Genomic DNA, 55,716 nt, shown 5'->3' with positions numbered 1-55,716 from the left:
ATTGGCAAACTTCGCTTATTGTCACGCGCACTTCATAGCCCAACAGATACAGCGCCTGTTCCAGCGCTTCAACCTTCGAGGCGTAGCCGATATCCAGCAACCGCTCCATTTGCCCGCCGTTGAATCCCAGCTGGCGCGCCAGCGCCGCTTTGCCGATGTTTTTGCGCAGCATGGCGTTGTGCAGCTCGATCTTCAGCGCCACCAGCGCCGGCAGGTGTACCCTCAAGTCATCGGTTTGCAGAGGGGAAGGGGCGGGCAGGGGCAGCCCTTCGTCCATCGCGGCGGCGATGGCGGCCAGCAGGCTTTCCTGCGCTTCCAGCTCGATGTCTTCGCGTTTATAGCAGGCCGATTGCCACTCGGGGAAGTCGTGGAAACCGATCTGCCAGGCGTCGCTGTCGCGGTCGAAGAGGTAATGGGCGGGGTAGTGGCTGAACATGGCGATCCCTGATGAAAATCTGAATGAGGCGCTATTGTGACGGCATGTCCGGGAGATAGCCAGCAGGAACGTAGCCGTAGGGGAATTTAAATTGAAAGCAATAATTATTAGCAGGCAAATTTAATTTTCTGGTGAGCAATATTCTTATTATTTTTGCCGGCAAGAAAGATTATTTAATTAGTCACTTGGATTAATAACCCTGTTGATGGGTGATAATGATAATTAAAATCAAATATCACACCGGTTTTTATACAATTTCACATGGTAGAGTGAAAGTAAGAGTATTGATTATGATATAAATTTATGCTTATGATTTTTATGGGTTTAATTTTTATTATTTCACTTATTAACAATTGTGAAATTCCATTTTTATTCAGATATCACCTGGCTGCGGTATTCATCGGCAGATTTATAAAATACTCTTTTTAGGCAAAGGCGCATTCGATTCTATTTAAGCGTGCGCCAGACAGAAATATTCATTACTCCATGCTTATTACCCGACGGCCTTAGCCGATTTTTCGGGTGCCTGCTCGCATTTCCACTTTGCCAGGACAGCAGCTCACGGATTAAAGGAATGCCTCGTGCCTAAAGTTAACTCGCGTTCATTACGCTTTACCGAACGCCACGCCACCAAATATGCGGCGTCATTGCTGTTTATCGGTTTATCCCTGCCGGCCGCCGCGCTGGCGGATGAACGCTATGACGCACTGATCCGTCAGGCCAGGTCGGGTGATACCGCGCCGGTGCTGGCGTATTTATCGCAGCGGCGCGCTCGGGAGGGGTTGAGCCTGCAGCAGCGAGCCGATTATATCCAGGTGGCCGGCTGGGCCGGCCACGATGAAGAGGTGGTCGCGCTTTGGCGTGCCGACGGCGCCGCGCTGCAGCGGGATAGCGCCAGTCTGGCGACGGCGGCCCGCGCCTATCGCAACCTGAAGCAGTGGCAACCGTCGCTGCGCCTGTGGCGTGCGGCGTTGCAGCTCGCTCCCGCCGACGGCGGTCTGCAGCGCGGCTATGTGATGACGCTGGCGGATGCCGGGCAGGATGTGCAGGCGCAAACGGAAGCAGCAAAAGCGGAGAAGCTGCTGGAGCCGGCAACGTGGTATCTGACGCGCGCCTATGTGGACCAGACCGCCGGCCGCAGCTGGGCGGCGCTGGAAAACGTTACCCATGCCCGTGCGCTGACGCCGTCCGACACCGGAATTCAGGCTTATTACGTGACGCTGCTGGCGGCGAATCGGGTTGCGGATCCGGCACTGCGTGAAAGCCAGGGGCTGACATTGCCGCCCGTGCAGCAGCGGCGCCTGCAGGCGGATGAAGCCGCCGAGCTGGTGCGGTTGTCGTTTATCGATGCTCGCGGCGAACAGGAACGTTTCGTCATCGCCGATCGCGCGCTGGCGCGCTATGACCAACTGCTGACGCAGTGGCGGCCGCTGCCGGAGGCGCAGGACAGCTACCAACAGGCGCGTATCGATCGCCTTGGCGCGCTGCTGGCGCGTTATCGAATGGCCGACGTGGTGAGCGAGTATCAAACCCTGCAGGCGGAAGGGCGCACGGTGCCGGATTATGCCCAGCGCTGGGCGGCGTCCGCCTACCTCTATCTGCAGCAGCCGGACAAGGCGCAGGCCATTTTCGGCCGCCTGAACGCCGCCGCACCGCAGGCGGTGACCGCCGAAGACGAAACCGATCTGTTTTACGCGCAGGCGGAGAACGAACGCATCGATCAGGCGGCGCTGCTGGCGCAGCGCGTCAGCCAGCGCTATCCCTACGCGACCCGCCTGTACCAGCTGCCGACGCTGGCCTACAACGATGACTGGCTGGTCGGCCAATCGCTGTTGGCGCAGTCGCGGGTTTATCAACGCGATCTGGCCGAGGCCGAACGGCAGCTGACCCATCTGGCGCGCACGGCGCCGGGCAATCAGGGTCTGCGCATCTCCTTGGCCAGCGTTTATTTGGCGCGCGGCTGGCCGCGCCGCGCGGAGGAGGAGCTGAAGCAGGTGGAAGGGCTGGAGCCGCGCAGCCTGCCGTTGGAGATCCAGCAGGGCTATGTCGCTCAGGAGTTGCAGGCGTGGCGGCAGCTCGATTTGCTGGCCGACGATGTCATCCAGCGCGCGCCGGAAAGCGTCGCCGCTCAGCAGCTCGAGCGTTCGCGCCGCATTCACCACATGTCTGAACTGCGCATCAGCGGCAATCAGGGCATCGATTCAGACGGGCCGGTCAGCGGCAGCCACGATTTCGGCATTCACGCCGCGCTCTATTCACCGCCGATCGACGACAACTGGCGGCTGTTCACCGGCTGGGGATTCAACACCGGCCAGTTCGAGGAGGGCAAGGGCATCAATCGCGATCTCAGCGCCGGCGCCGAGTGGCGCTCGCGCGATCTGTGGCTGGAGGCCGAGGTGGCCAACCGCAACTACGGCCACGGCAATGAGCTCGGCCTGCGTCTCTCATCCTGGTATGACCTGAATGATCAATGGCGCCTCGGCGGTTCGGTGGCGCGGCTGTCGGCCGAGACGCCGCTGCGTGCGTTGACCAACGGCATCAGCGCCAACGGCGGTAACCTGTGGCTGCGTTGGCAGCAGAACGAAAGCCGCGAGCTGCGTGCCAGCGTGGCGCCTTCGCACTTCTCGGACGGCAACAACCGGCTGGAATACGGCCTCGAAGGGCGGCAACGGCTGCTCGCCGGCGCCCGCTATCGGCTGGACATGAACCTGACGCTGTCCGGCAGTCGCAACAGCCAGGAGAACGTGCCGTATTACAACCCGAAGCGCGACTTCACGCTGCTGCCGTCGTTAACGCTCGATCACACCCTGTATCGCCATTATCAGACCGAGTGGAGCCAGCAGTTCCAGGCCGGTGCCGGCAGCTATTGGCAGCGGGACTATGCGCGCAAGCCGATCACCCAGTTGGGTTACGGCCAGCGCATCAGCTGGAACGGGGTGTTGGACGCCGGCGCGATGCTGCAGTTTGAGAAGCATCCGTACGACGGCAAACGCGAGCGGAACATCGGCGTGACGTTTGATCTGAATTATCGTTTTTAAAGGAATAATCATGCTTATTCGATCCTCGCTTTTCGTGTTGGCCGCGTTGCTGACCACCGCCTGCAGCCAGGTGGACGTGCCGCGCTTCACGCCGCCGGCGGAGCGCCCCGTGGGGCCGATGGAACGCCCGTGGCCGGCCAACCGTTACGCGGTGCTGGCGTATCACGACGTGGAAGACGGCGCGGCGGACCAGCGCTACATGTCGGTGCGCACCAGCGCGCTCAACGAACAGTTCGCCTGGCTGAAGCAAAACGGCTACCAGCCGGTGTCGGTCGAGCAGATCCTGCAGGCGCAAAACGGCGGCCCGGCGTTGCCGAACAAGGCGGTGCTGCTGACCTTCGACGACGGCTACCGCAGCTTCTACAGCCGGGTCTTCCCGCTGCTGAAGGCCTACAACTGGCCGGCGGTGCTGGCGCCGGTCGGCGTCTGGCTGGATGCGCCGGCCGGCAAGCCGGTCGACTTCGGCGGCCTGATGACGCCGCGCGATCGCTTCCTCACCTGGCAGCAGGTGCGGGAGGTGTCGGACTCCGGGCTGGTGGAGATCGGCGCACACACCTACGCGTCGCATTACGGCGGCATCGCCAACCCGCAGGGCAATACCGAACCGGCGGTCGCTAATCGGCTGTATGACGCCAAACAGGGCCGCTACGAAAGCGAGGCGGAATATCGCCAACGTATCGAGAAGGACGTGGCGTTGATAACCCAGCGCATCACCGCCGCCACCGGTAAGGCGCCGCGCGTGTGGGTCTGGCCGTACGGCGCGGCCGGCGGCGTGGCACTGGACATCGCGCGCAAGCACGGTTACCGCATGGCGCTGACGCTGGAGAACGGGCTGGGAGACGTCAACGCGCCTGAGAACGTGCCGCGCATGCTGGTGGCCGGCAATCCGTCGCTGACGAGCTTCGCCCAGCAGCTGACGCAGATACAGAACCGGCAGATCATGCGGGTGGCGCACGTCGATCTCGACTACCTCTACGATCCCGATCCGCAGCAGCAGGCCAAAAACCTCGACAAGCTGGTCCAGCGCATCTACGACCTGCGCATCAATACCGTTTTCCTGCAGGCGTTCGCCGATCCAAAAGGCGACGGCAACGTGCGCGAGCTCTATTTCCCCAACCGCTGGCTGCCGATGAAGGCCGACCTGTTCAACCGGGTCTCCTGGCAGCTCTCTTCGCGCACCGGCGTGGCCGTGTATGCCTGGATGCCGGTGCTGGCGTTCGAGCTGGGCTCTGACGTGCCGCGCGTACAGCGCCTCGATCCGCAAAGCGGGCAGCTGTCGGTAGACGACAAGCAGTACCGCCGCCTGTCGCCGTTCAGCGCTGTGGCGCGCCAGCGCATCGGTGAGATCTACGAGGATCTGGCGGCCCACGCCACCTTTAAAGGGATACTGTTCCACGACGATGCCCTGCTGTCGGACTTCGAAGACGCTGGCCCCGACGCCGTTGCGGCCTACCGCCAGGCCGGCTTCGCCGATTCAGTGGCGGCGATACGCCAGGATCCGCAGGCGATGGCGCGCTGGACGCGCTTCAAGAGCCGGGCGCTGATCGCATTTACCCAGTCGCTGACCGAGCGGGTGCGGGCGATCCGCGGCCCGCAGGTGCAAACCGCGCGCAACATCTATGCGATGCCGGTGCTCGATCCTGCCAGCGAAGCCTGGTTCGGCCAGAATCTGGCGGATTTCCTGCAGGCCTACGACTGGGTGGCGCCGATGGCGATGCCGCTGATGGAAAACGTGTCGCGCGCCGACAGCGGCCGCTGGCTGGATCAACTGGTGGGCAAAGTGGCCGTTTACCCCGGCGCGCTCGATAAAACGGTGTTTGAGTTGCAGGCCGTCGACTGGCGCAAGGAGCGCCGGATCAGCCTGGATGACGGTCAACTGCTGGCCGAATGGATGCGTCGCCTGCAGCGCAATGGCGCTCAGAGCTTTGGTTATTACCCCGACAACTTCCTCGACGATCGGCCTAAGCTGGATGCCGTTCGCCCGGTGTTGTCCTCAGCCTGGTTCCCACTGCCATGACCGATCGTTTAATTGCCTTATTTATCCTGTGTCTGGTGTTGAGCGTGCCTTTCGGCATCGTCCTGCTGTTTACTGGCGAAGTGCTGCTCAACTTCGTGTTTTTCTGGCCGCTGTTCATGTCCGGTATCTGGATCGCCGGCGGCATCTATTTCTGGCTGCACCGCGAGCGCCACTGGCGCTGGAGCCCGGACATGCCCGCGCCGGTGCTGCCGGGCAACCCGTCGATCAGCGTGCTGATCCCCTGTTTCAACGAGGGATTGAACGCGCGTGAAACCATTTCGGCGGCGATGGCGCAGCGCTATGAAAATATCGAAGTGATCGCCATCAACGACGGTTCCAGCGATGACACCGCCGAGGTGCTGGATCAGTTGACGCTGGAGTTCCCCCGTCTGCGGGTGATCCATCTGGCGCAAAATCAGGGCAAAGCGATCGCGCTGCAGGCGGGCGCGGCGGCGGCGCGCAGCGAGTTTCTGGTGTGCATCGACGGCGATGCGCTGCTGGATCGCGATGCGGCGGCCTATTTGGTGGCGCCGCTGTTGGCCAATCCGCACGTCGGCGCCGTGACCGGCAACCCGCGCATCCGCACGCGCTCCACGCTGATCGGCCGCATCCAGGTCGGCGAGTTTTCGTCGATCATCGGTCTTATCAAGCGCACGCAGCGCGTCTATGGCCGCCTGTTCACCATCTCCGGCGTGGTGGCCGCGTTTCGTAAGCAAGCGCTTACCGATGTCGGCTACTGGAGCCAGGACATGATCACCGAAGACATCGACATCAGCTGGAAGCTACAGCTCAAGCACTGGGCTATCTTCTTCGAACCGCGGGCGCTGTGCTGGATCCTGATGCCAGAGACCCTGCGCGGGCTGTGGAAGCAGCGCCTGCGCTGGGCGCAGGGCGGCGCCGAGGTGTTTTTAAAGAATCTGCGCAACCTGTGGGCCTGGGAGCACCGGCATATGTGGCTGCTGTTCGCCGAGTATTGCCTTTCTACGTTGTGGGCGTTCACTTACCTGGTCAGCGTGCTGATTTTCCTGGCCGGGCTGGCGGTGCCGCTGCCGGAGGGCATCCGCATTCACTCGTTGCTGACGCCGGCGTTTACCGGCTTGGTGCTGGGCGTGGTGTGCCTGCTGCAGTTCACCGTTAGCCTGCTGCTGGAGAAGCGCTATGAGAAGGGCTTCGGCCGCTCGCTGTTCTGGATCATCTGGTATCCGCTGGTGTATTGGCTGCTCAGCCTGCTGACCACGCTGGTGGCGTTTTCCAAAGTCATGTTGAAAGCTCGGCGCGGGCGTGCGCGCTGGATCAGCCCCGATCGGGGCATTGGGAGGATCAAAGAATGACAGATGTCCTGATTTATTCCGAACGCGGCCTGCTGCCGCGCGTGGTAGACAGCCTGCTGACGCTTTTCGCCTGGTGCGGCTTCCTTTATCTGTTCAGCCGCGGCCTGATGTCGGTGATGGATCAGCACGGGGTGGGTTCTGCCCTGTCGCTGCTGGAGGTGATCTCGCTGTATATCATTGTGGCGTTGTTCAATGCCGTCACGTTGATCGCCTGGGCCAAATACAACCAGTATTTCTCCCGCCGCAGGGCCGCTGGCCGCTGGCGGAAACAGCAACAGAACACCCACATCGGCTATATCACGCCGGAGCTGACCCGGCAGCTGCGGCGTTTGCCGATCGCCGTGGTGTCCCATAACAGCGGCGGCGGCATCAGCCAGGTCAGCGGCAGGCTGACGGCGGCCGAACCGGCAGCGAACAAGGTGGTGCAGCTGCGTTAGTCGTCAGCGTTGCCGTCCGGCTTGCGGCGCAGCCCGTCGGGCGGCAACAGCAGGGCGCAGATCATCCCCGCCAGACTGAACAGCGGCAGCCAGCGGGCCACCGGGCCAGGGGAGTAATTGTTCAGCACCGAACACACATAGCACGCCACGGCCAGCGCCCAACCGGGCAGACCGATATCGTTGAACCGGAACGCGGTTTTGGCCATGAACCACGTCACCAGACCGAAGCAGAACAGCGCCCACACCATAATGCACAGCAGATACAGCAGCACCGCGACGAATTCGGCGGTATCGCTGTGTGCATGGGCGCGAAAATGATTTTTGTCCAGATAGGTCGACAGAAACGACAGCAGCGCGATGCCGATGGCGAAGATGGCCAGCGAAAAAATAAAGGTTTTGCGCGAGACGCGCCCACGATAGAGGCCTTTAGCTAGTTGTCCGAGAGATTCCATAACAGTCCGTTGTCGCGATAATGGCGATGAATCGCCGTCTGGCGGTAAGCAGGGCAAACAGCGGGGCATTTTATCCGGGTAACCGGGAGCGTCAAGGTGATAATTATTATCATTTATTCGCGGTTGAGATTCAGCGTGACCGCCTCAGGCGTCCTTCCATCACGTAAAACGTCACAATTTGGCACGTTTGGCTACCTGAGGCGGTAATTGGCGACATAATCCTGTTTGTTCGCACCGAACAATGCATTAACATAACTCTCACTTATCTCTTGCATGGCTATATGGATATCCGATGCGTCACCTGGTTGCGCTTTTACCGCTGATTACCTTGCTTGCTGCCTGTAGCAGCACGCCGAAACCCAGTACCACCGCTACGCCGCAGAACGCCCCGGTAAAAGGCGGCTTTTTGCTGAGCCCGGCGCACAGCGGCGCGCCGCTGGGTGGGGATTTCGCCAATAACCCGAATACCGCACGCTTTATCGATAAGATGGTGCAGGAACACGGCTTTGATCGGCAGCAGCTGCACGATGTGCTGGCGCAGGCCCGACGATTGGATTCGGTGCTGCGGCTGATGGACAGGCAAGCGCCGACGCCGTCTACCCAAGGGCCAACCGGGCCGAATGGCTCCTGGCTGCGCTATCGCAACAAGTTTATTACGCCGGATAACGTGCAGAACGGCGTGGTGTTCTGGAACCAATATCAGGATGCGCTGCAGCGTGCCTGGCAGGTGTACGGCGTGCCGCCGGAGATCATCGTGGGGATTATCGGCGTGGAGACCCGCTGGGGCCGCGTAATGGGTAAAACCCGCATTATCGATGCGTTGGCGACGCTGGCCTTTGACTATCCGCGCCGCGCCGATTACTTCGCCGGTGAGCTGGAAACCTTCCTGCTGATGTCGCGCACCGAAGGCGACGATCCGCTCGAGCTGCGTGGCTCCTTCGCCGGCGCGATGGGCTACGGGCAGTTCATGCCTTCCTCCTTCAAAAGCTATGCGGTCGACTTTAACGGCGATGGTCATATCAACCTGTGGGATCCGGTCGATGCCATCGGCAGCGTGGCCAATTACTTCAAGGCGCACGGGTGGTCCAAAGGCGAACCGGTCGCCATCCAGGCCAACGGCCAGGCGCCGGGGCTGGAAAACGGCTTCAAGACTCGCTATTCGGTTGCCGCGCTGGCGGAAGCTGGCCTAAGCCCACAGGGTTCGCTCGGCGATAATCAGGAGGCCAGCCTGCTGCGGCTGGACGTTGGCACCGGCTACCAGTATTGGTACGGCTTGCCGAACTTCTACGTCATCACCCGCTATAACCACAGCACCCACTACGCCATGGCGGTGTGGCAGTTGGGCGAAGCGGTTGGGCGCTCGGCGCGCGGCGGTTTCTGACGCTGCTTCAATCAACGAAAAAGGCCGCTTGCGCGGCCTTTTTTACGTTCTGAGCAATCAGAAGTCGTAGCGCAGACGCACCACGGTCATATCGCCGAGGTTGTCGGTGCTCGATGTCAGCACATGCTCTACGTCAACGCGGAAGCCGTAGTCAAACTGCACGGTAACCCCGAGGCCGTTGTCGATGCGCTGGTAGTTGCGGCCGGTGACGTATTCCAGGCGATCGCCCATGAAGTACGGCATCACCGATTTCACCGCGTACTGACCAACCGGCACGGTATAACCGGCCAGGTACTCGATGCCCCACGCGTCGCCGGCGAAGTAATTGTTGATGTCGGCTTTCTTGGTGGTCAGGAAGTCGTGGTAGTAACCGCCGCCGAAGGTCAGCGTCCAGTTGTCCGGTTTCCAGCTGATGGCGGTGCCGACGATGTTCTGGTCGTAGCTTTTGCTGCCGCTGGTGGACGGGTTGCGCATTTCGGCGCGGGTGTAGTTCCAGGCGGTGCCCCAGGTCAGATCCTGAGTAATGTGGTAATCCACGCCCAGTGAGCCGCCGCCTTTGCGCTTATAGCGCAGGCCGTTGCCCGGCAGGTAGTCGCTGTCGCTGAACAGGTACGAAGCGTAAACGTCCGCATCGCCGAAGCTATTTTTGTACTTCAGCATTTTGCGTGAACGGTAAGAGCCGTCGTAGTCGCCGTTGATGCCGTTGCCCGGCGCCTGAGCCAGCATGTCGTAGTCCCAGATGTCGGTTTTGGCACCGACGACATCATAGTAAACGCTGTTCTGCTGGCCGAAGGTCATCTGTCCCCAGGTTTTGCTCTTCAGGCCGGTATACAGCATGCGGCGGCTGGTGTTTCGCGCGCCGTCGGCATAGTGATGATCCCAGTCAAACAGCGCCGGAATGTTCACACCCAGCTCGTAGTAGCTGATCCAGCTGATATCGTCGAACAGGTAGTAGTCCGCCGCGAAACGGAAACGGGTGCCGCCGTCGAAGCCGTTACGCTTGTAGGAGCCCTTGTCACCGTCGCCCGTCATGTTGTTGAACTGCGGACGGATGCTGCCGCCAACGGTGAAGTTCAGGCGGCTGAGCGGATCGCCGGCCTGCGGATCTTGCTTCAGCAGGGTGATTTCCGCCTGAGCGGCGAACGACGCACTGCCGATCGCCAGACCCAGCGCCACTGCCTGAGTCACTACGCGCAATTTCATTGCCATGTGTTATCCCTGTTTTATGTATGACCGCCCCCATCAGCGCCGCCATGCCGATGTTTTGCGCAAAAAGCTGCGTTTTTGCGCATTTTGACGGTGTTTTTTAGTGTTTTCGCGGCGGGCGGCATTTGTAACATAAACGACGAGATAAATAATTACTTTTCTTGCTAATTATTGGCCGGTTTTTGACCATTTCGTGCGGCGAAAACGGGCGCTATGCATGCCTCTCCGCTTGGATGAATTCATTTAACGCCAAGGTTTATATTTTTCATTTGTCAGCCACCGGCGCCTGCCTGTAATTTCAACCGTGCAAGAGATAATTGATTTTAGCCTGTCACCGCCGTATTAACGTTGACCTTTGGCTGCGTAATCGGTCGGGATAAATAAGCGATTGGGAGGTCGCCATGAGAAACCTGTTAATGTTGTTAGTGGGGTTGTTTTCATTACCGGCGATGGCGGCGGAGTCGCACGTTTGCCATTCTCAAGCTTATGATTATGCTGAGGTTAGCAAACTCAGGTTGTCCGACGATACCCTGTTTACCTGCCGCGGCGTGGGGCACCTGACGATCCCTGAACTGGCGCGTAAAGGATGGAAGGTGATTCATTTGGCGCAGCAAACCGAATATACCGACGCCGTAGACAGCGATGGTGAGGTTATTAAACTTTATCAGGAAATCGTGGTTTATAAAGAATAAGACGACGGCAGCCTGTTATTATTCCAACGGCGGCGAGAACTTATTATGAATGCAAGAATTGGTATCGACGGCAGAGCTGCCGCCGCCATGGTGATGCTATGCGCCATCTGGGGGATGCAGCAGGTGGCGATCAAGGCGGCAGAGTCGGACATGTCGGCGGTGCTGCAGATTGCCATTCGCTCGGGTCTCGCCGCGCTGGGGGTTTATCTGCTGGCGCGCTGCCGCGGCGAACGCTTCACCTGGGATCGCGCTACGCTGTGCGCCGGTTTGAGCGTGGGGGGATTGTTTGCGCTGGAGTTCTTTTTTGTCTCCGAGGGGCTGCGTTACACCAGTGCTTCACATATGGCGGTGTTTTTGTACACCGCGCCGCTGTTTTCCGCGCTTGGCCTGCATTTTCTTATTCATCAGGAGCGCCTGTCGCCGATGCAGTGGTTTGGCATGCTCATCGCCTTTGGCGGCGTGGTGCTGGCCATGTCGGGCATGGCCGTGGAAAGCGGCGGTGCCGAGCGGCTGAAAGGCGATCTCTACGGCCTGCTGGCGGGGATCGCCTGGGGCGGTTCTACTCTGGTGATTCGCACCACCCGTCTGGCGGAGTGCCCCGCCAAACAGACGCTGCTGTTTCAGTTGACGGGCGCCGGCGTGCTGCTGTCGCTGCTGGCGATAGCGACGGGCAATTTGCACGCCGTCATGAGCACGGTGGTCTGGAGCAGTTTGCTGTTCCAAACGGTGATCGTGTCGTTTTTCAGCTACCTGATCTGGTTTTCACTGTTGCGCCGCTATCAGGCTTCTTCGCTGGGCATTCTTACCTTTATGACCCCGGTATTCGGTATCCTGGCGGGTGTCGTCATTCTCGGCGAACCGCTGCAAATTGAGTTTGTATTGGGTGCTTTGCTGATCGTGCTGGGGCTAGTCGTGGTGAGTTGCTCATATCTTATTTATGTTGACCGAAGGGTGGCACCAAAAATATAAATTATGGATGTTGATGTACAGAACTACCAAATAAGCTGCGAAAGCCAATTCATTATTCAACTGCAAATATCTCGCTATGCCTGGGGCGTGCCGCTGATTACGCTCATCGATAACGGCGATTTGACCGTAATAAGAAGCCGAGGCTGGTCAAAGTTGGCTAACGGGATGGCGTTGGAAGTTTATTACTTTGCCAATAATTCCCTGCTGGCCTGGGATAAAAATCGGAAATACATCTCCTATTCAAAAGACGGGCGCATTTATGCCTGTGCGCTGCACTTCTCTTATTCCCCCAACATATGGAAATAAGCCTCTGGCCGTCAGGCCAGAGGAAAGGTCTTCATGATCCACTGTTTAAAGGCGAGGATTTTCGGCCACTGCCGTTCGGAGATGGTCGAGGTAAAATAGCAGTGCTCACAGGGCACGGTCATATTGCTGAACGGGATGATCAGCTCACCGCTTTTGATCCAATCCTGCACCAGATTGAGCCGCCCCATGGCGACGCCAAGGTGCCGCGTGGCGGCCAGCACCGCAAGATCGGAGCGGTCGAACTCCATGCTTTTGCTGTCGGTATCCAACCCCAGCGCAAAGTGTTGCGACCAGGTTTGCCATTCATCTTCGCCGGAATTGTAGCGATCGTGCAGCAACGTGCAGTGGGCCAGGTTTTCCGGCGCGTCGTACAGATTATGCGCGGCGGCGTACTGCGGGGTGCAGATCGGCACCATTGATTCCTGCATAAAGGCTTCGTCCAGATGCCGCCCAGAAGGCAGTTTGCCGAAGTACATCGCCAGGTCCACGCCACGGTTGGCCAGGTTGATGATCTCTTGCCCGGTCAGAATATTGAGGTGAATGGTGGGGTGTTGGGCGATAAAGTCGCCGATGCGCGGCAGCAGCAGACATTGCACCAGGGATGGGTGCGAGTAGAGCGTCAATGTCCCCGTCAACTCGCGATTTTTGATATCCAGAATTTCCTGATTCAAAGTGTTGAAGGAACTGTCCAGCGCCCATTGCATGCGCTCACCTTCCGGCGTCAGGGTAATTCTGCGATGAAAACGCTGGAATAGCAGAAAGCCCAACTCCTTTTCGAGCAAATTAATGCGATGGCTCACGGCGCTGGGGGTGATCGACAATTCTTGCGCCGCCAGCGCAAAAGATAAATGACGGGCGACGCATTCGAAAGTATGCAGCCGGGAAAATTGATAGCTGGTCAGCGGGGTGGCCCGTTGTGAATATTTTCTACTGGGGAACATGTTATTTCTCCGTGCGCGCAATGCAGCGATACTAACATTTAATGGAGAAAGGGATAAACCCAGGTTGGTGAATATATTCGGATGTTAAACTGACGATTTCAGTGATGCTGAGGGTAAGCTGATTTATTGCCTCATGACCGTAAATAACGGGCGGATGGCTTGGGGTGAGAAGACGATGAGCGTCGGGAATCGGTGAGTAAAATAACATGGCTGCGGTTAAGCGGCGACTAAATACGCCTATCTATGAGGGATATAGCGGCTTCACTATGATAATTCGGCGCACCCGCTGTGTTTGCTCTTTGGCCGAGAGGACCGGGCCTGATGGCTACCCACCGGGCCCGGCATTCAGTGAAAAGCGGTTTGCTCGTCGGCGCGCATCAACGGCGGCGCAGCAGCAGGCCGGTCAATAGGCCTGCGCCGGCAATCAAAGCCAACGCGACGATCGGGTTTTTCTTCATCATGCTGCCGGCACAGCTCAGGGCTTCGCCGTATTTTTCTTGCAGCGCGCCCGCTGCATAGCGCGTGGCGCCTTCGGCTTGCAAACGTTCGTTTCCGGTAACGTCGCCCGCCATTTCCTGCGCTTTGCCCGCCACTTTCTCTATCATGCCATCGGCTTTTTCGCTGTTCATCATGATGCGCTCCTAAGGTTCGATCCGTTTGGCTTCCGCACAGGGCGAAAGCTTGCATTTGCATTTCCATGTTATGCACTACATCGGGTGCCTATAAGGAGCGTTTGCATCGGTGCGGATAGTGCATTTGCAGGCTACTTGCTGTTCCTGGCGCTCGGCCCACCGGTAAACAGCCCGCGTTCTCTGGCCCAGACGATGGCTTCGCTGCGGCTATGCACACCCAGTTTGGAATAGACCGTCGCGACATGGTTGCGAATGGTGTTGAGCGCCAGATTGAGACGCGCCGCGATTTTCTTGTCCGGCAGCCCCTCGCAAATCAATTCCAGCACATCGCGCTCGCGCGGCGTGAGATCGCTGGCGTTAAATCTGGCCTGGTCGGGCCGGTTGATGCTTTTCACGTTAGCCAGTTTTTCGATCAGGGTTTGGCTGAACCAGGAAGCGTCCTGCATCACTTCTTCGATGGCGCTCACCAGCTCCAGCTCCGAGCGTTTGCGTTCGGTAATGTCCATCAAGACCAACAGATAACAGGGCGCATTGTGGATGCTGATGGCGTCCGCCGAGGCCACGCAGTCGATCAGCTCACTCCCTTTCTTGCGCACCTGGATGTCCAGCCCTTCGACGTTACCGCCTTTTTCCAGGGCGGCAAACAGCCGGCGGCTTGCCTCGGGATCGTCAATAAACTGGATCTCATCGACCGTCTTGCCGATCAAGGCTTCGGCCTCGTACTCGGTGGTGCGGGTGAAGGCTTCGTTGACATCCAGCACGCGCCGCTCGTCTGCGGTGCACAGTAGCGTTGGCACCGGGCTCAGGCGAAATGCCTTGGCGAATCGCTCTTCGCTTTCTCGCAGCGCCGATTCAGCCTGGCGTCGGGGTTCGAGATCGGTGAATGTGAACAGCATGCAATCGTCTTCATTGAAGTCCAATGGTTGGCCGGCAACCACCACCAGCTTGCTTCCGCCACCGGGCAGTTTCAGCTCGGCCTCCATCTGCGGAATGGTGGCGCCTTCTCCCAGGCGCTGTACCGCCAGCTCTTTGTGCTCCGCTTGTTCCAGGACATCCACTTCATAAACCGAACGGCCCATGACCTGTTCGCGTTGATAACCGGTCATATCCAGAAACCCTTGATTGACCTTGACGTAGCGCAGGTCGCTTAGCCGACAGATGACCGCCGGCGCCGGGTTGGCGTTGAAGGTTTTTTCAAAACGCTGCTCCGCGCTGGCCCACTCGGTAGCATCGCTCAGGATCAGCGCCAGCAGCTCCGGCTGCCCCTGCGGATCGGTGACGATCAGGCTCCGCAGGCGGTGCACCCAGAAGCTGTCCGGATCGTCTAACCGCCGAACTTCCACCACCACATCGGTAAAGGTCTCGCCATCGGCAACCCGGCTCAGCGGGTACTGTTCCAGCGCCAGCGGATGATTGTTGCGATAGCGCAGGGCAAAACGCGCCGCGTACTCGCCGGCATTGGCCCCCAGGGCTTTCTGATGACCCACGCCATGCATGGCGAGCGCGGCCTCGTTGGCCCAGAGAAGGGTTTGCTCGGTATCCGTCAGGATCACGCCGTCGGACAAGCCGGAGATGATTTGCTGCAGGTGGCCGCGCTGGGTTTCGCTGGCGAGGACGGATTGGCTCATGGATTCTCCGCTAGACAGAAGGGGGCGGCCTCTGGCGGGGGCCGCAGATTACGCTACTCGCTGAGCAGCTTAGTGCATAACGTGCGAATTCGCAGGGTGTGAATGCACTAGTCATTCTGGCGCAAATGAACCGGGACGGCCGACGACGCCGCGCGGCAGACTGAATTTGTCTGCGCGGTTATCCGCCGTGCGTGCAATCACTTGTCCAGAAAATATAAGGAACAACGATGACCACTGTCTATGAATCAAATCGCTTTGCGTTTCAGGTGTCATGGGGCTCGATATTGGCCGGGAGTGCCGTGGCGCTGGTGACTTATCTGATATTCAGCGTGCTGGGTACGGCTATTGGCGCCCAGGCCGTGGATATGATGCAACAGGGCAATCCGCTGAGCGGCTTTGGCACCGGCACCGGCATCTGGCTGCTGGTTTCAACGCTGGTGGCGCTGGCCGCTGGCGCGTTCGTCGCCGGGCGCACCGCGCCGAACCGCGGCGGCTTGCATGGCCTGCTGAGCTGGTCTATCACCACCTTGCTGACCACCTGGCTGATGGTTTCATTGGCAAGTGGCGTGGTTGGACTGGCGGGCAGCGCGGTGGGCAAGGGGCTTTCGCTGGCGGGCAGCGGCCTGGCGGCGGCGGCGCCAAACGTGGGCGAAGGCCTCAAGCAACAGCTGGATAAAAACGGCATCAGCCTGGACTGGGGAAGTCTGGAAAACCAGTTGAACGCCACGCTTAAGCAGACCGGTAAGCCGGAGTTGGATCCTGCACGGTTGGAACAGAAGGCCGATCGGGTGGCCGCTGACGGCAAACAATCAGCCATGGATGCCGCTGCCGATCCTGCGCAGGCCGCCACCGAGCTTAAGCAGTGGTTCGAACGCGTCAAACAGTCCGGAGAGCCGACGCTGAGCGCCGCCGATAAGAACGCGCTGGTGAATATCGTTGCCGCGCGCACCGGGAAGAGCCGCGACGAAGCGAGCCAAATCGTCGATAACTACGCTCAGGCTTACCAGCAGGCGGTGCAAAAAGTGGAAAAACTCAAGGCGCAGGCCGAACAAAAGGCGCGCGAAGCGGCCGATGAAGCGGCCAAACAGCTGTCTCGCGCCGCATGGGGCTCCCTGTTGGTGCTGCTGTTGGGCGCCGCGCTGAGCGCGGGCGTGGGGCGGATTGCTGAATCCACCCGTCGTACCGTCGCGGTAAGTTGAGATGAAGAAAAACCTGTCGTGCATCTCGCTGAATTATCGAAAAGTGGCGGGGGCGTCAGCCCCCGTGCTCGTCATCGATTTTTGCAACGAGAACAACGAGCGCTACACCTTGCGCTACAACCTGCCACCGGATACCCCGGAACGCACCGAACGACGAGTATCTTTGCTGCTGTATCTGTTGCGTAAACACCGATCGGCAGAGATCGATAACCTGACTGATTAATCCATTTGTTGAATGAAAAGCCCAGCCTCACGTGCTGGGCTTTTTGTTTGGGGCCGTAGGCCGTTCTGGCGACAAGGCACGGGGCGAGTCGGCTCGGTATTTTACCGGGGGAGAGGTGTGCGGTTCACGGGAGTGGACGTGGCTCCCTATGGGCGTGGTTTGTAAAACAGGGCATCGAGCAAGGTTGGTTAAAACATCCGTTTTCTCTGCGCTGGAACGATAAAAAAGAAATGTGCTATTGCGACGCGAGATTATTGAGAACAACGTTCAATTCCTGAGCTTACCTCTCTCGTTTTCTTTGACTGACGATCATCCTTTTACATATCGGCCGCAGTAATATTTATCGGCGGGCCAAACTATAAAATGCGTTTTCATTTGTGATGATGAAATTCCTATTCGGCCATGCAATCCGGCTGTAAAAAAACACTTTAAGGTAAAACAATTAACAAAAAGTGTGATTCCACCAGGTGTGGCAAGTGCATCTTTGATGAGTGCATTTTACATGGCTTGATTTTGTTTTATGGGTTTCCCATGGCGGGATTTATATAACATGATCATTTTCAGTTATTTATGCGATAGTTTTTCCTATGCCGTAAAAAATGAATTGGTAGGGTGATTTTTTTTAGGATTAATCTTAATGACTTGGTTTGTTTGGTTAACGATTTTAATAAAAAGGACGCAAATCTTATAAAGGCAAGGAGCACATATGGATTACAGAAAAGATATTCTTGTACAGGTGTTGGAGTATATGGAGAAGAATATTGTCGAGGGGCTGTCAGTTGAAAAGGTTTCCATTATTTCAGGCTACTCTAAATGGCATTTGCAACGGCTGTTTAAGCATTATTTTGGCATAACGCTCGGGACTTATATAAGGAATAGAAAACTGAGTCGCTCTGCTATTCTGCTCAAACAGCACCAAGGAAATATATTGGATGTTGCCCTGGCATCCGGGTTTGCCTCTCAGCAATGTTACACGCGGGCATTCAAACGTTTCTTTGGCGAAACGCCCAACAGCTTCAGGAACAGCAGGGGGTGGGATTTTTCCATGCAGATCCCGCCATATGGCAACGACAAGAAACCCTATTTCTACCACGCGGTCATGCCGGATGACATTGAGATGTTAAAGCATTACAAGGCACTGATTTTTCATTCTATAAGAAAATACAGAGATGCCAGTGACATTGCACAGACCAATGAGAAATGGTTAAGCAAGCAGCGAGGGGTGTGTAATGCCGAAAAGAACAGGAGCCATAAATGGCATTCCAGCAGCAAGGAACCAGAGGTTTTTCATTCTATTTTTAATTTTTATATCCCTATGGGTAGATATATTGTCATCCCCTTTATGGGGGAGTTGTCAGAGTACGTTAAATTTTTCGAAGGAATATACGACATCTATCTGCCGGCTATCAATGTCAAAATGCGGGAGAGCTTTTTTATCGAGTTATATAGACAAGATAATTTAAATGGTAATGTTATCAATGTCGATATACTTATTCCTGTAACCTAGTGATAAGGCAAGAAGACATCATGAATAGAGAAAAAAGCCTCGACCCGATTAATAAACGCCAACAGGTTCGCTTTATGCTACCTTTTACATTACCTGCGCCTGGCCGAACAAGGGTTGCCGGTTTAGGTCAGCAGGCCATTAAATTTACGGTGGTGTTAATTTTTTTCATGTTTTCAGGAAATGCGATGGCAAATAAGCAGGAACATCAGAAAATAGCGTTGGTCGGAACCTGGACCCATATTCCAGATGCGCCGGCGGTGCAGAAACCGGCGCATCCCAGTGAAGGGCTCTATCGCCTGGCGGTGAATGGCGACGGCACGTTAACGCCGCTCGATGTGATTAAGATGAAAAGCCCGTCGTGGATCGTAAAATCTCGCGATGGCCGTTTTGCCTATGTCACCAATGAAGAGGACGCGGGAACGGTGACCGCGTTGGCAATAGGCCAAGACGGCGCCGTCCGGGTACTGAATACGGTGAACAGTGCAGGCCGGCAGCCGACGCATGCCACACTCAGCCCTGATGGCCGGTATCTGTTTGTCGCCAACTACTCCGTCACTCAAGGTGGCGCGGGCGTGACGGCATTGCCGATTGGCGGCGACGGCAAGCTGGGTGAGTCCGTGCAGCATTATCCGTTTACATCAGGTTCCGGCGCCGTGCAGGGGCGTCAGGAAGGGGGCCATGCGCACTCCACCACCTTCAGCCGCGATGGCAACTATCTGTATGCGGCGGATCTTGGCGGGGACAAGCTGCACGCCTATCGCTATCGTTCGGATAGTGCGCAGCCGTTGCAGGCGGATGCCTCGCGCGATGTCAGCTTTGCACCTGGCGCCGGTCCACGGCACATGGTGTTCTCGCCGCAAGGCGAATATGCCTATGTCATCACCGAAATGGCGGGCGACATCGAGGCGTTTGCCGTCAACGACCATCGATTGACGCCGCTGGGGAAAGTGAAACTGAACGGTGGGCAGGACTCGGCGGAATTTAAAAGCGGCGGAGCCATTATCCTGAGTCCGAGCGGAAAATATCTTATTGCCACCAATCGTGGCAGCGATAATCAACTGCTGGTATTAAGCATTGCCGAGAATGGTCTGCCAGGCGCGCCGGCGCGCTATCAAGCCGGCGGCATTGAACCGCGTGCGCTCGCGTTCGATGCCGGAGGCCGCTACCTCTATGCCACGAATGTGTTCACCAATACCGTGGCCCTGTTCGATTTCGATGATGAGACGGGCAGGTTGCAGGCCAGGGGGGAGGCGGCGACGATTGCTACCCCGACGGATATTAAGTTTTTTAATTAACGCCAATCATAACGCTCGGGGAAATCGAGTCTGAACAGGGGAAAAGGGCGGATTGCGGACGCAGATGCAGATGCAGATGATGGGGAATAGCTTGATTAGAAAGGATGGTGTCCCCGACTGGAATCGAACCAGTAACTAGCCCTTAGGAGGGGCTTGTTATATCCGTTTAACTACGGGGACGCTGCGGGTCGGCAACCGAAGCTGCCGGGGCATTATACCTTTTTTTACCCGCAGAATAAGCGCTTAGCGGCGCGTTTGCTCAATACCTCGCCAGTTCGCGCCGAAATTTCCTCGGCTAACCGACGGCGATCACGGTTTTTCCCCGCCGTGGCGCCGTTTTTCCTCTTGCAGGCGCGCCGCCTTATTTTTGGCGCTCAAATCGTTGCGGATTTGCGCATGGCTTATCAGCGCAAAGATAAAGGTGCCGCCGATGATATTGCCCGCCAGCGTCGGCAAGGCGAACGGATAAACGAATTCTCGCCAGCCAATCGCGCCGTTGAACACCAGATAGAGGATCTCTACCGAACCGACCACGATATGGGTCAAATCGCAAATCGCCACCAGATAGGTCATCAGCACGATCACCCAGATTTTCGCCGCGCCGGCGGCCGGGAACATCCATACCATGGTAGCGATGATCCAGCCGGCCAGAATGCCGTTGGCGAACATTTCTCCCGGCGTATGGCGTATCACCTCTTCGCCCAGGCTGATGAAGGCGCCGCGTGTTTCGGTGTCGAACAGCGGCATATGGGTAAACGCCAGCGCCGCCAGCCCGGTGCCGATCAGGTTGCCGAGCAGCACCACGCCCCACAGTCGCAGCAGGATCAGCAGGTTACGCGGCGTGGGTTTATGCATGACTGGCAACACTGCCGTGACGGTGTTTTCGGTAAACAGCTGCTGGCGCGCCATGATGACGATGATAAAACCGAAGGTGTAGCCGAGGTTCTCGATGAAAAAACGGCTGGGATCGTCCGGCAGACGGGCGTGGAAAATGCCTTTCGCCGCCAGCGAGGCGCCCATCGACAGCCCGGCGGCGACTGCCGACCACAGCAACGCCAGCCCGTCGCGCTCCAGCTCTTTTTCGCCCTCCATCCGGATCTGTTCATGTACCGCCGCCGCGCGCGACGGCAGATTCTCTTCCCTGACTTCGATTTCGCGCTTGCCCTGTTCCTGCTCTTCGCTCTCTACCTGCATCGTCTCATCCTGCTCGTGCTCCTGGCGCTGCTGTTCGTTCATGCTGTCGCTCCTGCTCAATAAGGGTGAGTTCACGTCATTAAGCGTAGCTGCCCGGCCTAAATGCGGCGAAATACAGAAAAAGGTAACAAGAGTTAAAATCCGCCGGTTTTTTCCACGCATTCTTGATCCTGCTCGCCATATTGTCCCGTTGGCGCGCCCGCCGCGGGCTGCGTGCGGGGAAAGGCTTATGCTATGATTCGCTATCCCAAAGAAAAATATGAGTTCCCCGATGCTGGAAGCCAAAAGTCTGAGTTGCGTGCGCGATGAGCGCATCCTGTTTAGCGAGCTAAGCTTTTCAGTTCAGCCGGGCGATATCATTCAGGTAGAAGGGCCGAACGGCGCGGGCAAGACCAGTCTGCTGCGCATTCTCGCCGGTCTGGCGCGGCCGGACGGCGGCGAGGTGTGCTGGCGCGGGCGCAGCACGTTGCGCGATCGTGCAGCCTACCAGCAAGACTTGTTGTTTATCGGCCATCAGCCCGGCATCAAGGCCGTATTGACGCCCTTCGAAAATCTGCAGTTTTATCAAGCGGTGCGCGGCGCCGCCGATCATCAGGCCATCTGGCGCGCGCTGGAGCAGGTGGGGCTGGTAGGTTACGAAGATCTGCCGGTGGCGCAGCTGTCGGCGGGGCAGCAGCGGCGCGTGGCGCTGGCGCGCCTGTGGCTGAGTGCGGCGCCGCTGTGGATCCTCGATGAGCCGCTAACGGCGATCGACAAACAGGGCGTGGCCGAGTTGATTAGCCTTTTTGAACAACATGCGCAGCGGGGCGGCATGGTATTGTTGACCACGCACCAGGATTTGGCCGGCGTCAGCCAAACGGTGGGCAGAATCCGGTTGGCGGAACACGACGCGGGGAGTTTGTGATGTTTTTGACCCTGCTGCGTCGCGAATTGAAAATCGCCTGCCGTAAAGGTTCGGAGATCGTCAACCCGTTGTGGTTTTTCCTGATCGTCATCACGCTGTTCCCGTTGGGGATTGGCCCTGAGCCGCAGCTGCTGGCGCGCATTGCGCCGGGCATCGTGTGGGTGGCGGCGCTGCTGGCCTCGCTGCTCTCGTTGGAGCGGCTGTTTCGCGACGATTTTCTCGACGGTTCGCTGGAGCAGCTGTTGCTGCTGCCGACGCCGCTGCCGATGACGGTGCTGGGCAAAGTGTGTGCTCACTGGGTCGTGACGGGATTACCGTTGCTGATCCTGTCGCCGCTGGTGGCGCTGCTGCTGTCGCTCGATATGCAAACCTGGCTGGCGGTGGCGGGGACGCTGCTGCTCGGCACGCCGACGCTGAGTCTGATAGGCGCTATCGGCGTGGGGTTGACCGTCGGTCTGCGCAAAGGGGGCGTGCTGCTCAGCCTGCTGGTGCTGCCGCTGTATATCCCGGTGCTGATCTTCGCCACCGGCGCGATCGACGCCGCCTCGATGGGCATGCCGATCGACGGTTATCTGGCGATACTCGGCGCGATGCTGGCGGGCAGCGTGACATTGGCACCGTTTGCCACCGCGGCGGCGCTGCGAGTGAGCGTGCACTAGCTAACTGATTGAATGAACAGACGGGGCAAGGCCGACAAGAGCGTACCCCGCAGAAGATTTTCGCCGTTTCGATCGCTCGGGGCGGCCGACGCACAAAAATTACCGTGAGCACTGACGACAATGTGGAAATGGTTACATCAACTGGCGCGGCCCGAGCGGCTGTATCACGTCTGCGGCCGCTTCATCCCCTGGCTGGGGCTGGCGGCGGCGGTTTGCCTGCTGCTCGGCTGGGCATGGGGCTTTGGTTTCGCGCCGAAAGACTATCAACAGGGCGACAGCTTCCGCATCATTTATATTCACGTGCCGGCGGCCATGTGGTCGATGGGCATCTACGCCTCGATGGCGGTGGCGGCGTTTATCGGCCTGGTGTGGCAGATGAAAATGTCCGATACCGTGGTGGCGGCGATGGCGCCGATCGGCGCGGTGTTCACCTTTATTGCGTTGGTGACCGGCTCTGCCTGGGGCAAGCCGATGTGGGGCACCTGGTGGGTGTGGGACGCGCGTCTGACCTCCGAACTGGTGCTGCTGTTTCTCTATATGGGCGTCATCGCGCTGTATAATGCCTTCGAAGACCGCCGCCTGGCGGGCCGCGCCGCCGGCATTCTGGTGCTGGTGGGGGTGGTGAATATTCCGATCATCCATTTCTCCGTTGAATGGTGGAATACGCTGCATCAGGGCTCGACCAATATGCAGCAGTCCATCGCGCCGAGCATGCGCACCCCGCTGCGCTGGGCGATCCTCGGCTACCTGTTGCTGTTCGTCACGCTGACGCTGATGCGCCTGCGCAATCTGATCCTGTTCCAGGAGCGCCAGCGCCCGTGGGTCGCCGGGCTGGTGAATAAGGAGCGTCAGTCATGAACGCCGCGTTCGATTCCTGGTCGGCGTTTTTCGCCATGGGCGGCTACGCCTTCTATGTCTGGCTGGCGGTCGCCGCCACGCTGATTTCGCTGTTGGGGCTGGTGGCGCACACCGTCTGGCAGCGGCGGCAACTGCTCGCCGAGATCGGCCGGCGTCAGGCGCGCGAGCGGCGCATTCGCCATGCGCAACAATCAAAACAAAAATCCGCCGCACCGCGGGAGAAATCATTGTGAATCCACGTCGTAAAAGCCGCCTTTATCTGGCGATCGTTGTGCTGATCGGCATCGCGCTGACCGCGACCCTGATGCTGTACGCGCTGCGCTCCAACATCGATCTGTTCTACACCCCGGGTGAAATCCTGCAGGGCAAGGGCGAAAACCATGAGAAGCCCGAAGTCGGCCAGCGGCTGCGCATCGGCGGCATGGTGATGCCCGGCTCGGTGAAGCGCGATCCCAATACGCTGCAGGTCAGCTTCAAGATTTACGACGCGCGCGGCGCGATCGGCGTGACCTATACCGGCATTCTGCCGGACCTGTTCCGCGAAGGGCAGGGCGTGGTAGCGCAGGGCGTGCTGGGTGAGGGCAACGTGGTCAACGCGCGCGAAGTGTTGGCCAAACACGATGAGAAATACACCCCGCCGGAAGTGGCCGACGCGATGAAAGAGAACCACCAAGGGCCGACGCAGGCGTATAGCGCGCCGCAGGCGGAGGGCACCAAGTCATGATGCCGGAACTGGGCAGTTTTCTGCTGTGCCTGGCGCTGGCGATTGCGCTGCTGCTGAGCATTTACCCGCAGTGGGGCGCGGCGCGGCAGGACAGCCGCATGATGGCGGTGGCGCGGCCGCTGACCTACGGCATGTTCGCCGCGATTGCGCTGGCGTTCCTGTGCCTGGTGCACGCCTTCGTGGTCAACGATTTTACCGTCGCCTACGTGGCCACCAACTCCAATACTCAACTGCCGGTGTATTACCGCATCGCCGCCACCTGGGGGGCGCATGAAGGTTCGCTGCTGCTGTGGGTGCTGCTGCTGAGCTGTTGGTCGCTGGCGGTGGCGCTGTGCAGCCGGGCGATGCCGCAGGATGCGGTGGCGCGGGTGCTGTCGGTGATGGGGATGATCACCGCCGGTTTCCTGCTGTTCATCATCATGACCTCCAACCCGTTCACCCGTACGCTGCCGAATTTTCCGATCGACGGCAGCGATCTCAACCCGCTGCTGCAGGATATCGGCCTGATCTTCCACCCGCCGCTGTTGTATATGGGCTATGTCGGCTTCTCGGTCGCCTTTGCGTTCGCCATCGCTTCGCTGATGGCAGGCCGGCTCGATACCGCCTGGGCGCGCTGGTCGCGCCCGTGGACCACCGCCGCCTGGGTGTTCCTCACGCTGGGCATCGTGCTCGGCTCGGCCTGGGCCTACTATGAGCTGGGTTGGGGCGGCTGGTGGTTCTGGGATCCGGTGGAAAACGCCTCCTTTATGCCGTGGCTGGCCGGCACCGCGCTGATGCATTCGCTGGCGGTGACCGAAAAACGCGGCACGTTCAAAGCCTGGACGGTGTTGCTGGCGATCACTGCCTTCTCGCTGTGCCTGCTGGGCACCTTCCTGGTGCGCTCCGGCGTGCTGGTCTCGGTGCACTCCTTCGCCTCCGATCCGGCGCGCGGCATGTTTATCCTCGCCTATCTGGTGATCGTGATCGGCGGCTCGCTGCTGTTGTACGCGGTCAAAGGCGGCCAGGTGCGCAGCCGAGTGCAGCACGAAACCTTCTCGCGCGAGACCTTTCTGCTGGGCAACAACGTGCTGCTGATCGCCGCCATGCTGGTGGTGCTGCTGGGCACGTTGCTGCCGCTGGTGCACAAACAGCTGGGGTTGGGCAGCATCTCGATCGGTGAGCCGTTCTTCAACACCATGTTCACCTGGCTGATGGCGCCGTTGGCGCTGCTGTTGGGCATCGGCCCGCTGGTGCGCTGGCGCCGCGATGAGCCGAGCAAGCTGTGGCGCCGCCTCGGCGTGGCGCTGTTGGCGACGCTGGTGCTGTCAATCCTGCTGCCGTGGCTGTTGCAGGACAGCATCGCCGGCATGACGGTGGTGGGCCTGATCATGGCGCTGTGGGTGATCATCCTGACGCTGATGGAGCTGCATGAGCGCGCCACCCATCGTCACGGTTTCTGGCGCGGCCTGCGTCAGCTGTCCCGCAGCCACTGGGGCATGGTGCTCGGCCACCTCGGCGTGGCGGTGACGGTGATCGGCATCGCCTTCAGCCAGAATTACAGCGTGGAGCGCGACGTGCGGATGAAGGCCGGCGACAGCGTGGATATCCACAACTATCACTTCGTGTTCCGCGACGTGCACGACATCCGCGGCCCGAACTACAGCGGCGGCGTCGGCATCATCGACGTCACGCGCAACGGCAAGCCAGAGGCGACGCTGCGCGCAGAGAAACGCTACTACAGCGTGGCGCGCAGCATGATGACCGAGGCGGCGATCGACGGCGGTTTCAGCCGCGATCTGTACGCGGCGCTGGGCGAGGAGCTGGAAGACGGCTCCTGGGCGGTGCGTCTGTATTACAAACCTTTCGTGCGCTGGATCTGGTTCGGCGGCGTCTTTATGGCGATCGGCGGCCTGCTGTGCATTCTCGATCCGCGTTACCGCATGAGTAAAAAGCTCAAACGCGAAGGCAAGCTGGAGGCGCAACCATGAAGCGTAAGCTGCTGTTTATCCCCCTGGTGCTGTTTCTGCTGCTGGTGGCGGCGCTGATGGTGCAGCTGACGCGCAACGCCGGCGGCGAAGATCCGACCATGCTGGAATCGGCGCTGATCGGCAAGCCGGTGCCGACCTTCAGGCTGGAATCGCTGGATCAGCCAGGCAAAACCTACGATCAGGCGGTGCTGCGCGACGGTAAGCCGATATTGCTCAACGTCTGGGCCACCTGGTGCCCGACCTGCCGCGCGGAGCACCAGTACCTCAATACGCTGGCGGCGCGCGGTGTACGGGTGGTCGGCTTGAATTACAAAGACGATCGCGCCAAGGCGGTGATCTGGCTCAATTCCCTCGGCAATCCCTATGCCCTCAGCCTGTATGACGGCGACGGCATGCTGGGCTTGGATCTCGGGGTGTACGGCGCGCCTGAGACCTTCCTTATCGACGGCCAGGGGATTATTCGCTATCGCCACGCCGGCGACATGAACGAGCGCGTCTGGCAGCAGGAAGTGTTGCCGCTGTATAAAAAATACGGGGGTGAGGCATGAGGCTGATTGTCCTGCTGTGCGCCGCGTTGCTGAGCTGGAGCGCCGCTGCGGCGATCGATACCTATCGCTTCAACTCCGTCGAGCAGGAGCAGCAGTATCGCGAGTTGACCGAACAACTGCGCTGCCCGAAATGCCAAAACAACAGCATTGCCGATTCCAACGCCATCATCGCCGCCGACATGCGCACCAAGGTGTATGAGCTGATGATGCAGGGGCAAAGCAAGCAGCAGATCATCGATTACATGGTGGCGCGTTACGGCAACTTCGTCACCTACGAACCGCCGGTAACGCCGGCGACGCTGATCTTGTGGATCGGCCCGCTGCTGTTTGTGTTGATCGGCGGGGCGGTGGTGATCCTGCGCACCCGTCGCCGGCCCGGTGCAGCGGCAGACGATGAATTCTCCGAACGGGAACGGCAGCGCCTGGCGGCGCTGTTGCAAGAGACTGACAGGAAGAAACCCTAATGGCTTTTTGGCTGATTATTTGCGCGTTGCTGGCCGGCGCCGCGGCAACGCTGGTGGTGCCGGCGATGCGCCGCGGCAAGCAGAGCGCCGCCACGCGCGATGCGTTGAACAAGGCGTTTTATCAGGATCGCCTCAGCGAACTGGAGCAGGATGAGCAGCAGGGCGTAGTGGCCGAGCGCCCGGAGCTGGTGAAAGAGCTGCAGCAGAACCTGTTGTACGACATTCCCGCCGAGCAGCAAGCGCTGCAGGCGAAGCCGATCAACCGCTGGGCGCTGGTGCCGGGCGTGCTGTTATTGTTGGTGGTGACGGTTGGCTTTTATCTGAAAACCGGCGGGCTGGCGCAGGTGCTGGATTGGCGTCTGGTGCAGGCGCAAATGCCGGAATTGCGCGAGCGCGTCGCCAATGAACGCGCCAAACCGCTGAGCATGGAAGAGATCGCCCGTCTTGGGCTGGGGCTGCGCACCGAGCTGCAGCAGGACGATCGCAACATCAACGACTGGATGATGCTGGGGCGCGTCGGTATGGCGCTGAACAACGCCACCACCGCCACGCAGGCATTTGCCCATGCTTATCAATTGGATCCGAATAGTCTGGAAGTGCGGCTCGGCTATGCCGAGGTCTTGACTCGCTCCAACGATCCGGAGGATAACAAGCAGGCGACGCAGCTGTTGCGGCGCATGATCGCGGAAAATCACAGCGATCCGCGGGTGCTGAGCCTGCTGGCGTTCAATGCCTTCGAACAGGGCGATTTCAAGCAGGCGATCGGCGCCTGGCAGGTGATGTTGCAGCTTCTGCCGGCCAACGATCCGCGCGCGGAAGTGATAAAGCGCAGCATTGCACAAGCAAAAGCCCAGGCAGGCGGAGAAACTGTTAAACTGAATGTGACCGTTTCGCTGTCACCGCAGGCGGCGAAAGCCATGCCGCCGCAGGGCACGCTGGTCATCTCGGTCACCGACGGCGTCAGCCCGGTGCCGGTGGCGGTAAAACAATTGCCGCTGAGCCGTTTTCCGCTGTCTTTCTCTCTGGATGACAGCAACGCCATGATGCCCGAGCGTCTACTCTCGGCGCAGCATCAGGTGCAGGTGCGTGTGCGCCTCTCACAGGACGGATTGGCCACGCCGCAGCCGGGAGACTGGTTCGGCGAAAGCTCGCTGCAGACATTCAGCGGTAAAGAGCAGGTTAGCGTTCAGATAAACAAGCAGGTCCCTGAAAAATAAGACCGAACGTGTTTTTATGGAGAAAAATATGAATTTTCGCCTGACTGGGGTGGCATTCGCAACGGTATTACTGGTGGGCTGTGCCAGCGCGCCAGACAACGAGCCGCAAGGGCGTTCCGATCCGCTGGAAGGATTTAACCGGACGATGTTCGACTTCAACTACAACGTCCTGGATCCTTATATCCTGCGCCCGGTCGCGGTGGCGTGGCGCGACTATGTGCCGATGCCGGCGCGTAACGGCATCAGCAACTTCACCTCCAACCTGGAAGAACCGGCCAGCATGGTCAACGCCTTCCTGAAGGGCGATCCTTACCGTGGGATGATCCACTTCAACCGTTTCTTCCTGAATACCCTGCTTGGCATGGGCGGCCTGATCGACGTGGCCGGCATGGCCAACCCGAAACTGGCGCGCGAAGAGCCGAACCGTTTCGGCAGCACCTTGGGCCATTACGATGTGGGTTACGGTCCGTATGTGATGTTGCCTGGCTACGGCAGCTTCACGCTGCGTGAAGACGGCGGTGATTTTGCGGATACGCTGTATCCGATGCTGAGCTACCTGACCTTCTGGATGTCGGCGGGCAAATGGGTGGTCGAGGGTATCGAAACCCGCGCCCAACTGCTGGATTCCGACGGCCTGCTGCGCAACTCCTCCGATCCTTATGTCATGGTGCGCGAGGCTTACTTCCAGCGCCACGATTTCATCGCCAACGGCGGTTCGCTCAAGCCGGAAGAGAACCCGAACGCCAAGGCGATTCAGGGCGAGTTGGACGAGATCGACTCGCAGTAATCTTTGGCATAAGGCATAAAAAAACCCGCCATCAGGCGGGTTTTTTTATGCCGCGAGCGGCAGGCAAAGAAAAAGCGCCCCGTAGGGCGCTTTGGCATCTTTCTCAAGCGAGATTAGAAGCGGTAGTTGAAGTTGGCGCCGTACAGCCAGGCCTTGCCCACCGAGTTGAAGGTGTAAGGGCCTTCGTTGATGGTGACTTTCTGGCCGTGCATGTAGGACACGCCGACGTCAACCGAAGCGTCTTTGTTGAACGCATAAGAGGTACCTGCGCTGACCCAGAAGCGGTCCTGATCCGGAATGGAGATGGAACGGTTCTGTGCCGGCACCGGGCTGTCATCGAAGGCAACGCCGCCGCGGAAGGTCCAGTTGTCGTCGTAGAAGTAAGTGGTACCCAGCGCGATGCGGTAAGCGTCGCGGAAGCCTTCATGCTTCTGGAACAGCGTTTGACCGTTGCTGCCGGTGGCTCTCAGCTCCTGGAACTGACTCCAGCTGGTGTAGGCCAGGCTGTAGTGGATGGCCCACTGCGGTGCCACTTTGTTGTAACCGGACAGTTCCCACATTTCCGGCAGGTTCAGATCCAGAGAACCTGGGATGGTGCTGCCGCTGGTGCCCCACGGTAAGCCCACGCCCAGCGCCTGGGTAATTGGGTTGTACTGTGCCGGCAGGCTGCTCTTGTAGTCACCGTCGAACTTGATTTTCACTTCAGAGCGATAGGTGAAGCCGTAACGGTTGTTTTCATCCACTTCGTACAGCAGGCCGGCGTTCCAGCCGAAGCCCCATTTATCGCCTTTCAGGTGAGAAATCTGGGTGTCGCCAGGGATTTGAGCGATCATCCCGGCTTGCTGAGGCGTTAATTTACCGGTTTGCAGGCCTTGACCGGCAAGCAGCTTCGGCAATTCACCAGCGTAGCGTTCCAGTTTGGCTCTGGCGTAGACGGCATCAAAGCCCAGGCCGAAGCTGAAATGTTGATCCAGGCGGTAAGCGCCGCTCAGGTTCAGGTTCAGGGTTTCCAGATCGGTTTTACCGCCGTAAGCGCCCGCGGTGTAGCCGTCGTTGAATTCGGTCGCCAGGCCGTAGTTGCTGGTGACAGAGCCGCCTACGGCGAACTGATCGTTAATCGGGTGAACGTAATGCAGGTTCGGCACCCAGGCGGTTGGCGCGATGTTTTTCGCATCCAGGCTGGCACCGGAAGGAGATTTGCCGGTGATGTCTACGTCTGGATCGATGAAGACCGCGCCGATGGAGAGTTCCGGGCGGGTATACATCATCAACAATGCCGGGTTGCGGCTCGCGGAGGCCGCCGTATCCGCCATGGCGCCTTCGCCAGAATACGAACGTCCTAAACCAGCTGCTGAGAACTCGTTCAGCTGGAATCCTGCGGCAGACACGTTTGAAGAAATAATTGCCACTGCAGCTGCGAGAGCTGATTTAGTCAATAGGTTTTTCTGGCTCATGACCAAAACCTCATTATGTGTTTATTATTTAAACTATTGTTACACGAAGTAACAAGGAGCGCGGGATTGTAGGGTCCGTTATCGTTCAGACAAATCAGACCAGTGGCTGAAGTATAGGTCTGACCTGTGAAGATGTTGCAAGTTTGTTTTTGAAATATTTCTAACCTGATATCAAAAAAGAGATCCGCTTAACAAAAAGCCAGCGGTAAATAACAAAATTCTTACTATTCCTTAGCAGACGCTCATTTTTATTTGTGATTTCCATCACTTAAAACACCCAGTAAAAGTAAGTGCTAGTGATTGCCTGCGCGGAGGAGTAAAATACCCGCAGAATTTTGTGGCTTTGTGCCGGTGAGTAAAACGGCAATTTGGGCTGATAACAGAGGCCCTTGAGGAGAACCAATCATGTCAGATGCAATTAATAAATGCAGCGCCCAGGAAACCGCAGCCTGCTGCTGTGTGGATGTCGGCACCGTGATGGATAATACCGATTGCACCGCATCCTATAGCCAAGTGTTCAGCAATCAACAAGATGCGGAGGCGATGTTGGCGGCCCTGAGCGAAAAGGCGCACGCGGTCGAATCCGACCCTTGTGACATCAGCAGTAGCATTAAACCGGTTGACGGCGGCGTGCAGTTGGAGGCCGATTTCACCTTCGCCTGCCAGGCGGAAACCCTGATCTTCCAGCTCGGCCTGCGTTAATCCCGCTTTACCCCCGGCGCCGCCTGTTGCGCGCCGGGGATTTCCTTTCCCGTATCCCCTCCTGTAGAAAGTGCGCCTGCTCGCAGTTTTGATCTCTGCCGGTTTGCCAAATGTAACCGTTTGGTTAACAATGACCTCATCAGGTCAGACCTCTTTCTGCCCATTGCGCTGACGTTATTTTCTTCAGGAGCATTTATGAGTAAGGCACTGCCGTTGGTGACCCGTCATGGTGACCGCATTGCGATTGTGAATGGACTGCGTACCCCTTTTGCCAAACAGGCGACCGCCTATCACGGCATTCCGGCGGTGGATTTAGGGAAAACGGCGGTGAGCGAGCTGTTGGCGCGCAGCGGTATCGATCCGCAGCTTATCGAGCAACTGGTGTTCGGCCAGGTGGTACAAATGCCCGAGGCGCCGAACATCGCGCGTGAAATCGTGCTCGGCACCGGCATGAGCGTCCACACCGACGCCTACAGCGTGTCGCGCGCCTGCGCCACCAGTTTCCAGGCGATCGCCAACGTGGCGGAGAGCATCATGGCCGGCAGCATCAGCGTCGGCATCGCCGGCGGGGCCGACTCTTCTTCCGTCTTGCCGATCGGCGTCAGCAAAGCGCTGGCGCGCACGTTGGTGGACGTCAACAAGGCGCGCACGCTGTCGCAGCGCCTCAAGCTGTTCAGCCGGCTTAAATTCCGCGATCTGATGCCGGTGCCGCCAGCGGTGGCGGAGTATTCCACCGGCCTGCGCATGGGCGATACCGCCGAACAGATGGCGAAAAGCCACGGCATCACCCGTGAAGCGCAGGATGCGCTGGCGCACCGTTCCCACGAGCTGGCGGCCAAGGCCTGGCGAGAGGGCTGGCTGCGCGACGAGGTGATGACCGCCTACGTGCCGCCTTACCGCGCGCAGCTTTCTGAAGACAACAACATCCGCAAAGACTCCAGCCTGGCTTCCTACGCCAAGCTGAAGCCGGCGTTCGATCGCAAGCATGGCAGCGTCACCGCGGCCAACAGTACGCCGCTGACCGACGGCGCGGCGGCGGTATTGATGATGAGCGAATCGCGCGCCAAAGAGCTGGGGCTGCAGCCGCTGGGCTATTTGCGCAGCTTCGCCTTCGCCGCCATCGACGTGTGGGAAGACATGCTGCTGGGGCCCTCCTACGCCACGCCGCTGGCGCTGGATCGCGCCGGCATCGGTCTGGCGGATCTGACGCTCATCGACATGCATGAAGCCTTCGCCGCGCAAACGCTGGCTAACCTGAAGATGTTCGCCAGCGAAGCGTTCGCTCGCGAGAAGCTTGGCCGCAGCCAGGCGATCGGTGAGGTGGATATGGACAAATTCAACGTGTTGGGCGGTTCTATCGCCTATGGCCACCCGTTCGCCGCCACCGGCGCGCGGATGATCACCCAGACGCTGCATGAGCTGAAACGTCGCGGCGGCGGGCTGGGCCTGACCACCGCCTGCGCCGCCGGCGGGTTAGGGGCCGCGATGATCGTGGAGGTGGAATAATGAGCTTCGAGAACGCATTGCACGAACAGCGCGCCACGCCGTCGGCTTTTCAGCTGACGATTCGCCCCGACAACATCGGCGTGATCACCATCGACGTGCCGGGTGACAAGGTCAATACGCTCAAGGCCGAGTTCGTCGAACAGGTCAACGACGTGCTGATCCGGGCGCAGCAGCATACCGCGCTGGAAGGGCTGGTGATCGTTTCCGGCAAGCCGGACTCGTTTATCGCCGGCGCCGACATCACTATGATCGCCGCCTGCGCCAGCGCCAAAGAGGCGGAGACGCTGGCCAAAAAAGGGCAGAGCACGCTGGCGCAGATCGCCGCTTTTCCAGTGCCGGTGGTGGCGGCCATTCACGGCGCCTGCCTGGGCGGCGGCCTGGAGCTGGCGCTGGCCTGCCACGGCCGCGTCTGTTCGCTGGATGACAAAACCGCGCTCGGTCTGCCGGAAGTGCAGCTGGGTCTGCTGCCGGGCTCCGGCGGCACTCAACGTCTGCCGCGTCTGATCGGCGCCGCCAAGGCGCTGGATATGATCCTGACCGGCAAGCACATTCGCGCCCGCCAGGCGCTGCGCATGGGGCTGGTGGACGACGCCGTGCCGCCGTCGATTTTGTTGCAGACCGCTATCGAGCGGGTGAAGCAGGGCTGGAAGCATCAGCGCGAGCTGCCGTGGCAGGATCGCCTGCTCAACGGCCCGCTGGGCAGAAACCTGCTGTTCAGCATAGTGCGCAAGAAAACGTTGGCGAAAACGCATGGCAACTACCCGGCGGCGGAGCGCATCATTCAGGTGGTGCGCACCGGGCTGGATCACGGCAGCGCCAGCGGCTATGAGGCCGAAGCGCGCGCCTTCGGCGAATTGGCGATGACGCCGCAGTCGGCGGCGCTGCGCAGCCTGTTCTTCGCTTCCACCGCGCTGAAAAAAGAACGGGGCGGCAATGCCAGGCCGCACACCCTGCATCGCGTCGGCATTCTCGGCGGCGGCCTGATGGGCGGCGGCATCGCCTGCGTTACCGCCACGCGCGGCGGGTTGCCGGTGCGCATCAAAGACATCAATGAAACCGGCATCAATCACGCGCTGAAATACAGCTGGGATGTGCTCGGCAAGCGGGTGCGCAGCAAGCGCATGCGTCCGGCGGAGCGGCAAAAGCAGATGATGCTGATCTCCGGCTCTACCGATTACACCGGCTTTGAGCAGGCGGATATCGTGGTCGAGGCGGTGTTTGAGGATCTGGCGCTGAAGCAGCAGATGGTGGCCGAAGTCGAAGCGCACTGTGCGCCGCATACCGTATTCGCCTCCAATACCTCCTCGCTGCCTATCGGCCTCATCGCCGAGAAAGCCCAGCGGCCGCAGCAGGTGATCGGTCTGCACTACTTCAGCCCGGTGGACAAAATGCCGCTGGTGGAAGTGATCCCGCATGCCGGTACCAGTGAAGAGACCATCGCCACTACCGTGGCGTTGGCGCACAAGCAGGGCAAGACCGCCATCGTGGTGGGCGACAGCGCCGGTTTTTATGTCAACCGCATCCTGGCGCCGTACATCAACGAAGCGGCGCGCTGCCTGCTGGAAGGCGAGCCGATGGAATCGCTGGACAAGGCGCTGGTGGATTTCGGTTTCCCGGTCGGCCCGATCACGTTGTTGGACGAAGTGGGCATCGACGTCGGCACCAAAATCATTCCGGTACTGGTCGAGGCGCTGGGACCGCGTTTCGCCGCACCGGCCGCGTTCGATGCGGTGCTGAAAGACGGGCGTAAAGGGCGTAAGAACGGCCGCGGCTTCTATCTCTACCCGAGCGAGGGGCAGCAGCGGCAGCGGCGTAAACGTGCGGATACCTCTTTGTATTCGCTGCTCGGCGTCACGCCGAAGGCGCATATGCTGCCGGCGACCATCGCCCAGCGCTGCGTGATGATGATGCTGAATGAAGCGGCGCGCTGCCTGGAGGAAGGCGTGATCCGCAGCGCGCGTGACGGCGACATCGGTGCGGTGTTCGGCATTGGCTTCCCGCCGTTCCTCGGCGGCCCGTTCCGCTATATGGACGAGCTCGGCGCCGAGAAGGTGGTGAAGACGCTGGAATACCTGCGCCAGCAGCACGGCGAGCACTTTACTCCGTGTGAACGCCTGCAGCGCATGGCGCAACAGGGCGAGCGTTTTTACCCGTTGGGGAGCTGAACGCAGGGCGGCCCGATTTGCACTATAGTTGCAACAGGGCCGCATTGTGATCGCCATCACTCCTTGCAACAGCGTCAGCCGGTGAGGCTGTACAGCATGGCTGCGGCAGCGGTAAGTTAGCTTGACCGCCATCAATAAATTTCATGGCGGCGAGGTTAAAATTTAACCCGTTGAATTGATTGTTCTGTGAGCAATCAGGGTTTGCCAGGGGAGGGTTGCTGTAAAAAACAGCATTTTCTTTAGGCAAACTTTCAGGCAAAATGCCCGGCCGCCATAAAGAGACGGCGCGTTATCGTTTTAAAGCTTTGGCTTTGGGGTTGTAAAACTCGGCGGTACAGCACGCACGGCGTTTCTGTATAGCGTTACTTTGTCAACAACAGCGGTGCAATATGCAAGTTTTGATTATGCGTCACGGAGAGGCGGCGCTCGAGGCAGCCAGCGATGCGGTAAGGCCCCTTACCCTGTGCGGCCGCGACGAGTCCCGTCAGATGGCGGCCTGGTTGAACACCAAGTCTGTGGATATTGAACGCGTGCTGGTCAGCCCTTATCTGCGGGCCGAACAGACGCTGGCGACGGTGCGTGAAGCCTTGACGCTGCCGGAGGGCGAAGAAGTGCTGCCCGAGCTGACCCCGGGCGGCAACGCCGAACAGGTCGGCAGCTATCTGCAGGCGCTGGCGATGCAAGGGGTGAGCTCGGTGCTTATCGTGTCGCACCTGCCGTTGGTGGGGTATCTGGTGGCCGAACTGTGCCCGGGCGAGTGCCCGCCGATGTTCGCGACCTCGGCGATCGCCAACGTCGATCTGCCGGCGGACGGCAGCTACGGCAAGTTTGAATGGCAAGTCAGCCCGTCGCAGGTAATGGCCAAGGTCTGAGCCGCGCGGTGCGAAAATAAACTCAGGGCGATGTCTGACATCGCCCTGAGTCGTTTCTGCGCAGCGCTATTCCGCCAGCTCCACCAGCAGCAGGATGGCGGCATTGCCGCCCCATTCCTTCGGCGCCTGATGGAACGCCAGCACGTCGGGGTGCTGCGCCAGCCACAGCGGCGTTTGCTGTTTGAGGATATGTTTGCCGTGCCCGTGCATCACACAGGCGCAGTGCACGTGCTCGCGCTTGCAGGCGGCGATCAGCGCCCCCAGTTCCTGCTTGGCCTGCAGCTGGGTCAGGCCGTGCAAATCCAGAAACAGCTCCGGCGAATAATCGCCGCGTCGCAGCTTCTTCAGCTCATACGGGCTGCTGCCGGGGCGCACGTAGCGCGTCGGGCCTTCCTCTTCCAGCTGCGGCTGGTATTCATCTGAAAAATAATAGCTGGCATCGACCTGCTCCTGCAGCAGCCGCTGCGGCGCAATCTGTTTGATCTTGGGCTTCGGCGGGCGGTGGACGATGGTGTCCTGGCGCAGTTTTTTTGCGCCCGCCACCGACTCTCTGAAGAGCTGTTGTTCGTCTTTGCTCAGAGGGGGCTTGTTCTTCATGCTTCATTCACCGGAAATCGTTTATTTCGCTAGTTTACCTTGTGAATGAGCGCTGTCGACGCAAAACTCGGGCCAGAGTGAAAAGCGCGAGGGGCGAGCGTGATTTGTCGCGGGCTTCATGGCAAACTATGCGGCTAAATCATGAAACACAGCGCCTGCCGGAGGGCAAATTGGACAAAATTTTCGTCGACGAAGCAGTGAACGAACTGCACACCATTCAAGATATGCTGCGCTGGACGGTAAGCCGCTTCAACGCCGCCAATATCTATTATGGTCACGGAACCGACAATCCGTGGGACGAAGCGGTGCAATTGGTGCTGCCAAGCCTGTTCCTGCCGTTGGACATTCCGGAGGACATGCACACCGCCCGCCTGACCTCCAGCGAGCGCCATCGCATCGTTGAGCGCGTGATCCGCCGCGTCAACGAGCGCATTCCGGTCGCCTATCTGACCAACAAGGCCTGGTTCTGCGGCATGGAATTTTACGTCGACGAGCGCGTGCTGGTGCCGCGTTCGCCGATCGGTGAGTTGATCAACGATCGTTTCAGCGCGCTGATCCCGCATCCGCCGCGCCATATTCTCGACATGTGTACCGGCAGCGGCTGCATCGCCATCGCCTGCGGCTACGCTTTCCCGGAAGCGGAAGTGGACGCGGTGGACATCTCCAGCGAGGTGCTGGCGGTGACCGAGCGCAATATTCAGGCGCACGGCGTCGAGCACCAGGTGATCCCGATCCGTTCCGATCTGTTCCGCGACGTTCCCGCGATCCAGTACGATCTGATCGTCACCAACCCGCCGTACGTCGATGCGGAAGACATGTCCGATCTGCCGCAAGAGTTCCGCTTCGAGCCGGAACTGGGCCTGGCTGCAGGCAGCGACGGCCTGAAGCTGGTGCGCCGCATTCTGGCCTGCGCGCCGGACTACCTGACCGACGACGGCGTGCTGATTTGTGAAGTGGGCAACAGCATGGTACATCTGATGGAACAATATCCGGACATTCCGTTCACCTGGCTGGAGTTCGAAAACGGCGGCGACGGCGTGTTCATGCTGACCAAACAGCAGCTGGTGGATTGCAAGGATCACTTCAGCCTCTATCGCAGCTAAGCCGCATTTCCAGGCCCGCACGGCGGGCCTCATAACGATAAAAGACTAACGGTAAGGAGCCGTGATGGCAGGAAACAGTATTGGGCAGATTTTCCGCGTCACCACCTTCGGTGAATCTCACGGGGTGGCGCTGGGTTGTATCGTCGATGGCGTGCCGCCCGGCATTCCGCTCACCGAAGCCGATTTGCAACACGATCTGGACCGCCGTCGTCCGGGCACCTCGCGTTACACCACCCAGCGCCGCGAACCGGATCAGGTGCGCATTCTCTCCGGCGTATTCGAAGGCGTGACCACCGGTACTAGCATCGGTCTGATCATTGAGAACACCGATCAGCGTTCGCAAGACTACAGCGCCATCAAAGACGTGTTCCGTCCAGGGCATGCCGACTACACCTACGAACAGAAATACGGTCTGCGCGACTATCGCGGCGGCGGCCGTTCTTCGGCGCGTGAAACCGCCATGCGCGTTGCGGCGGGCGCTATCGCCAAGAAATACCTGCAGCAGAAATTCGGCGTGCAAGTGCGCGGCTATCTGGCGCAGATCGGCGACGTGACCTGCGAGCTGAAAGATTGGGAGCAGGTCGAACAGAACCCGTTCTTCTGCCCGGATCCGGACAAGCTGGAAGCGCTGGACGAACTGATGCGCGCGCTGAAAAAAGAGGGCGACTCTATCGGTGCCAAGGTCAGCGTGATTGCCGAAAATGTGCCGGTTGGCCTGGGCGAGCCGGTGTTTGACCGCCTCGACGCCGATCTGGCGCACGCGCTGATGAGCATCAACGCGGTGAAAGGCGTGGAGATCGGCGACGGGTTCGCCGTGGTGACCAAGCGCGGCAGCGAAAACCGCGACGAAATCACCCCGGAAGGCTTCCAGAGCAACCACGCCGGCGGCATTCTCGGCGGTATCAGCAGCGGCCAACCGGTGATCGCGCATCTGGCGCTGAAGCCGACCTCCAGCATCATGGTGCCGGGTCGCACTATCAATCGCCAGGGCGAAGCGGTGGAAATGGTCACCCGTGGCCGCCACGATCCGTGCGTGGGCATCCGCGCCGTGCCGATCGCCGAAGCGATGATGGCGATCGTATTGATGGATCACCTGCTGCGCCAGCGCGCGCAAAACGGTGATGTGGTTTCCGACGTGCCTCGCTGGTAATCGCCATGAAAAACTGGATGTTGGGTCTGCTGGCCCTGACGGCCTCCGCTTCCGCCATGGCGCTGACGCCGTGGCAGAAAATCGACCATCCGGTGGCCGGCGCGCCGCAGGCGGTGGGCGGTTTCGCCAACGGCTGCATCATCGGCGCGCAGCCTCTGCCGCTGAATTCACCGAACTACCAGGTGATGCGCACCGACCAACGCCGTTATTTCGGTCACCCGGATCTGCTGGCGTTCATTCAGCGCCTCAGCAGCCAGGCGAACCAGAAAGCGCTGGGCACGGTGCTGATCGGCGATATGGCGATGCCGGCCGGCGGGCGCTTCAGCAGCGGCCATGCCAGCCATCAGTCGGGGCTCGACGTCGACATTTGGCTGCAGCTGCCGCGCCAACGCTGGAGCGCGCAGCAATTGCTGAAACCGCAGCCGATCGACCTGGTGTCAGGCGATGGCAAGCAGGTGGTGGCGAGCCAATGGCAGCCGCAGATTGAGTCGCTGATCAAGCTGGCGGCGCAGGATGCGGAGGTGACGCGCATCTTCGTCAACCCGGCGATCAAGCAGCGTCTGTGCCTGGATGCCGGTGCCGATCGCGCCTGGCTGCACAAGGTGCGGCCGTGGTTCGGCCATCGCGCGCACATGCATGTGCGCCTGCGTTGTCCGGCCGGCAGCCTGGAGTGCCAGGAGCAGGATACGCCGCCGCCGGGCGACGGCTGCGGTGCTGAACTGGCGAGCTGGTTCGTGCCGCATCAGCCGAACGCGAAGCCGGGCAAATCCGTGCCGCCGCCGTTACCGCCGACCTGTCAGGCATTGCTGGATCACCATTTCTCAGCGGAATAACACATGGACTGGTTCGTCATCGGCCCCGAGATGCTCGGGGTGTTGTTTGCGGTAGCGCTGCTGGCGGGGTTTATCGACTCCATCGCCGGCGGCGGCGGGTTGCTGACGGTGCCGGCCTTGCTGGCGGTGGGGGTTCCTCCGGCGCAGGCGCTGGCGACCAATAAACTGCAGTCGGTCGGCGGTTCTTTCTCCGCCAGCCTGTACTTTATTCGCCGGCGTGCGGTGAACCTCAATGACCAGAAGCTGACGATATTTCTGACGCTGATCGGTTCGATCGTCGGCGCGATTCTGGTGCAGCATATGCGCGCCGATCTGCTGCGGCAGATGCTGCCGCTGCTGGTGATCGGCATCGGTCTCTATTTCCTGCTGATGCCGCGGCTGGGTGAGGAAGATCGTCAACGCCGCCTCGGCGCCTTGCCGTTCGGGCTGGTGGCCGGCGGCTGCGTCGGGTTTTACGACGGCTTCTTCGGCCCCGGCGCCGGATCGTTCTACGCGCTGGCCTATGTGACGCTGTGCGGCTTTAACCTCGCCAAGTCCACGGCGCACGCCAAGGTGCTGAACTTCACCTCCAACGTCGGCGGGCTGACGCTGTTCATCATCGGCGGTAAGGTGGTGTGGAGCATCGGTTTGGTGATGCTGGTGGGGCAGGTGCTGGGGGCGCGTTTGGGCGCGCACATGGTGCTGACCCGCGGGCAGAAACTGATTCGGCCGATGATCGTGATCGTCTCGCTGGTGATGAGCCTCAAGCTGCTGTACGACAACCACGGCGCGGAGATTCAGCAGTGGTTGACTGCCTTCACGCACGGTTGACGATGAAAATGGGCGTCTGTTATGCGCCCATATCCCCCCGCCGGTTATCGGGTATAATGGCCTCTTTATTTTTGTGGTTATAGAGTTTTTTATGTCAGACACGCAGACCCGTCATCACTATGAACAGCTGATCGAGATCTTCAATCGGTGTTTCAGCGATGATTACAACACTCGCCTGGTGAAGGGCGACGACGAGCCTATCTACCTGCCGGCCGACGACGAACTGCCGTATCACCGCATCGTGTTCGCCCACGGCTTTTACGCCAGCGGCCTGCACGAAATCTCGCACTGGTGCATCGCCGGCGAAGCGCGCCGCCAATTGGTGGACTTCGGTTACTGGTATTGCCCGGACGGGCGCGACGCGCAAACCCAGAGTGAATTCGAAGCGGTGGAGATCAAACCGCAGGCGTTGGAATGGATGTTCTGCATGGCGGCCGGTTTCCCGTTCAACGTCAGCTGCGACAACCTGAACGGCGACTGCGAGCCGGACCGCATCGCGTTCCAGCGCAAGGTGCGCGCCCGGGTATTGACGCTGCTGGAGCAGGGAATACCCACACGGCCTGCGCGCTTTATTCAGGCGTTGCAATCGTTCTACAATACGCCACCGTTGGCGGCCGAGCATTTTCCGTATCCGGAAGATCTCAACTGACGCCACAGCCCGTTATTTAATGAGGAAATTTGATGATCGCAGAATTTGAAGCGCGCATTTTGGCGCTGATTGATGACATGGTAGAGCACGCCAGCGATGATGAACTGTTTGCCGGTGGCTACCTGCGCGGTCATCTGACGCTGGCGGTGGCCGAAGCGGAAGAGCAGGGCGAGCACACCGCCGAAGCGTTGAAAGCGCGGGTGGAAGAGAGCCTGCACAAGGCGATTGCCGCCGGGGAGCTCTCGCCGCCGGATCAGATCCTGGTGCGTGGCATGTGGGAAAACCTCTATCAGGCGGCAACGCCCGCCGCTTGACCGTTATGCCGGGGCGCGATTGCCGCGCCCCTTAGGGTTGATTAAACCGCACGTCCTTTCAGCAGTTTCCGCACCCACATCCGATTCGGATTCAACGCCGCCAGCAACTGCGCATCGCCCGGCAACGGCTCGCCGAACAGCTGCGCCGCCAGAATTTCCGCCGCCAGCGGCGCCGAGCACAAGCCGCGCGAGCCTAATCCGCCGATAGCGAACAGGCCGGGATAAACCGGCGCATCGGCGACGGTTTCACCGCGCTGGTTCTGCCGCTGCAAATCCTGATACTGCATTAGCGTAGCCTGATAGTCCGGCAGCGCGCCGACCATCGGCAGATGATCGCGAGTGGCGCTGCGCACGCCGCAACGCGCCTGATGCGCGCTGACGTCAACCTGCTGCGGCCAGGCCTGTTCCGGCAGGCAGCGCAGCAGGCGTTCGCGGTTATCCTGCTGCTCCTGCTCGCGGTAGTCGGTGGCGGTGTCGCCGCGTTGGTAGCTGGCGCCGATGCAGTGCTGGCCGTTGTTGACGTTGACCGGCGTCAGATAGCCGTCATAGCACAATACCTGTTTCAGTTGGCCGAGCGCCTGTGAGGTCGGGATATGCGACACCTGCCCGCGCACTGAGTACAGCGGCAGAGCCTCTGTCGGCGCCAGCTCGGCTAACCGGTGCCCGTTGGCCAGGATCACCGTGGCATGACGATGGCTGTCACCGTTGGTGAAGTTGATACGCCAGCCGTTTTCTTCACGCGTCAGCGCCTGTGCATCGTGCCGGTAGCGGCAGATCAGGCCCTGACTCTGCGCCAGCGCGATAGCGCCGCGCGTCAGCTCGGCCGGGCAGAGCCAGCCGCCTTGCGGGTAGGTGATGCCGCCAAAGCCGGTATCGACGCCGCACAGTTCGCTGAGCGTCTCGCGGTCGGCCGCCATCGCCAGCGACGGCGGCCAGTCGGTTTTCAGCATATTGGCGATCTTGGCGCCGCTCTTTTCGTCATAGGCCAACTGGCTGACGCCGCACCATTGGTGATCAAAGGCGACGCCTTGTTGCAGCAGGGCGTCGTATTGGCGGCGTGCGAAGGGAAACGCGGCGCTGAAGAAGTTCTCCAGCGCGTCGCCGCTGCCGTTCAGCAGGGGATAAATCGCCCCCTGGCGGTTGCCGGATGCACCCTCGGCCGCCTGCTCGTCGGCGCAGTACAGCGTGACGCTGGCGCCGCGCCGCAGCAGGGCCAGCGCGGTGAGCGCGCTGGCGACGCCGCCGCCGATCAGGGCGATATCGGTGGTGTTGTCCGCCGCCGGCCGCCGATACCAGGGGGCCGGGTGGGGAGCGGGCTGCGCATCGGCGGGCAGGCAACCGGCGAGCATCTCACGCTTTTGGCCGAAGCCTTTGCAGCGGTTGACCTGAAAACCGGCCTGTTGCAACCCGCGGCGCACAAAGCCGGCGGCGGTAAAGGTGGCAAAGCTGCCTTCCGGCCGAGCGAAGCGCGCCATGGCGGCGAACAGTTGCTCGGTCCACATGTCGGGATTTTTTGCCGGCGCGAAGCCGTCGAGGAACCAGGCATCGACCTGGTTATTCATGCTGGCGTCGAACTGCGGCAACAGTTCGTTGACGTCGCCGAACCACAGATCGAGCGTAATGCGGCCTTCGGCCAACAGCAGGCGATGGCAACCCGGCAGCGGCAGCGGCCATTGGGCGCGCAGTTCATCGGCATAAGGCGCCAGCTCCGGCCAGCGCGCATGCGCTGCCGCCAGGTCAGCCTGCTGCAGGGGGAATTTTTCGAAGCTGATAAAGTGCAGGCGCTGCAGCGCGGCGTGCGGCTCGGCCTGACGGAAGCCGGCGAAGGCCTGCCACAGCGTGAGGAAATTCAGCCCGGTGCCGAACCCGGTTTCCGCCACCACCAACAGCGAACGCGGGTGGGTGGCGAAACGTTGCGGCAGCCGGTTGCCGTGCAGGAAGACGTAGCGGGTTTCTTCCAGCCCATCCTGATTGGAAAAATAGACGTCATCAAACTGTTTCGAAACAGGTGTACCCTGTTCGTTCCAGGTTAGCGTTGCGGTTTGGATGGGGGCGTGGTTCACGGTCAATGGCTCGAAATTCAAGGGATGCCGCGAATTCTAACGGCGCTGGCGCCCCGGCGCAAACTGGACAACAATAAAGCTGAAAAACGCTGATCGGACTTGTTCGGCTTACATCTGTACGCTAAAGTGCGATGCAAAATCCCGTAGGTAAATAGTGGAAGAGGTATTGAATGAAACGTGCAGTGATTACTGGCCTGGGAGTTGTCTCCAGCATTGGTAATAACCAGCAGGAGGTCCTGGCAAGCCTGCAGGAAGGACGTTCTGGGATCACTTTCTCCCAGGAGCTGAAAGATTCCGGCATGCGTAGTCACGTATGGGGGCAAGTTAAGCTCGACACGACCGGCCTGATCGACCGCAAGGCGGTGCGTTTCATGAGCGACGCTTCCATCTATGCCTTCCTGGCGATGCAAGAAGCGATCGCTTCTTCCGGTCTGAAGGAAGAAGAGTATCAAAACAACCCGCGCGTGGGCCTGATCGCCGGTTCCGGCGGCGGTTCTCCGCGCTTCCAGGTGTTCGGCGCCGATGCGATGCGCAGCCCGCGCGGCCTGAAAGCGGTCGGCCCTTACGTGGTGACCAAAGCCATGGCTTCCGGCGTTTCCGCCTGCCTGGCGACACCGTTCAAAATCCACGGCGTGAACTATTCCATCAGCTCCGCTTGTGCGACCTCCGCACACTGCATCGGCAACGCGGTTGAGCAAATTCAGCTGGGCAAACAGGACATCGTGTTTGCCGGCGGCGGCGAAGAGCTGTGCTGGGAAATGGCCTGCGAGTTCGACGCGATGGGCGCGCTGTCCACCAAGTACAACGATACGCCGGAAAAAGCCTCCCGTACTTACGACGCCGATCGTGACGGTTTCGTCATCGCCGGCGGCGGCGGCATGGTGGTGGTTGAAGAACTGGAGCACGCGCTGGCGCGCGGCGCGCACATCTACGCAGAAATCGTTGGCTACGGCGCAACGTCTGACGGCGCCGACATGGTTGCGCCATCGGGCGAAGGCGCGGTGCGCTGCATGAAGATGGCGATGCAGGATCTGGATGCGCCGATCGACTACATCAACGTGCACGGCACTTCCACACCGGTAGGCGACGTGAAAGAGCTGGGCGCGATTCGCGAAGTGTTCGGCGACAATACCCCGGCTATCTCCTCCACCAAGGCGATGACCGGTCACTCGCTGGGCGCCGCAGGCGTGCAGGAAGCGATCTACAGCCTGCTGATGCTGGAGCACGGCTTTATCGCACCGAGCATCAACATCGAAACTCTGGATGAGCAGGCGGCCGGCATGAACATCGTGACTCAGCCGACCCAGCGCGAGCTGACCACCGTGATGTCCAACAGCTTCGGCTTCGGCGGCACCAACGCCACCCTGGTGATGCGCAAACTGGCGAAATAATCCCGCCTAAGCGCCATCTCGCCATCAAGCCCGCGTTTTCGCGGGCTTTTTACTGCCCGAAGCCCGCCCGCCGGGCGCTCGGAGTTTTCCCAAATCACATCCCCTGACACATCATTACCTCGCCATTACATGCGTTGGGCATACAATAGCCGGGTAGCGTGATAATCGCTCGGTGTGGCTTTTTAAAGTGATCGAACATTGAGGCAAGAAGTATGAAAAAGTTAATTGCGGTTGGGTTACTGTCGGCCGTGTTGGCCGGATGCGCCACCGATTCTCCCTGCGTTCCGGTCTACGATGACCAGGGGCGTCTGGTGCACACCAACACCTGTATGAAAGGCACCACTCAGGATAACTGGGAAACCGCAGGCGCGATCGCCGGCGGTGCGGCGGCGGTTGCCGGTCTGACCCTCGGCATCATCGCGCTGACCAAGTAATCGGCGCGGCGCCTGCGAGCGCATGCAACAAGCCCGGCCATTGCGCGCCGGGCTTTTTTATCTTACTGCACCAAAAACGCCTTGAATTGCGGCGTCATCACGGCGCTGAAACCGTCATCGGTTTTACTGATCAGGTAGACCGCCAGCCCTTTCTCCTCTGCGAGCTTCAAGGCTTTCTCCGTGCCCAGCACCATCAGGCCGGTATCCCAGCCGTCGGCCTCGAGCGCGGTCGGCGCTATGACCGTGGCGGAAACCAGTCGATGGTTGATCGGCCTGCCGGTGCTCGGATCGATGACATGGGAGTAGCGCTGGCCGTTTTGTTCGAAGTAGTTGCGGTAGCTGCCGGCGGTGCTGATGCCGTAACCGTGCAGATCCACCAGCGCCTGCACCGCATTTTCACGGTCGGTCGGCTTCTGGATCGCCACCCGCCAGGGCTTTCCCTGGCCGTTGACGCCGCGTGAAGAGACCGCGCCGCCGACCGATACCAGATAGTTGGTAATGCCGTTACGGTTCATCAGGCGCACCAGTTCATCGGCGCCATAGCCTTCGCCCAGGGTCGAAAGATCGACATACATGTCCGGCAGATCTTTCTGCAGCCACTCTCCACGATTGTCGCTTATCAGCTTCAGGTGCTGCAGGCCGATGCGCTGCTTCGCCGCGTCGATTTGCGCCTGTTCCGGTACCTTGACCGGATGTTTGTCGGGGCCGAATCCCCACAGATTCACCAAAGGGCCGACGGTGATGTCCATGGCGCCGCCGGTATCGCGGCCGATGCGCTGGGCCATCAACACGATGTCCGCCATGCCGCGCGGGATCGGCTGCGGCTCGAGGCTGGCGCTGTGGTTAAACCGCGACAGCACCGAGTCGGTGCGGTAGGTGGAGATATCGTCGTTGGCCTGCTCGAGCACTTTGTCTATCTGCCGTTGCAGTTCTTGCTTGCCGATCGCGACGTCACCGCTGACTTTTACGCTGTAGAAGGTGCCCATGGTCTTGCCGTCGATATCGATTTGCGGGCGGGTGGAGGCATCGTCGCAGGCGGCGAGCAGGGCGCATAAGGCGCTCAGCAGCGCCCCTTTGGCGAACAGGGAAGCCATAACATGTCCTTTGAAAACGGGAAAGCCGCTACAAATAAAGTAAAGCGCGGCAAATGGAAAGCGGATAAAGGTAAAATAGCATTTTACTGGCGCTGAGGCCGCGCCTGAGCTAACGTCTTGCCCATGCTTTTCGCTGAGGTTTCAAGCTGCCGCCATGAGTTCAACCACCATTTCCCGGCTTATCCATCCCTTTGTCAAAGACCGTTTCCTGCATGCGTTGCTGCTGGCTGGCGCAGCGATGTTCGCCTTTCATCCGCAGCCGCTGTCGGCGCTGAGCGATTTTATCGACGGCCGCACTATCATCACCCTGTTGGGGCTGATGTTGCTGACCAAGGGCGTTGAGGTCAGCGGCTATTTCGACTTCGTCGGCCGCAAGATCATCAACCGCTTGCACAGCGAACGGCGGCTGGCGCTGTTCCTGGTGTTTTCCGCCGCGCTGCTGTCGTCATTTCTAACCAACGATGTGGCGCTGTTTATCGTCATTCCGCTCACCATCACGCTGAAGAAGCTGTCGGCGCTGCCGATTGGGCGTTTGATCATCTTCCAGGCGCTGGCGGTGAACGCCGGCTCGTTGCTGACGCCGATCGGCAACCCGCAAAATATCCTGCTGTGGAGCCGCTCCGGCCTCTCTTTCCTCGGCTTCATCGGCCAGATGGCGCCGTTTGGCGCCGCGATGATGCTGAGCCTGCTGGCGCTGACCTGGTTCAGCTTCCCGGCGCGCGAGATCGTGAAAACGCCGAATACCGAGGGTTATCCCTATCAACGGCCGCTGTTGCTGAGTTGCGTGGCGTTGTATGCGATCTTTCTGCTGTGCCTCGATATCGGTCTGCCGCTGTATGGGCTGCTGGCGGTATTCGCCGGCTTTTTGCTGCTGGCGCGCCGGGTGCTGTTGCAGATCGACTGGAGCCTGATTTTCGTGTTCGCTGCCATGTTCATCGATGTCGGCCTGTTCACCCGCTTGCCGCCGCTTCAACCGGCGTTCGCCGCCATCGCCGGGCTGAACGACGGCGGGGTATATGCGCTGGGCGTCGGGCTGTCGCAGATCGTCAGCAACGTGCCGGCTACAATCTTGCTGCTCAACTACGTGCCTTCCAGCGCGCAGTTGGCCTATGCGGTCAACGCCGGCGGTTTCGGGTTGGCGATTGGATCGCTCGCCAACCTGATTGCGCTGCGAATGGCGGGGGAGCGCAAGATTTGGCTGCGTTTCCACTACTACTCGCTGCCGCTGCTGGCGTGGGCCGCCCTGATCGGTTGGCTGTTAAGCTAACCCTGATTGCCGCTCTGCCGCGCGGCCAGCAGGCAAATGCTGCGGGTCACCTGATAGGATTTCACGAAGGCGCTGACGGGTAAAAACTCGAAGCGCGAATGGAAGTTGTGCGCGCCGGTGAAATAATTGGGCGTCAGGATGCCGCGGCTCGAGAGCGCCGCACCGTCGGTGCCGCCGCGCATCGGGATCACCTTCGGCGGGATGCCGTGGGCGGCGAGGGCGCCGAAGATCAGATCGATCGCGCGCCGGTCTTCGCCGATGGCGTTGCTGATGTTGCTGTAGATGTCGCTGACGCGGCAGCTGACATTGGCGCGCGGGTAGTTGGCCGCCACCTGACGCACCGTTTCCTCAAGGCGGGCTTTACGCGCCTCGAACGCCGCCCGATCGAAGTCGCGAATCGACACCTTCAGCGTCGCCTGATTGGCGTTGGCGGCCAGATCCGTGAACCAGAAATAACCCTCGCGCCCTTCGGTGTGTTCCGGGGTGTCGTGCACGTCAAATCGGTTGATGATGTCGTTGGCGATGCGTATCGGGTTGATCAATACGTTTTTCGCCGACATCGGGTGCGCGGTTACCCCCTCGATGCGGATCTCCGCCGCCGCCGCGTTGAAGTTTTCGTACACCACTTCACCCAGTTCGCAGCAGTCGATGGTATAGGCGAAATCGACGGCGAAACGCTGCAGATCCAGCGCCTTGGCGCCGCGCAGGCCGATCTCTTCGTCCGGCACGAACGCCACCACGATGTCGCCGTGGCGATCGGCGGCGGTCAGGTTGGCCAGCAGCGTCATCACCACGGTGACCGCCGCCTTATTGTCGGCGCCCAGCACGCTGGTGCCGTCGCTGAACAGGATCTCTTCGTTCCGGTAGGGCAGGATCTCCGGATGCTCGGCGGTGCGCAGCCAGATGTCTTGCTCGGCGTTCAGGCATAAATCTTCGCCGGTGAAGCGCAGGCGCTGCGGGCGAATCTCCGGTGACAGGCCGACGTCTACGGTGTCGATATGGGTGATGAAGCCGATGCGCGGCGCGCCGGGTTGGGTGCCGGGCTTGCGGGCGGTCACGGTGGCGTGCTCGTCGATCTGCACGTCGGCCAGGCCGAGCCGGCGCAGCTCGTCCGCCAGCAGTTGCGCCATCTCATGCTGCCCCGGCGTGCTGGGCAGGGCGGTTGCGGCGGCGTCGCTTTGGCTGGTCACCGCCAGGTAGCGGAAGAAACGTTCGGTGAGCTGTTCGGCAATCGGGCTGGTCATCGGGACTCCTCGCGGTTGGCAATCTACCGGTTTTAAAACGAAATCAGCCGTTTGTCCAACGGTGCAATGCGTAAACCGCCAGAATGCGAAGCATCGCGCAGAAACGAAAAATAGCGGCGCAACTAGGAAATAGTCGCAGGTTTCTGCGGCAAAATCGGTGTTAGCTGTGGGCCGGGAAGCGCCCGCATAACACTTATCTGTCCCTCAAGGAGAATTCATGCACACCGGTCACGCTTTGCTCATCACCTTACTGTCCCTGGGCATCTCTCACAGCGCCTGGTCGTCCGCCGATACCGGGCACGCCAACAGCAACGCCAACAGCCGCGAAGTGGCCAGCGCATTGGGCGGCCTGAAAAACAAAACTTACGAACTGGAGCAGGCGCCGAAGATCCGCGTCGCCAGCTTCAACATCGCCGCCGGCAAGGTCAGCGACATGACCGCCATCGCCAAGGCGATTCGCGCGATGAACGTCGACGTGGTGGCGCTGCAAGAGGTGGATAAACTCACCGTCCGCAGCGGCCGTGTCGATCAGGCGGCGGAATTGGCGAAGCTGACCGGCATGCAGGCGGTGTTCGGCCGGGCGATCGATTTCGACGGCGGTGAATATGGCCTGGCGTTTCTGTCGAAGTATCCGCTGCACGACGCCGTGATCTATCCGTTGCCGTCCGGCCAGCGCGAACAGCGCATCGCCTTCAGCGCCAAGGTCGACGTGCCGGAGTTCCCGGCGCCGATCACCCTGTTCAACACCCACCTCGATACCAAGGAAGATCCGACGATGCGCCTGGATCAGGTGCGGGAGTTGAACGATCGCACCATCGAAGTGCGCGGCATCAAGCTGCTGTTCGGCGACATGAACGACGTGCCGGGCAGCGTGACCTGGCTGGAGCTGAGCCGCTATTGGAACGACATCATGCCTAACGGGCAGGATGGCCGCAGTTGGCCGGCGGAAAACGCCGAAATCAAGGTGGATTACATCTTTAGCGGCAATGCGCAGCGCTGGCATCTGGACAGCCTGACGGTGCCGAACGCCAGCGGCGATTGGAACGGCATTCATTGGCCGGCGGTGAGCGACCACCTGCCGTTGGTGGCGGAGATGCGCCTGACCGAGCAATAAGCCGGCCGGCATCCCGTCGGGCCTGGCTAATCCACGGCGATCCGCGCCAGCCGCTCGACGGCACTGCGGATCTCGCCCGGCGTGAGAGCCGAAAAGCCCAGTAGCCACCCGTCGCGCTGCGTCTGCGTCGTTTGGTACTGCGCCGAAAGCCCGGGCGTGAGAATGCCGAGCCGTCGCGCCTGCCGGCTGAGTGCCGCCTCCTGGCCGGGTGGCAGCCAAACGCTGAGCTGCAGGCCGCCGGCGGCGGGAATGGGCGTGGCGAAGTGGCTCAGTTTTTCGCGCATTTCCGCCAGCAGCACATCGCGCCGGCTGCGGTAGAGCTGGCGCATGTAGCGGATATGCGCGGCGAAGTGCCCCTGGCGGATGAACTCGGCGGTAACCGCCTGCATCAGCTGCGCGCTGTGGCCGTCATAGACCGTGCGCGCGGTGACGAAGGGGGAGACCAGCGCAGGCGGGACGATCAGATACGCCAGCCGCAGGGAAGGGAACAGCGACTTGGAGAAGGTGCCGAGATACAGCACCCGGCCGCAGCAATCCAGGCCCTGCATCGCCGGTATCGGCAGGCCGTCATAGTGAAACTCGCTGTCGTAATCGTCCTCGATGATCCAGGCCTGTTGCCGTTCGGCCAGCGCCAGCAACGCCAACCGACGCGCCAGGCTGAGTGCCGCGCCGGTCGGGTATTGGTGCGAGGGCGTCAGGTAAATCAAACGCGGATCGGGCAAGGGCGGCTCAGCCCGCAGACCGTCGCTGTCCACCGCGACCGGCGTCAGGGCCGCGCCGGCGCTGATAAAGGCGTTTCTTGCTCCGGCGTAGCCCGGCTCTTCCATCCAGACGCTGTCGCCGCCGTCCAGCAACAACGTAGCGATCAGCTGCAGCGCCTGCTGTGAACTGGTCAGCACGATAACCTGCCGTGCATCGCAGACTACGCCGCGCGTTTGGTTAACGTGGGCGGCGATCGCTTCGCGCAGCGGCAAATAGCCCTGCGGATCGCCGTAGCGCAGCAGGCTTTCTCCCTGAAGACGCAGGCGCTGAGCGGTCAGTTGCTTCCACAAGGCGAGCGGAAACGCACGCAGGTCCGGCGAGCCGGCAGCGAAGGCCTGGGGATGTTGCGGATCGCGGCAACCGCCGGTTTGCACGATCTGTTGGCCGCGCCGCGAAAGGCGCGGCATGCCGGTGCCGGTGCCGCGCGTCGGCGGCGGCGATGTGGCGATGCGGATCGCCACGAACGTTCCCTGGCCGACGCGGCGCTGCAAGTATCCCTCAGCCTCCAGCTGGCCGTAGGCGGCTTCGACGGTCACCCTTGAGAGGTTCAGATCGCCCGCCAGCACCCGGCTGGAGGGCAGCCGTTGCCCAACGCCCAATGCGCCGTGATGGATGGCCTGCCGCAATGCGCCGCACAGGCGATCGCGCAGCGTGCCGGCAGCGTGTGGCGATTGCTGAAACAGCGTGATCAGCGTGTGCCGCATAATGGGTCTTGTCATGGGTGAGAAATGGGTATCAATCATAAGACCAAAATGGGGCACTATTGTCATCTGTCTTGATGCGTGGGAGTGAGCGGAATGTCGAAAGAATCATTGGTGCTGGCTTTTCCGCCGGCGGAGCCGGAAGAGAGCCTGGCTTACCTGGCGGCCAAATTGAGCCGCTATGCGGATGCCTGGGACGTGGCGGAAGATCTGCGCAATGGCGAGGATGGAATAGTGGTGATCGACACCCGCGCGGAGGCGCTGTACGCCGCCGGGCATATCCCCGGCGCGTTCAGTTTGCCGCATCGTCTGATGGACCAAGCCGGCACGGCGCACCTGGATCGCCAAAAGGTGTATGTGACCTACTGTGACGGCATCGGCTGCAACGGTTCAACCAAAGGCGCTTACAAGCTGGCGAAGCTGGGGTTCAGGGTCAAGGAGCTGATCGGCGGGTTGGATTTCTGGCTGCGCGACGGCCATCCGTTGGCCATCGGCGAGCAGCCGGGATCGCTGCGTGATAGGGCGGCCGCCGTGGATTGCGGCTGCGCCTGAGGCGTTAAAACACCAACGCCAGCACGACCGCCAGCGCCAGCAGCAGCAGGATCAGCGCCACGGCGGGCTTGCTGAGCGCTTTTTGCAGCGGCAGAGGCAGGGCGGCGATCAGCGGATTGAGCAGCGGCTGCGGCTCGACAGAGTGGCTGACGATAGGCTGGGCCTGGCCGGCCTTATCCAGACGGCGGGCAAACAGCTGATGAATGGCGTCGCTCATTTGCGGATGCGTCAGCGGCGCATTGGCGCCGCAGTTGAAGCGCGCCTGGCAGTAGTCGTTCATCTGCTGCAGCTCTTGTTCATCCGCCGGCTGTTTGAGCGCCGCCAACAGGTTGTTCAGCGTCGGCGCGCTCTGCGGGCTGAGTGCCACCTTCACCTGCAAGAACTGGTTCAATAGCTGGAAGTGGCGTGCCGGCAGCGGATCGTTGGTTTTTACGCCCGCCAGGTCGAACAGTGTTTGCCAGATTTTAGCCGGCGCTTCGCCGGTGGCGGCGCTGAGTTTGGTGACCTGCTGCTGCAGGCTTTGATGCTCTGCGGGCAGCAGCGGGCGATCGCTGGTGGCGGTTTGCTGCGGCTGGGGAATGCTCAGGCCGCCGGTCTGCAGCAGATTCAGCACCTGCTGCAGTTGCGGCGGGCTCAATTGGCTCAGCACCGTGTGGCCGAACTGTTGACGAATAAAATCGCTGACCGCCTGGCGATTGTTGCCTTGAGGCAGCAATTCGGCCAGCTGTTGCAGCAGCTGGCGCCCGGCATGGTTTTGCTGCGCCTGTGCCAGGCGCGTTTGCAGCAGCTGTTCCGCCGGTTGAAAATGGCGCGCCAGCAGTTCACCGCCGTTGTCGGCGCCGAGATCGTGGCGCAGCGAGGCCCAGATCTCGGCCGATTTTGTCGGGCTGAGCGTCATGATTTTCACGATCAGCTTTTCCAGCGTCGTGCGCTGTGCCGGAGAGAGGGGTTGATCGTCAGTGGCCGCCGTTTTGCCCGGGGAGGGAGGGCGTTCGCCGGCGATTGGGGCGCCCGGCCCACTCAAAGGTTGCATATCACCAGTCCTTCGCTGTGTATCCCCGCAGGGTGCCTGGAGGAGAGAATCATCATGGTACCCGGCGAAAAGCGCAGGCTTACTGACTATGATACCTGTAAATCGCCGCCATCAATACCGCCGCCCAGACATTTCTTTACCGACAAAACGTTGCTAATCGCGCCTGCGCCGCTAAGATAACCGCAGACCTGAACGTGAGGATGGCATGGTTAAACGGCAGCGGATTGCAAAATGGTTTTTATGCCTGGCTTGTCTGGTGGTGCTGACGTGCATGACCCAGCGCATGGCTGGCCTGCATGCGCTGCAGCAAACGCTGGGGATCCCGGCCGCCACCGCCGTTCAATCCGGCGATGAGGCCGCCGAAGCGCAGCCGACGCCCTGTGAGCTGAGCGCCAAGTCATTGCTGGCCGCGCCGCCGGTGATGTTCGAAGCCGTGCTGTTCGGATTGGGCTTGCTGCTGGTTCTGTTGGCACCGACCATCGCTGCGCGCCTGCGCATTCCTCCTCCTCGCGCCATTTCACCGCCCACCCTCAGGGTGCACCTCCGATTATGCGTCTTCCGTGAATGAGTTAATCGCCCGTTTTTCGCGGTGAATTAATCATTTATGGAGAATTAACATGTTGAAAATCATCAGGCTGGCCTGCGCTTGCCTGTTTATGCTGTGGCTGCCTGCTTCACAGGCGGCGGACAGCGGCTGGCTGCAAAATCCAACCAACGATCATGCCAAGGTGCGGCTGCGCGCCGACACGTCACAGCCGGGGGAGACCCGTCTGCTGCTGTCGGTCGAGCTGCAAAAAGGCTGGAAAACCTATTGGCGCTCTCCGGGCGAAGGAGGCATCGCGCCGGCGATAGTCTGGCAAGGCAACCCGCCGCCGGCGACCTGGCACTGGCCGACGCCGCAGCGTTTCGAGGTAGCCGGCATTTCCACCCAGGGCTATCACGATCGGGTCACGCTGCCGATCGTGATGCCAGGTCAGGTATCCGGCCCGCTGGCGGGCACCCTGACGCTATCCACCTGCAGCAATGTCTGCATTCTGACCGACTACCTGTTCAGCCTGGATCTGACGACGCCGAACGATCCGCAGTTTAACCACGACTTCGCACAGGCGATGGGGCAGGTGCCGATCGCCGCCGGGGTGGCGGAGAGCGTCAAGGCCGGTTACCGCAGCGGCGAGCTGCAGATTGCCGCCGAACGCGCCGCCGGTTGGCGGCAGCCTGCGCTGTTCTTCGATACGCTGGCGGATGCCGATCTCGGCAAGCCGCAGGTCGAGACCGACGGTGCTCAACTGCTGGCGCGAGTGCCGGTCAGCGACGGCTGGGGCGATGCGGCGCCGGATCTGCGCGGCAAAACGCTGACGTTGGTGATCGACGACGGCGGTATGGCGCAGCAGATCACGCTGCCGATTGGCGATCCGCTGGTCGCGCCCGCTGCTGCGGCGTTCCCGCTATGGCAGGCGGTATTGATGGCGCTGGCGGGCGGGTTGATCCTCAACCTGATGCCGTGCGTGCTGCCGGTACTGGGCATCAAACTCGGTTCGATCCTGCAGGTGGAGCGGCGCGATCGGCACAGCGTGCGTTTGCAGTTCCTGGCGTCGTCGCTGGGCATCGTCGCCTCGTTTATGGCGCTGGCCTTGCTGATGACGCTGCTGCGGCTCGGCAACCATGCGCTCGGCTGGGGCATTCAGTTCCAGAATCCGTGGTTTATCGGCTTTATGGTGCTGGTGACGCTGCTGTTCAGCGCCAACCTGTTCGGTCTGTTCCATCTGCGCCTCTCGTCCGATCTGAATACGTCACTGGCGACCCATAACGGGCACGGTCTGAGCGGCCATTTTTGGCAGGGCGCTTTCGCTACGCTGCTGGCGACGCCGTGCTCGGCGCCGTTTCTCGGCACGGCGGTGGCCTTCGCGTTGGCGGCGTCGCTGCCGGTGCTGTGGGGCATGTTCATTGCGCTCGGCATCGGCATGAGCCTGCCGTGGCTGCTGATCGCCGCCTGGCCGTCGCTGGCGCTGCGGTTGCCGCGCCCCGGCCGCTGGATGAATACCGTCAAGCTGGCGATGGGGCTGCTGATGCTGGCGTCGTCGCTGTGGCTGCTGAGCCTGCTGAGCAATCATATCGGCGCGCAGGCCACGCTGTGGCTGGGGGCGTTGGCGCTGCTGGCGTTGCTGTTGGCGGTATGGCGTCAACAGGGGGCGCGGTTGGCGGCCAAACTGGCGGCGGGCACGTTGGTGTTGGCGGGCGTGGCCCTGCTGGCGGGATCGCTGACCGCCGGCCTGTGGCGACAGCCGTTGCAGGATCGGGTGCCGTGGCAACCGCTGAGCGAACAGGCGATTACCGAGGCGCTGGGCCAGCATAAGCGAGTGTTCGTCGATGTGACCGCCGACTGGTGCGTGACCTGTAAGGCCAACAAATTCAATGTGCTGTTGCGTGATGACGTGCAGCGAGTGCTGAGCGCCGACGATGTGGTTGCGCTGCGCGGCGATTGGAGCCGTCCGTCGGCCGACATCAGCGCCTTTCTGCAAAAGCGCGGCAGCGTCGCCGTGCCCTTCAACCAAATCTATGGCCCCGGCAGCCCGGACGGCGTGGTGTTATCCCCGCTGTTGACCCGTGACGCCGTGCTGCAAACGCTTTCCGATGCCAAAGGAACCGAAAAATGAAAAAATTACTGATTTTACTGATGATTATCGCCGCCCCGGCGTGGGCCGCCGAACCTTTCACTCCGGCGCAAGAGGCGCGTATCAAAGAGATGATCCGCGAAACGCTGGTGTCCAATCCGGACATTCTGGCGCAGGCGGTGGACGCCTGGCAGCAGCAAACCGCTGGCGAGCAAATCAGCCAGGCTATCAAGCAGAATGCCAAAACGCTGTACCAGGATCCGGCCAGCCCGCGTCTGGGCG

Annotated in this window: 54 protein-coding genes and 1 tRNA gene (2 of these 55 running past the window's edge); 40 read left to right on the top strand and 15 right to left on the bottom strand. The window is 60.4% G+C overall.

Going from position 1 to position 55,716, the window contains the following annotated elements:
* Positions 1-436, bottom strand: partial view of a transcriptional regulator gene (locus tag GKN89_RS06920; RefSeq protein ID WP_019453810.1) — the 5' portion only. The gene continues 2 nt to the left of window position 1, outside the view; 436 of the gene's 438 nt are visible here — the first part of the coding sequence; it begins with the start codon at positions 434-436; only part of the stop codon is in view: it crosses the left edge, with 1 base visible at position 1.
* Between the two features lie 581 nt (positions 437-1,017).
* Here GKN89_RS06920 and pgaA point away from each other — a divergent pair.
* From pgaA to pgaD, 4 genes are read left to right on the top strand one after another with little or no spacing between them, the layout of a single operon-like run.
* Positions 1,018-3,474 (top strand): poly-beta-1,6 N-acetyl-D-glucosamine export porin PgaA, encoded by a 2,457-nt coding sequence (gene pgaA / locus GKN89_RS06915; RefSeq protein WP_071892027.1) that lies wholly within the window; start codon positions 1,018-1,020, stop codon positions 3,472-3,474.
* 10 nt (positions 3,475-3,484) lie between these two features.
* Positions 3,485-5,491, top strand: a complete 2,007-nt coding sequence (gene pgaB, locus GKN89_RS06910) for a poly-beta-1,6-N-acetyl-D-glucosamine N-deacetylase PgaB (protein ID WP_019453808.1) — start codon at positions 3,485-3,487, stop codon at positions 5,489-5,491.
* Positions 5,488-6,822 carry a poly-beta-1,6-N-acetyl-D-glucosamine synthase gene (gene pgaC / locus GKN89_RS06905; protein ID WP_063919809.1) on the top strand — a complete coding sequence of 445 codons (1,335 nt, stop codon included), beginning with the start codon at positions 5,488-5,490 and terminating at the stop codon, positions 6,820-6,822. Before pgaB ends, pgaC begins: the two co-directional genes overlap by 4 nt.
* Positions 6,819-7,259, top strand: a complete 441-nt coding sequence (gene pgaD, locus GKN89_RS06900; protein WP_019453806.1) for a poly-beta-1,6-N-acetyl-D-glucosamine biosynthesis protein PgaD — start codon at positions 6,819-6,821, stop codon at positions 7,257-7,259. The genes pgaC and pgaD overlap by 4 nt, the downstream gene beginning before the upstream one ends.
* Here pgaD and GKN89_RS06895 read toward each other — a convergent pair.
* Positions 7,256-7,711, bottom strand: a complete 456-nt coding sequence (locus GKN89_RS06895; RefSeq protein ID WP_063919808.1) for a DUF805 domain-containing protein — start codon at positions 7,709-7,711, stop codon at positions 7,256-7,258. The two genes, pgaD and GKN89_RS06895, sit on opposite strands and share 4 nt — an antisense overlap.
* Before the next feature lie 292 nt (positions 7,712-8,003).
* On the opposite strand from GKN89_RS06895, the gene mltB reads away from it, so the two are divergent.
* The gene (gene mltB / locus GKN89_RS06890) at positions 8,004-9,092 is read left to right on the top strand and encodes a lytic murein transglycosylase B (protein ID WP_019453804.1); all 1,089 of its coding nucleotides are present in this window, start codon (positions 8,004-8,006) and stop codon (positions 9,090-9,092) included.
* Positions 9,093-9,149: 57 nt separating this feature from the next.
* Here mltB and GKN89_RS06885 read toward each other — a convergent pair whose 3' ends face one another.
* A complete protein-coding gene (locus GKN89_RS06885) occupies positions 9,150-10,295 on the bottom strand; it encodes an autotransporter domain-containing protein (protein WP_019453803.1) in 1,146 nt (381 codons plus the stop codon).
* A gap of 404 nt (positions 10,296-10,699) precedes the next feature.
* Between GKN89_RS06885 and GKN89_RS06880 the strand changes: the two genes are divergently transcribed.
* Genes GKN89_RS06880 through GKN89_RS06870 form a run of 3 tightly spaced genes read left to right on the top strand, consistent with a single transcriptional unit; the run spans position 10,700 to position 12,265 of the window.
* Positions 10,700-10,990 (top strand): hypothetical protein, encoded by a 291-nt coding sequence (locus GKN89_RS06880; RefSeq protein ID WP_025160153.1) that lies wholly within the window; start codon positions 10,700-10,702, stop codon positions 10,988-10,990.
* A gap of 45 nt (positions 10,991-11,035) precedes the next feature.
* Positions 11,036-11,959 (top strand): DMT family transporter, encoded by a 924-nt coding sequence (locus GKN89_RS06875; protein ID WP_154746583.1) that lies wholly within the window; start codon positions 11,036-11,038, stop codon positions 11,957-11,959.
* A 3-nt stretch (positions 11,960-11,962) separates the two neighbouring features.
* Positions 11,963-12,265, top strand: a complete 303-nt coding sequence (locus GKN89_RS06870) for a hypothetical protein (RefSeq protein WP_019453800.1) — start codon at positions 11,963-11,965, stop codon at positions 12,263-12,265.
* A gap of 11 nt (positions 12,266-12,276) precedes the next feature.
* Here GKN89_RS06870 and dsdC read toward each other — a convergent pair whose 3' ends face one another.
* From dsdC to GKN89_RS06855, 3 genes are all read right to left on the bottom strand, one after another.
* The gene (gene dsdC / locus GKN89_RS06865) at positions 12,277-13,206 is read right to left on the bottom strand and encodes a DNA-binding transcriptional regulator DsdC (protein WP_019453799.1); all 930 of its coding nucleotides are present in this window, start codon (positions 13,204-13,206) and stop codon (positions 12,277-12,279) included.
* A gap of 377 nt (positions 13,207-13,583) precedes the next feature.
* Complete coding sequence (locus tag GKN89_RS06860; protein WP_230328928.1) at positions 13,584-13,838, bottom strand: CsbD family protein; 255 nt, start codon at positions 13,836-13,838, stop codon at positions 13,584-13,586.
* 131 nt (positions 13,839-13,969) lie between these two features.
* Positions 13,970-15,466: a helix-turn-helix transcriptional regulator gene (locus tag GKN89_RS06855; protein WP_019453797.1), complete on the bottom strand. Its 1,497-nt coding sequence runs from the start codon at positions 15,464-15,466 to the stop codon at positions 13,970-13,972.
* A gap of 227 nt (positions 15,467-15,693) precedes the next feature.
* On the opposite strand from GKN89_RS06855, the gene GKN89_RS06850 reads away from it, so the two are divergent.
* From GKN89_RS06850 to GKN89_RS06835, 4 genes are all read left to right on the top strand, one after another.
* Entirely contained in the window at positions 15,694-16,665 is a 972-nt protein-coding gene (locus GKN89_RS06850; RefSeq protein ID WP_074055774.1) for a hypothetical protein, read from the top strand.
* Position 16,666: 1 nt separating this feature from the next.
* The gene (locus GKN89_RS06845) at positions 16,667-16,888 is read left to right on the top strand and encodes a hypothetical protein (protein WP_019453795.1); all 222 of its coding nucleotides are present in this window, start codon (positions 16,667-16,669) and stop codon (positions 16,886-16,888) included.
* Positions 16,889-17,594: 706 nt separating this feature from the next.
* A complete protein-coding gene (locus GKN89_RS06840) occupies positions 17,595-18,395 on the top strand; it encodes a helix-turn-helix domain-containing protein (protein WP_154746582.1) in 801 nt (266 codons plus the stop codon).
* 20 nt (positions 18,396-18,415) lie between these two features.
* Positions 18,416-19,690: a lactonase family protein gene (locus tag GKN89_RS06835; protein ID WP_230328927.1), complete on the top strand. Its 1,275-nt coding sequence runs from the start codon at positions 18,416-18,418 to the stop codon at positions 19,688-19,690.
* Positions 19,691-19,795: 105 nt separating this feature from the next.
* Here GKN89_RS06835 and GKN89_RS06830 read toward each other — a convergent pair.
* Positions 19,796-19,870: transfer RNA gene (locus GKN89_RS06830), tRNA-Arg, on the bottom strand.
* Positions 19,871-19,999: 129 nt separating this feature from the next.
* Complete coding sequence (locus GKN89_RS06825; RefSeq protein WP_019453792.1) at positions 20,000-20,926, bottom strand: formate/nitrite transporter family protein; 927 nt, start codon at positions 20,924-20,926, stop codon at positions 20,000-20,002.
* A 229-nt stretch (positions 20,927-21,155) separates the two neighbouring features.
* Between GKN89_RS06825 and ccmA the strand changes: the two genes are divergently transcribed.
* The 10 genes from ccmA to mlaA all read left to right on the top strand — a co-directional run bounded on the left by ccmA (position 21,156) and on the right by mlaA (position 29,012).
* Entirely contained in the window at positions 21,156-21,788 is a 633-nt protein-coding gene (gene ccmA / locus GKN89_RS06820; RefSeq protein ID WP_019453791.1) for a cytochrome c biogenesis heme-transporting ATPase CcmA, read from the top strand.
* Entirely contained in the window at positions 21,788-22,447 is a 660-nt protein-coding gene (gene ccmB / locus GKN89_RS06815) for a heme exporter protein CcmB (protein WP_019453790.1), read from the top strand. Before ccmA ends, ccmB begins: the two co-directional genes overlap by 1 nt.
* A gap of 120 nt (positions 22,448-22,567) precedes the next feature.
* A complete protein-coding gene (locus GKN89_RS06810; RefSeq protein WP_019453789.1) occupies positions 22,568-23,305 on the top strand; it encodes a heme ABC transporter permease in 738 nt (245 codons plus the stop codon).
* Positions 23,302-23,538, top strand: a complete 237-nt coding sequence (ccmD, locus tag GKN89_RS06805; protein WP_004936267.1) for a heme exporter protein CcmD — start codon at positions 23,302-23,304, stop codon at positions 23,536-23,538. The genes GKN89_RS06810 and ccmD overlap by 4 nt, the downstream gene beginning before the upstream one ends.
* The gene (gene ccmE, locus GKN89_RS06800; protein ID WP_211129962.1) at positions 23,535-24,029 is read left to right on the top strand and encodes a cytochrome c maturation protein CcmE; all 495 of its coding nucleotides are present in this window, start codon (positions 23,535-23,537) and stop codon (positions 24,027-24,029) included. Before ccmD ends, ccmE begins: the two co-directional genes overlap by 4 nt.
* Complete coding sequence (locus tag GKN89_RS06795; RefSeq protein WP_154746581.1) at positions 24,026-25,996, top strand: heme lyase CcmF/NrfE family subunit; 1,971 nt, start codon at positions 24,026-24,028, stop codon at positions 25,994-25,996. Before ccmE ends, GKN89_RS06795 begins: the two co-directional genes overlap by 4 nt.
* Positions 25,993-26,544, top strand: coding sequence for a DsbE family thiol:disulfide interchange protein (locus GKN89_RS06790; protein WP_019453786.1), 552 nt, complete (start codon positions 25,993-25,995; stop codon positions 26,542-26,544). Before GKN89_RS06795 ends, GKN89_RS06790 begins: the two co-directional genes overlap by 4 nt.
* Positions 26,541-27,008, top strand: a complete 468-nt coding sequence (locus GKN89_RS06785) for a cytochrome c-type biogenesis protein (protein WP_019453785.1) — start codon at positions 26,541-26,543, stop codon at positions 27,006-27,008. Before GKN89_RS06790 ends, GKN89_RS06785 begins: the two co-directional genes overlap by 4 nt.
* Positions 27,008-28,225 carry a c-type cytochrome biogenesis protein CcmI gene (ccmI, locus tag GKN89_RS06780; protein ID WP_154746580.1) on the top strand — a complete coding sequence of 406 codons (1,218 nt, stop codon included), beginning with the start codon at positions 27,008-27,010 and terminating at the stop codon, positions 28,223-28,225. The genes GKN89_RS06785 and ccmI overlap by 1 nt, the downstream gene beginning before the upstream one ends.
* Positions 28,226-28,253: 28 nt before the next feature.
* Positions 28,254-29,012 (top strand): phospholipid-binding lipoprotein MlaA, encoded by a 759-nt coding sequence (mlaA, locus tag GKN89_RS06775; protein ID WP_019453783.1) that lies wholly within the window; start codon positions 28,254-28,256, stop codon positions 29,010-29,012.
* Positions 29,013-29,125: 113 nt separating this feature from the next.
* Here the strand turns inward: mlaA and fadL are convergent, their stop codons facing one another.
* Positions 29,126-30,466: a long-chain fatty acid transporter FadL gene (gene fadL, locus GKN89_RS06770; protein ID WP_025160155.1), complete on the bottom strand. Its 1,341-nt coding sequence runs from the start codon at positions 30,464-30,466 to the stop codon at positions 29,126-29,128.
* A gap of 405 nt (positions 30,467-30,871) precedes the next feature.
* On the opposite strand from fadL, the gene GKN89_RS06765 reads away from it, so the two are divergent.
* The 4 genes from GKN89_RS06765 to sixA all read left to right on the top strand — a co-directional run bounded on the left by GKN89_RS06765 (position 30,872) and on the right by sixA (position 35,711).
* Positions 30,872-31,168 carry a YfcZ/YiiS family protein gene (locus GKN89_RS06765; protein ID WP_019453781.1) on the top strand — a complete coding sequence of 99 codons (297 nt, stop codon included), beginning with the start codon at positions 30,872-30,874 and terminating at the stop codon, positions 31,166-31,168.
* A 195-nt stretch (positions 31,169-31,363) separates the two neighbouring features.
* The gene (gene fadI, locus GKN89_RS06760; RefSeq protein WP_019453780.1) at positions 31,364-32,674 is read left to right on the top strand and encodes an acetyl-CoA C-acyltransferase FadI; all 1,311 of its coding nucleotides are present in this window, start codon (positions 31,364-31,366) and stop codon (positions 32,672-32,674) included.
* Positions 32,674-34,839 carry a fatty acid oxidation complex subunit alpha FadJ gene (fadJ, locus tag GKN89_RS06755; RefSeq protein ID WP_019453779.1) on the top strand — a complete coding sequence of 722 codons (2,166 nt, stop codon included), beginning with the start codon at positions 32,674-32,676 and terminating at the stop codon, positions 34,837-34,839. The genes fadI and fadJ overlap by 1 nt, the downstream gene beginning before the upstream one ends.
* Positions 34,840-35,228: 389 nt before the next feature.
* Complete coding sequence (sixA, locus tag GKN89_RS06750) at positions 35,229-35,711, top strand: phosphohistidine phosphatase SixA (protein ID WP_004936230.1); 483 nt, start codon at positions 35,229-35,231, stop codon at positions 35,709-35,711.
* 66 nt (positions 35,712-35,777) lie between these two features.
* Here the strand turns inward: sixA and smrB are convergent, their stop codons facing one another.
* Complete coding sequence (gene smrB / locus GKN89_RS06745; RefSeq protein ID WP_019453777.1) at positions 35,778-36,308, bottom strand: endonuclease SmrB; 531 nt, start codon at positions 36,306-36,308, stop codon at positions 35,778-35,780.
* Positions 36,309-36,478: 170 nt separating this feature from the next.
* Here smrB and prmB point away from each other — a divergent pair, with 170 nt between their 5' ends.
* The 6 genes from prmB (at position 36,479) to GKN89_RS06715 (ending at position 41,167) form a co-directional block, all read left to right on the top strand.
* Complete coding sequence (prmB, locus tag GKN89_RS06740; RefSeq protein ID WP_025160157.1) at positions 36,479-37,411, top strand: 50S ribosomal protein L3 N(5)-glutamine methyltransferase; 933 nt, start codon at positions 36,479-36,481, stop codon at positions 37,409-37,411.
* Between the two features lie 64 nt (positions 37,412-37,475).
* Positions 37,476-38,561 carry a chorismate synthase gene (gene aroC, locus GKN89_RS06735; protein WP_019453775.1) on the top strand — a complete coding sequence of 362 codons (1,086 nt, stop codon included), beginning with the start codon at positions 37,476-37,478 and terminating at the stop codon, positions 38,559-38,561.
* Positions 38,562-38,566: 5 nt separating this feature from the next.
* A complete protein-coding gene (mepA, locus tag GKN89_RS06730) occupies positions 38,567-39,394 on the top strand; it encodes a penicillin-insensitive murein endopeptidase (RefSeq protein WP_025160158.1) in 828 nt (275 codons plus the stop codon).
* A gap of 3 nt (positions 39,395-39,397) precedes the next feature.
* Complete coding sequence (locus tag GKN89_RS06725) at positions 39,398-40,204, top strand: sulfite exporter TauE/SafE family protein (protein WP_019453773.1); 807 nt, start codon at positions 39,398-39,400, stop codon at positions 40,202-40,204.
* A 91-nt stretch (positions 40,205-40,295) separates the two neighbouring features.
* Positions 40,296-40,853, top strand: a complete 558-nt coding sequence (locus GKN89_RS06720; RefSeq protein ID WP_063919797.1) for an elongation factor P hydroxylase — start codon at positions 40,296-40,298, stop codon at positions 40,851-40,853.
* A gap of 32 nt (positions 40,854-40,885) precedes the next feature.
* A complete protein-coding gene (locus GKN89_RS06715; protein ID WP_016926855.1) occupies positions 40,886-41,167 on the top strand; it encodes a YfcL family protein in 282 nt (93 codons plus the stop codon).
* 41 nt (positions 41,168-41,208) lie between these two features.
* Here GKN89_RS06715 and mnmC read toward each other — a convergent pair whose 3' ends face one another.
* Positions 41,209-43,230: a bifunctional tRNA (5-methylaminomethyl-2-thiouridine)(34)-methyltransferase MnmD/FAD-dependent 5-carboxymethylaminomethyl-2-thiouridine(34) oxidoreductase MnmC gene (mnmC, locus tag GKN89_RS06710; RefSeq protein WP_370520168.1), complete on the bottom strand. Its 2,022-nt coding sequence runs from the start codon at positions 43,228-43,230 to the stop codon at positions 41,209-41,211.
* Positions 43,231-43,400: 170 nt separating this feature from the next.
* Between mnmC and fabB the strand changes: the two genes are divergently transcribed.
* Both fabB and GKN89_RS06700 read left to right on the top strand, forming a co-directional pair.
* Positions 43,401-44,621 (top strand): beta-ketoacyl-ACP synthase I, encoded by a 1,221-nt coding sequence (gene fabB / locus GKN89_RS06705; protein ID WP_016926857.1) that lies wholly within the window; start codon positions 43,401-43,403, stop codon positions 44,619-44,621.
* Positions 44,622-44,833: 212 nt separating this feature from the next.
* Entirely contained in the window at positions 44,834-45,055 is a 222-nt protein-coding gene (locus GKN89_RS06700; protein ID WP_004936201.1) for a hypothetical protein, read from the top strand.
* Positions 45,056-45,117: 62 nt separating this feature from the next.
* On the opposite strand, the gene apbE is transcribed toward GKN89_RS06700, so the two are convergent.
* Positions 45,118-46,149 carry an FAD:protein FMN transferase ApbE gene (gene apbE / locus GKN89_RS06695; RefSeq protein ID WP_154746578.1) on the bottom strand — a complete coding sequence of 344 codons (1,032 nt, stop codon included), beginning with the start codon at positions 46,147-46,149 and terminating at the stop codon, positions 45,118-45,120.
* A 154-nt stretch (positions 46,150-46,303) separates the two neighbouring features.
* Here apbE and GKN89_RS06690 point away from each other — a divergent pair, with 154 nt between their 5' ends.
* The gene (locus GKN89_RS06690) at positions 46,304-47,416 is read left to right on the top strand and encodes an SLC13 family permease (protein ID WP_154746577.1); all 1,113 of its coding nucleotides are present in this window, start codon (positions 46,304-46,306) and stop codon (positions 47,414-47,416) included.
* Here the strand turns inward: GKN89_RS06690 and pepT are convergent.
* Positions 47,413-48,660, bottom strand: coding sequence for a peptidase T (gene pepT / locus GKN89_RS06685; protein WP_019453767.1), 1,248 nt, complete (start codon positions 48,658-48,660; stop codon positions 47,413-47,415). The genes GKN89_RS06690 and pepT overlap by 4 nt on opposite strands.
* Before the next feature lie 217 nt (positions 48,661-48,877).
* Between pepT and GKN89_RS06680 the strand changes: the two genes are divergently transcribed.
* Positions 48,878-49,774 carry an endonuclease/exonuclease/phosphatase family protein gene (locus GKN89_RS06680; protein ID WP_019453766.1) on the top strand — a complete coding sequence of 299 codons (897 nt, stop codon included), beginning with the start codon at positions 48,878-48,880 and terminating at the stop codon, positions 49,772-49,774.
* Between the two features lie 26 nt (positions 49,775-49,800).
* On the opposite strand, the gene GKN89_RS06675 is transcribed toward GKN89_RS06680, so the two are convergent.
* The gene (locus GKN89_RS06675) at positions 49,801-51,240 is read right to left on the bottom strand and encodes a PLP-dependent aminotransferase family protein (protein ID WP_195933989.1); all 1,440 of its coding nucleotides are present in this window, start codon (positions 51,238-51,240) and stop codon (positions 49,801-49,803) included.
* Positions 51,241-51,333: 93 nt separating this feature from the next.
* Between GKN89_RS06675 and GKN89_RS06670 the strand changes: the two genes are divergently transcribed.
* On the top strand, positions 51,334-51,789 hold the full coding sequence (locus GKN89_RS06670) for a rhodanese-like domain-containing protein (RefSeq protein WP_019453764.1): 456 nt from the start codon (positions 51,334-51,336) through the stop codon (positions 51,787-51,789).
* 4 nt (positions 51,790-51,793) lie between these two features.
* On the opposite strand, the gene flk is transcribed toward GKN89_RS06670, so the two are convergent.
* Positions 51,794-52,822, bottom strand: a complete 1,029-nt coding sequence (gene flk / locus GKN89_RS06665; protein WP_154746575.1) for a flagella biosynthesis regulator Flk — start codon at positions 52,820-52,822, stop codon at positions 51,794-51,796.
* A 205-nt stretch (positions 52,823-53,027) separates the two neighbouring features.
* On the opposite strand from flk, the gene GKN89_RS06660 reads away from it, so the two are divergent.
* The 3 genes in view from GKN89_RS06660 to GKN89_RS06650 are tightly spaced (at most 49 nt apart) and all read left to right on the top strand, a layout consistent with a single transcriptional unit that may run on beyond the window.
* A complete protein-coding gene (locus GKN89_RS06660) occupies positions 53,028-53,390 on the top strand; it encodes a hypothetical protein (protein WP_019453762.1) in 363 nt (120 codons plus the stop codon).
* A 49-nt stretch (positions 53,391-53,439) separates the two neighbouring features.
* The gene (locus GKN89_RS06655; RefSeq protein WP_154746574.1) at positions 53,440-55,476 is read left to right on the top strand and encodes a protein-disulfide reductase DsbD; all 2,037 of its coding nucleotides are present in this window, start codon (positions 53,440-53,442) and stop codon (positions 55,474-55,476) included.
* Positions 55,473-55,716 carry the 5' portion of a DsbA family protein gene (locus GKN89_RS06650; protein ID WP_019453760.1) on the top strand. The gene runs 473 nt beyond the window's last position, so only the first 244 of its 717 coding nucleotides appear in the window; it begins with the start codon at positions 55,473-55,475; its stop codon lies beyond the right edge, outside the window. The genes GKN89_RS06655 and GKN89_RS06650 overlap by 4 nt, the downstream gene beginning before the upstream one ends.

It is taken from the genome of Serratia sp. YC16 (assembly GCF_009707615.1).
Classification (GTDB): Bacteria; Pseudomonadota; Gammaproteobacteria; order Enterobacterales; family Enterobacteriaceae; genus Serratia; species Serratia surfactantfaciens.
Note: the sequence above shows the minus strand (reverse complement) of the source record. Positions and strands in the feature narration are given on the sequence as shown.

What these genes read in the sequence shown, in the direction of transcription:
- pgaB (WP_019453808.1), top strand. Translation starts at nt 3,485, where the DNA reads ATGCTTATTCGATCCTCGCTTTTCGTGTTGGCCGCGTTGCTGACCACC.
- pgaC (WP_063919809.1), top strand. Translation starts at nt 5,488, where the DNA reads ATGACCGATCGTTTAATTGCCTTATTTATCCTGTGTCTGGTGTTGAGC.
- pgaD (WP_019453806.1), top strand. Translation starts at nt 6,819, where the DNA reads ATGACAGATGTCCTGATTTATTCCGAACGCGGCCTGCTGCCGCGCGTG.
- GKN89_RS06895 (WP_063919808.1), bottom strand. Translation starts at nt 7,711, where the DNA reads ATGGAATCTCTCGGACAACTAGCTAAAGGCCTCTATCGTGGGCGCGTC.
- mltB (WP_019453804.1), top strand. Translation starts at nt 8,004, where the DNA reads ATGCGTCACCTGGTTGCGCTTTTACCGCTGATTACCTTGCTTGCTGCC.
- GKN89_RS06885 (WP_019453803.1), bottom strand. Translation starts at nt 10,295, where the DNA reads ATGAAATTGCGCGTAGTGACTCAGGCAGTGGCGCTGGGTCTGGCGATC.
- GKN89_RS06880 (WP_025160153.1), top strand. Translation starts at nt 10,700, where the DNA reads ATGAGAAACCTGTTAATGTTGTTAGTGGGGTTGTTTTCATTACCGGCG.
- GKN89_RS06875 (WP_154746583.1), top strand. Translation starts at nt 11,036, where the DNA reads ATGAATGCAAGAATTGGTATCGACGGCAGAGCTGCCGCCGCCATGGTG.
- GKN89_RS06870 (WP_019453800.1), top strand. Translation starts at nt 11,963, where the DNA reads ATGGATGTTGATGTACAGAACTACCAAATAAGCTGCGAAAGCCAATTC.
- dsdC (WP_019453799.1), bottom strand. Translation starts at nt 13,206, where the DNA reads ATGTTCCCCAGTAGAAAATATTCACAACGGGCCACCCCGCTGACCAGC.
- GKN89_RS06860 (WP_230328928.1), bottom strand. Translation starts at nt 13,838, where the DNA reads ATGATGAACAGCGAAAAAGCCGATGGCATGATAGAGAAAGTGGCGGGC.
- GKN89_RS06855 (WP_019453797.1), bottom strand. Translation starts at nt 15,466, where the DNA reads ATGAGCCAATCCGTCCTCGCCAGCGAAACCCAGCGCGGCCACCTGCAG.
- GKN89_RS06850 (WP_074055774.1), top strand. Translation starts at nt 15,694, where the DNA reads ATGACCACTGTCTATGAATCAAATCGCTTTGCGTTTCAGGTGTCATGG.
- GKN89_RS06845 (WP_019453795.1), top strand. Translation starts at nt 16,667, where the DNA reads ATGAAGAAAAACCTGTCGTGCATCTCGCTGAATTATCGAAAAGTGGCG.
- GKN89_RS06840 (WP_154746582.1), top strand. Translation starts at nt 17,595, where the DNA reads ATGGATTACAGAAAAGATATTCTTGTACAGGTGTTGGAGTATATGGAG.
- GKN89_RS06835 (WP_230328927.1), top strand. Translation starts at nt 18,416, where the DNA reads ATGAATAGAGAAAAAAGCCTCGACCCGATTAATAAACGCCAACAGGTT.
- GKN89_RS06825 (WP_019453792.1), bottom strand. Translation starts at nt 20,926, where the DNA reads ATGAACGAACAGCAGCGCCAGGAGCACGAGCAGGATGAGACGATGCAG.
- ccmA (WP_019453791.1), top strand. Translation starts at nt 21,156, where the DNA reads ATGCTGGAAGCCAAAAGTCTGAGTTGCGTGCGCGATGAGCGCATCCTG.
- ccmB (WP_019453790.1), top strand. Translation starts at nt 21,788, where the DNA reads ATGTTTTTGACCCTGCTGCGTCGCGAATTGAAAATCGCCTGCCGTAAA.
- GKN89_RS06810 (WP_019453789.1), top strand. Translation starts at nt 22,568, where the DNA reads ATGTGGAAATGGTTACATCAACTGGCGCGGCCCGAGCGGCTGTATCAC.
- ccmD (WP_004936267.1), top strand. Translation starts at nt 23,302, where the DNA reads ATGAACGCCGCGTTCGATTCCTGGTCGGCGTTTTTCGCCATGGGCGGC.
- GKN89_RS06795 (WP_154746581.1), top strand. Translation starts at nt 24,026, where the DNA reads ATGATGCCGGAACTGGGCAGTTTTCTGCTGTGCCTGGCGCTGGCGATT.
- GKN89_RS06790 (WP_019453786.1), top strand. Translation starts at nt 25,993, where the DNA reads ATGAAGCGTAAGCTGCTGTTTATCCCCCTGGTGCTGTTTCTGCTGCTG.
- GKN89_RS06785 (WP_019453785.1), top strand. Translation starts at nt 26,541, where the DNA reads ATGAGGCTGATTGTCCTGCTGTGCGCCGCGTTGCTGAGCTGGAGCGCC.
- ccmI (WP_154746580.1), top strand. Translation starts at nt 27,008, where the DNA reads ATGGCTTTTTGGCTGATTATTTGCGCGTTGCTGGCCGGCGCCGCGGCA.
- mlaA (WP_019453783.1), top strand. Translation starts at nt 28,254, where the DNA reads ATGAATTTTCGCCTGACTGGGGTGGCATTCGCAACGGTATTACTGGTG.
- fadL (WP_025160155.1), bottom strand. Translation starts at nt 30,466, where the DNA reads ATGAGCCAGAAAAACCTATTGACTAAATCAGCTCTCGCAGCTGCAGTG.
- GKN89_RS06765 (WP_019453781.1), top strand. Translation starts at nt 30,872, where the DNA reads ATGTCAGATGCAATTAATAAATGCAGCGCCCAGGAAACCGCAGCCTGC.
- fadI (WP_019453780.1), top strand. Translation starts at nt 31,364, where the DNA reads ATGAGTAAGGCACTGCCGTTGGTGACCCGTCATGGTGACCGCATTGCG.
- fadJ (WP_019453779.1), top strand. Translation starts at nt 32,674, where the DNA reads ATGAGCTTCGAGAACGCATTGCACGAACAGCGCGCCACGCCGTCGGCT.
- sixA (WP_004936230.1), top strand. Translation starts at nt 35,229, where the DNA reads ATGCAAGTTTTGATTATGCGTCACGGAGAGGCGGCGCTCGAGGCAGCC.
- smrB (WP_019453777.1), bottom strand. Translation starts at nt 36,308, where the DNA reads ATGAAGAACAAGCCCCCTCTGAGCAAAGACGAACAACAGCTCTTCAGA.
- aroC (WP_019453775.1), top strand. Translation starts at nt 37,476, where the DNA reads ATGGCAGGAAACAGTATTGGGCAGATTTTCCGCGTCACCACCTTCGGT.
- mepA (WP_025160158.1), top strand. Translation starts at nt 38,567, where the DNA reads ATGAAAAACTGGATGTTGGGTCTGCTGGCCCTGACGGCCTCCGCTTCC.
- GKN89_RS06725 (WP_019453773.1), top strand. Translation starts at nt 39,398, where the DNA reads ATGGACTGGTTCGTCATCGGCCCCGAGATGCTCGGGGTGTTGTTTGCG.
- GKN89_RS06720 (WP_063919797.1), top strand. Translation starts at nt 40,296, where the DNA reads ATGTCAGACACGCAGACCCGTCATCACTATGAACAGCTGATCGAGATC.
- GKN89_RS06715 (WP_016926855.1), top strand. Translation starts at nt 40,886, where the DNA reads ATGATCGCAGAATTTGAAGCGCGCATTTTGGCGCTGATTGATGACATG.
- fabB (WP_016926857.1), top strand. Translation starts at nt 43,401, where the DNA reads ATGAAACGTGCAGTGATTACTGGCCTGGGAGTTGTCTCCAGCATTGGT.
- GKN89_RS06700 (WP_004936201.1), top strand. Translation starts at nt 44,834, where the DNA reads ATGAAAAAGTTAATTGCGGTTGGGTTACTGTCGGCCGTGTTGGCCGGA.
- apbE (WP_154746578.1), bottom strand. Translation starts at nt 46,149, where the DNA reads ATGGCTTCCCTGTTCGCCAAAGGGGCGCTGCTGAGCGCCTTATGCGCC.
- GKN89_RS06690 (WP_154746577.1), top strand. Translation starts at nt 46,304, where the DNA reads ATGAGTTCAACCACCATTTCCCGGCTTATCCATCCCTTTGTCAAAGAC.
- pepT (WP_019453767.1), bottom strand. Translation starts at nt 48,660, where the DNA reads ATGACCAGCCCGATTGCCGAACAGCTCACCGAACGTTTCTTCCGCTAC.
- GKN89_RS06680 (WP_019453766.1), top strand. Translation starts at nt 48,878, where the DNA reads ATGCACACCGGTCACGCTTTGCTCATCACCTTACTGTCCCTGGGCATC.
- GKN89_RS06675 (WP_195933989.1), bottom strand. Translation starts at nt 51,240, where the DNA reads ATGCGGCACACGCTGATCACGCTGTTTCAGCAATCGCCACACGCTGCC.
- GKN89_RS06670 (WP_019453764.1), top strand. Translation starts at nt 51,334, where the DNA reads ATGTCGAAAGAATCATTGGTGCTGGCTTTTCCGCCGGCGGAGCCGGAA.
- flk (WP_154746575.1), bottom strand. Translation starts at nt 52,822, where the DNA reads ATGCAACCTTTGAGTGGGCCGGGCGCCCCAATCGCCGGCGAACGCCCT.
- GKN89_RS06660 (WP_019453762.1), top strand. Translation starts at nt 53,028, where the DNA reads ATGGTTAAACGGCAGCGGATTGCAAAATGGTTTTTATGCCTGGCTTGT.
- GKN89_RS06655 (WP_154746574.1), top strand. Translation starts at nt 53,440, where the DNA reads ATGTTGAAAATCATCAGGCTGGCCTGCGCTTGCCTGTTTATGCTGTGG.